This is a genomic window from Pseudoalteromonas sp. Hal040 (assembly GCF_037162425.1).
GTDB classification, from domain to species: Bacteria; Pseudomonadota; Gammaproteobacteria; order Enterobacterales; family Alteromonadaceae; genus Pseudoalteromonas; species Pseudoalteromonas gelatinilytica.
This window is the reverse complement of record NZ_JARLUU010000002.1, coordinates 346,029-403,699: the sequence shown is the minus strand read 5'-3', so window position 1 is coordinate 403,699 and position 57,671 is coordinate 346,029. Positions and strand designations below refer to the sequence as shown.

General features: G+C 41.3%; 45 protein-coding genes and 2 pseudogenes (2 of these 47 cut by a window edge). 31 read left to right on the top strand and 16 right to left on the bottom strand.

Features of this window, described 5'->3' with window-relative positions; all coding sequences use genetic code 11:
* From P4S60_RS19495 to P4S60_RS19420, 16 genes are all read left to right on the top strand, one after another.
* Nucleotides 1-704: the 3' portion of an LpxL/LpxP family acyltransferase gene (locus P4S60_RS19495; RefSeq protein ID WP_063707682.1), read on the top strand. The gene continues 265 nt to the left of window position 1, outside the view; 704 of the gene's 969 nt are visible here — the last part of the coding sequence; its start codon lies off the left edge, out of view; its stop codon occupies nt 702-704.
* 1 nt (nt 705) lies between these two features.
* Complete coding sequence (locus P4S60_RS19490; RefSeq protein WP_285220952.1) at nt 706-2,250, top strand: HAL/PAL/TAL family ammonia-lyase; 1,545 nt, start codon at nt 706-708, stop codon at nt 2,248-2,250.
* Nucleotides 2,243-2,668, top strand: a complete 426-nt coding sequence (locus tag P4S60_RS19485; RefSeq protein ID WP_337117168.1) for an acyl-CoA thioesterase — start codon at nt 2,243-2,245, stop codon at nt 2,666-2,668. Before P4S60_RS19490 ends, P4S60_RS19485 begins: the two co-directional genes overlap by 8 nt.
* Before the next feature lie 43 nt (nt 2,669-2,711).
* Nucleotides 2,712-3,185: a LolA family protein gene (locus P4S60_RS19480; protein WP_337117167.1), complete on the top strand. Its 474-nt coding sequence runs from the start codon at nt 2,712-2,714 to the stop codon at nt 3,183-3,185.
* Entirely contained in the window at nt 3,182-5,401 is a 2,220-nt protein-coding gene (locus tag P4S60_RS19475; RefSeq protein ID WP_337117166.1) for an MMPL family transporter, read from the top strand. The genes P4S60_RS19480 and P4S60_RS19475 overlap by 4 nt, the downstream gene beginning before the upstream one ends.
* A 3-nt stretch (nt 5,402-5,404) precedes the next feature.
* A complete protein-coding gene (locus P4S60_RS19470; protein ID WP_337117165.1) occupies nt 5,405-6,646 on the top strand; it encodes an NAD(P)/FAD-dependent oxidoreductase in 1,242 nt (413 codons plus the stop codon).
* The gene (locus tag P4S60_RS19465; protein ID WP_337117164.1) at nt 6,634-7,185 is read left to right on the top strand and encodes a DUF3261 domain-containing protein; all 552 of its coding nucleotides are present in this window, start codon (nt 6,634-6,636) and stop codon (nt 7,183-7,185) included. Before P4S60_RS19470 ends, P4S60_RS19465 begins: the two co-directional genes overlap by 13 nt.
* Before the next feature lie 2 nt (nt 7,186-7,187).
* The gene (locus tag P4S60_RS19460) at nt 7,188-8,012 is read left to right on the top strand and encodes a beta-ketoacyl synthase N-terminal-like domain-containing protein (protein WP_337117163.1); all 825 of its coding nucleotides are present in this window, start codon (nt 7,188-7,190) and stop codon (nt 8,010-8,012) included.
* The gene (locus tag P4S60_RS19455; protein WP_337117162.1) at nt 7,963-8,352 is read left to right on the top strand and encodes a hypothetical protein; all 390 of its coding nucleotides are present in this window, start codon (nt 7,963-7,965) and stop codon (nt 8,350-8,352) included. The genes P4S60_RS19460 and P4S60_RS19455 overlap by 50 nt, the downstream gene beginning before the upstream one ends.
* The gene (locus tag P4S60_RS19450) at nt 8,339-8,794 is read left to right on the top strand and encodes an ApeP family dehydratase (RefSeq protein WP_063707668.1); all 456 of its coding nucleotides are present in this window, start codon (nt 8,339-8,341) and stop codon (nt 8,792-8,794) included. Before P4S60_RS19455 ends, P4S60_RS19450 begins: the two co-directional genes overlap by 14 nt.
* Nucleotides 8,791-9,516: a 3-oxoacyl-ACP reductase FabG gene (gene fabG / locus P4S60_RS19445; RefSeq protein WP_063707666.1), complete on the top strand. Its 726-nt coding sequence runs from the start codon at nt 8,791-8,793 to the stop codon at nt 9,514-9,516. Before P4S60_RS19450 ends, fabG begins: the two co-directional genes overlap by 4 nt.
* Nucleotides 9,516-10,742 (top strand): beta-ketoacyl-ACP synthase, encoded by a 1,227-nt coding sequence (locus P4S60_RS19440; RefSeq protein WP_063707664.1) that lies wholly within the window; start codon nt 9,516-9,518, stop codon nt 10,740-10,742. The genes fabG and P4S60_RS19440 overlap by 1 nt, the downstream gene beginning before the upstream one ends.
* Nucleotides 10,739-11,569, top strand: a complete 831-nt coding sequence (locus tag P4S60_RS19435) for a MipA/OmpV family protein (protein WP_337117160.1) — start codon at nt 10,739-10,741, stop codon at nt 11,567-11,569. Before P4S60_RS19440 ends, P4S60_RS19435 begins: the two co-directional genes overlap by 4 nt.
* Nucleotides 11,570-12,001: a hypothetical protein gene (locus P4S60_RS19430; RefSeq protein ID WP_063707659.1), complete on the top strand. Its 432-nt coding sequence runs from the start codon at nt 11,570-11,572 to the stop codon at nt 11,999-12,001. It abuts the gene before it with no gap.
* A 66-nt stretch (nt 12,002-12,067) separates the two neighbouring features.
* A complete protein-coding gene (locus tag P4S60_RS19425) occupies nt 12,068-13,369 on the top strand; it encodes a DEAD/DEAH box helicase (protein ID WP_063707657.1) in 1,302 nt (433 codons plus the stop codon).
* 221 nt (nt 13,370-13,590) lie between these two features.
* Nucleotides 13,591-15,837, top strand: a complete 2,247-nt coding sequence (locus P4S60_RS19420) for a carbohydrate binding family 9 domain-containing protein (RefSeq protein WP_337117159.1) — start codon at nt 13,591-13,593, stop codon at nt 15,835-15,837.
* A gap of 31 nt (nt 15,838-15,868) precedes the next feature.
* Here P4S60_RS19420 and P4S60_RS19415 read toward each other — a convergent pair whose 3' ends face one another.
* The 6 genes from P4S60_RS19415 to P4S60_RS19390 all read right to left on the bottom strand — a co-directional run bounded on the left by P4S60_RS19415 (nt 15,869) and on the right by P4S60_RS19390 (nt 21,540).
* Nucleotides 15,869-16,387 carry a protein tyrosine phosphatase family protein gene (locus P4S60_RS19415; RefSeq protein ID WP_337117158.1) on the bottom strand — a complete coding sequence of 173 codons (519 nt, stop codon included), beginning with the start codon at nt 16,385-16,387 and terminating at the stop codon, nt 15,869-15,871.
* Between the two features lie 19 nt (nt 16,388-16,406).
* Nucleotides 16,407-18,143, bottom strand: coding sequence for an amidohydrolase (locus P4S60_RS19410; RefSeq protein ID WP_337117157.1), 1,737 nt, complete (start codon nt 18,141-18,143; stop codon nt 16,407-16,409).
* 73 nt (nt 18,144-18,216) lie between these two features.
* Nucleotides 18,217-19,182, bottom strand: coding sequence for a Solitary outer membrane autotransporter beta-barrel domain (locus P4S60_RS19405; protein WP_105181815.1), 966 nt, complete (start codon nt 19,180-19,182; stop codon nt 18,217-18,219).
* A 117-nt stretch (nt 19,183-19,299) separates the two neighbouring features.
* A complete protein-coding gene (locus tag P4S60_RS19400) occupies nt 19,300-20,895 on the bottom strand; it encodes an AbgT family transporter (protein WP_105173548.1) in 1,596 nt (531 codons plus the stop codon).
* Nucleotides 20,896-20,972: 77 nt separating this feature from the next.
* Nucleotides 20,973-21,272: a hypothetical protein gene (locus tag P4S60_RS19395; RefSeq protein ID WP_063707636.1), complete on the bottom strand. Its 300-nt coding sequence runs from the start codon at nt 21,270-21,272 to the stop codon at nt 20,973-20,975.
* Between the two features lie 7 nt (nt 21,273-21,279).
* Entirely contained in the window at nt 21,280-21,540 is a 261-nt protein-coding gene (locus tag P4S60_RS19390) for a DUF3081 domain-containing protein (RefSeq protein ID WP_119853002.1), read from the bottom strand.
* A 201-nt stretch (nt 21,541-21,741) separates the two neighbouring features.
* On the opposite strand from P4S60_RS19390, the gene P4S60_RS19385 reads away from it, so the two are divergent.
* Both P4S60_RS19385 and P4S60_RS19380 read left to right on the top strand, forming a co-directional pair.
* Nucleotides 21,742-22,608 (top strand): TlpA family protein disulfide reductase, encoded by an 867-nt coding sequence (locus tag P4S60_RS19385; protein WP_337117156.1) that lies wholly within the window; start codon nt 21,742-21,744, stop codon nt 22,606-22,608.
* 78 nt (nt 22,609-22,686) lie between these two features.
* Nucleotides 22,687-23,967 carry a flavohemoglobin expression-modulating QEGLA motif protein gene (locus tag P4S60_RS19380; RefSeq protein WP_287244805.1) on the top strand — a complete coding sequence of 427 codons (1,281 nt, stop codon included), beginning with the start codon at nt 22,687-22,689 and terminating at the stop codon, nt 23,965-23,967.
* Between the two features lie 84 nt (nt 23,968-24,051).
* On the opposite strand, the gene P4S60_RS19375 is transcribed toward P4S60_RS19380, so the two are convergent.
* From P4S60_RS19375 to P4S60_RS19355, 5 genes are all read right to left on the bottom strand, one after another.
* Nucleotides 24,052-25,269: a type III PLP-dependent enzyme gene (locus P4S60_RS19375; protein WP_337117155.1), complete on the bottom strand. Its 1,218-nt coding sequence runs from the start codon at nt 25,267-25,269 to the stop codon at nt 24,052-24,054.
* A 366-nt stretch (nt 25,270-25,635) separates the two neighbouring features.
* Nucleotides 25,636-26,439, bottom strand: a complete 804-nt coding sequence (locus P4S60_RS19370) for a DUF1338 domain-containing protein (RefSeq protein ID WP_337117154.1) — start codon at nt 26,437-26,439, stop codon at nt 25,636-25,638.
* Nucleotides 26,440-26,479: 40 nt separating this feature from the next.
* Nucleotides 26,480-27,952 (bottom strand): succinylglutamate-semialdehyde dehydrogenase, encoded by a 1,473-nt coding sequence (gene astD, locus P4S60_RS19365; RefSeq protein ID WP_337117152.1) that lies wholly within the window; start codon nt 27,950-27,952, stop codon nt 26,480-26,482.
* A gap of 18 nt (nt 27,953-27,970) precedes the next feature.
* On the bottom strand, nt 27,971-29,005 hold the full coding sequence (astA, locus tag P4S60_RS19360; protein WP_337117150.1) for an arginine N-succinyltransferase: 1,035 nt from the start codon (nt 29,003-29,005) through the stop codon (nt 27,971-27,973).
* Between the two features lie 46 nt (nt 29,006-29,051).
* Entirely contained in the window at nt 29,052-30,257 is a 1,206-nt protein-coding gene (locus P4S60_RS19355) for an aspartate aminotransferase family protein (protein WP_337117149.1), read from the bottom strand.
* A gap of 204 nt (nt 30,258-30,461) precedes the next feature.
* Here P4S60_RS19355 and P4S60_RS19350 point away from each other — a divergent pair, with 204 nt between their 5' ends.
* Nucleotides 30,462-30,890 carry an Lrp/AsnC family transcriptional regulator gene (locus P4S60_RS19350; protein ID WP_054554593.1) on the top strand — a complete coding sequence of 143 codons (429 nt, stop codon included), beginning with the start codon at nt 30,462-30,464 and terminating at the stop codon, nt 30,888-30,890.
* Nucleotides 30,891-31,131: 241 nt separating this feature from the next.
* Nucleotides 31,132-32,109, top strand: coding sequence for a PDC sensor domain-containing protein (locus tag P4S60_RS19345; RefSeq protein ID WP_337117148.1), 978 nt, complete (start codon nt 31,132-31,134; stop codon nt 32,107-32,109).
* Nucleotides 32,110-32,118: 9 nt separating this feature from the next.
* Here the strand turns inward: P4S60_RS19345 and P4S60_RS19340 are convergent, their stop codons facing one another.
* Together P4S60_RS19340 and P4S60_RS19335 are read right to left on the bottom strand one after the other, a co-directional pair.
* Complete coding sequence (locus tag P4S60_RS19340) at nt 32,119-33,063, bottom strand: hypothetical protein (protein ID WP_442961520.1); 945 nt, start codon at nt 33,061-33,063, stop codon at nt 32,119-32,121.
* Between the two features lie 20 nt (nt 33,064-33,083).
* Nucleotides 33,084-35,006, bottom strand: coding sequence for a putative bifunctional diguanylate cyclase/phosphodiesterase (locus P4S60_RS19335; protein ID WP_337117146.1), 1,923 nt, complete (start codon nt 35,004-35,006; stop codon nt 33,084-33,086).
* A gap of 1,208 nt (nt 35,007-36,214) precedes the next feature.
* Between P4S60_RS19335 and P4S60_RS19330 the strand changes: the two genes are divergently transcribed.
* From P4S60_RS19330 to rluF, 11 genes and pseudogenes are all read left to right on the top strand, one after another.
* Complete coding sequence (locus P4S60_RS19330) at nt 36,215-36,514, top strand: isoamylase early set domain-containing protein (RefSeq protein ID WP_054562386.1); 300 nt, start codon at nt 36,215-36,217, stop codon at nt 36,512-36,514.
* Between the two features lie 8 nt (nt 36,515-36,522).
* Nucleotides 36,523-38,499 carry a 4-alpha-glucanotransferase gene (gene malQ, locus P4S60_RS19325; RefSeq protein WP_337117144.1) on the top strand — a complete coding sequence of 659 codons (1,977 nt, stop codon included), beginning with the start codon at nt 36,523-36,525 and terminating at the stop codon, nt 38,497-38,499.
* The gene (gene glgB / locus P4S60_RS19320) at nt 38,499-40,736 is read left to right on the top strand and encodes a 1,4-alpha-glucan branching protein GlgB (RefSeq protein ID WP_337117143.1); all 2,238 of its coding nucleotides are present in this window, start codon (nt 38,499-38,501) and stop codon (nt 40,734-40,736) included. Before malQ ends, glgB begins: the two co-directional genes overlap by 1 nt.
* Complete coding sequence (gene glgX / locus P4S60_RS19315) at nt 40,726-42,783, top strand: glycogen debranching protein GlgX (protein WP_337117142.1); 2,058 nt, start codon at nt 40,726-40,728, stop codon at nt 42,781-42,783. The genes glgB and glgX overlap by 11 nt, the downstream gene beginning before the upstream one ends.
* The gene (locus tag P4S60_RS19310; protein ID WP_337117141.1) at nt 42,776-45,298 is read left to right on the top strand and encodes a glycogen/starch/alpha-glucan phosphorylase; all 2,523 of its coding nucleotides are present in this window, start codon (nt 42,776-42,778) and stop codon (nt 45,296-45,298) included. The genes glgX and P4S60_RS19310 overlap by 8 nt, the downstream gene beginning before the upstream one ends.
* 18 nt (nt 45,299-45,316) lie before the next feature.
* Nucleotides 45,317-46,617, top strand: a pseudogene (gene glgC, locus P4S60_RS19305) (glucose-1-phosphate adenylyltransferase).
* A gap of 122 nt (nt 46,618-46,739) precedes the next feature.
* Nucleotides 46,740-48,279: pseudogene (locus tag P4S60_RS19300) on the top strand (glycogen synthase).
* 91 nt (nt 48,280-48,370) lie between these two features.
* Nucleotides 48,371-49,585, top strand: a complete 1,215-nt coding sequence (locus tag P4S60_RS19295) for an EAL and HDOD domain-containing protein (RefSeq protein WP_337117140.1) — start codon at nt 48,371-48,373, stop codon at nt 49,583-49,585.
* A gap of 7 nt (nt 49,586-49,592) precedes the next feature.
* Nucleotides 49,593-50,675, top strand: coding sequence for a DUF418 domain-containing protein (locus tag P4S60_RS19290; RefSeq protein WP_337117139.1), 1,083 nt, complete (start codon nt 49,593-49,595; stop codon nt 50,673-50,675).
* 43 nt (nt 50,676-50,718) lie between these two features.
* The gene (locus tag P4S60_RS19285; protein ID WP_337117138.1) at nt 50,719-51,810 is read left to right on the top strand and encodes an ABC transporter substrate-binding protein; all 1,092 of its coding nucleotides are present in this window, start codon (nt 50,719-50,721) and stop codon (nt 51,808-51,810) included.
* A gap of 89 nt (nt 51,811-51,899) precedes the next feature.
* Nucleotides 51,900-52,844: a 23S rRNA pseudouridine(2604) synthase RluF gene (rluF, locus tag P4S60_RS19280; RefSeq protein WP_337117137.1), complete on the top strand. Its 945-nt coding sequence runs from the start codon at nt 51,900-51,902 to the stop codon at nt 52,842-52,844.
* Nucleotides 52,845-52,916: 72 nt separating this feature from the next.
* On the opposite strand, the gene P4S60_RS19275 is transcribed toward rluF, so the two are convergent.
* The 3 genes from P4S60_RS19275 to P4S60_RS19265 form a co-directional block, all read right to left on the bottom strand.
* The gene (locus tag P4S60_RS19275; RefSeq protein WP_337117136.1) at nt 52,917-53,459 is read right to left on the bottom strand and encodes a hypothetical protein; all 543 of its coding nucleotides are present in this window, start codon (nt 53,457-53,459) and stop codon (nt 52,917-52,919) included.
* Between the two features lie 574 nt (nt 53,460-54,033).
* Nucleotides 54,034-57,105: an efflux RND transporter permease subunit gene (locus P4S60_RS19270; RefSeq protein WP_337117135.1), complete on the bottom strand. Its 3,072-nt coding sequence runs from the start codon at nt 57,103-57,105 to the stop codon at nt 54,034-54,036.
* Nucleotides 57,105-57,671 carry the 3' portion of an efflux RND transporter periplasmic adaptor subunit gene (locus P4S60_RS19265; protein WP_063707563.1) on the bottom strand. Its footprint extends 519 nt past the window's final position, so the window shows 567 of its 1,086 coding nt (coding positions 520-1,086); its start codon lies off the right edge, out of view — the gene reads right to left on this strand; its stop codon occupies nt 57,105-57,107. The genes P4S60_RS19270 and P4S60_RS19265 overlap by 1 nt, the downstream gene beginning before the upstream one ends.

The following is a 57,671-nucleotide window of genomic DNA, read 5'->3' as shown; positions in this document are numbered from 1 at the left end:
TTGACAAAATAGATGCCTGGCTTGGGCGAATTCATCAACATAATATTCTTTACACTAACGAAGCCCTTTTTAAACAACTTGATGAGCAACAGCAAGGAGCTATTTTTATCGGCTCGCACCTTGGCAACCTAGAGGTATGTAGGGCCCTTAGCCAACACCGAAACAGTAAAACGATTAATGTATTAGTGTTTACACATCATGCGGTTGAGTTTAATAAATTACTGAAAAGTATTAATCCGGATGTCGCGGTAAACCTCATTCAAGTAACCGATCTTGGCCCAGATATGGCAATTATGCTCAAAGAGAAAGTAGAGCAGGGTGAAATTGTGGTGATTGTCGGTGACAGAACCAGTACCACCACCGCAGGAAGAGTTATTGAAGCGGACTTTTTAGGTAAGCCAGCCCCTTTTTCACAAGGGCCATTTATTTTAGCTGCGCTGTTAGATTGCCCAGTGTTTCATCTGTTTTGTTTAAAAGATAAAAAACCAAATGGCGAAACATGTTACCGCGTGATTTTTGAAAAATACGCCGACAAACTCGTTTTACCCCGTAAAACGAGGCAACAAACATTACAACAAATTGTTAGCGATTATGCGCAAAGGCTCAGTTTTTATGCTGCGGCCTATCCGTATCAATGGTTTAATTTTTATGATTTTTGGCAAAATGACGAGCAAGTGTCTCGTAGTCAAAACAAGGAGAACTAAGGTGTCAGAGCACTCGACTACCGTATTTGGCCAACAGCGTTTATCAATCGAAGATATTGTTCATATTGCATTAGAGCAAGGTGCTGTAGCGTTAACATCAGACCGTCAATTTGCGAATAAAATAGACAGCGCCGTCGCGTTTTTAGATAAGTTGCTTGAAGATGATGGCGTGATATATGGCGTTACCACAGGTTATGGCGACTCGGTAACCGTAAAAGTGCCACTTGATTTAGTCAATGAGTTACCACTGCATCTTACTCGATTCCATGGTTGTGGTCTTGGCGATGTGTTTAATCAAGCCCAAGGGCGCGCTATTTTAGCGACCCGTTTAACCTCGCTTTCGCAAGGGTATTCTGGCGTTAGCTGGGAGATGTTGAATTTATTACGTGACTTTTTAAATCACAATATCGTACCGGTGATCCCGCAAGAAGGGTCAGTGGGAGCCAGTGGTGATTTAACGCCGCTTTCGTATGTAGCTGGTGCTATGGTTGGCGAGCGAGATGTTTATTACAAAGGCGAAATTAAAAACAGTCTAGAGGTGATGCAAGAACTTGGCTTAAAGCCATTAAAGCTGCGCCCGAAAGAAGGGCTGGCAGTCATGAATGGCACGGCCGTTATGACAGCTTTGGCATGTCTTGCTTATGATAGAGCTGATTATCTAGCCAAACTGACCAGCCGTATAACAGCCCTTGCAAGCCTTGCATTAAAAGGTAACAGTCATCACTTTGATGATATTTTGTTTTCGGTGAAGCCACATCCAGGGCAGCAGCAAGTAGCTGCATGGATCCGTGGAGACTTAAACCATGTAGAACACCCGCGTAATGCTGACCGCTTACAAGATAGGTATTCAATTCGCTGTGCTCCACATGTGATTGGTGTTCTGCAAGATAGTTTGCCGTGGTTTAGGCAAATGATTGAAAATGAACTAAATTCGGCAAATGATAATCCAATCATCGATGGTGAAGGTGAGCACGTACTGCATGGTGGTCACTTCTATGGCGGTCATATTGCAATGGTAATGGATAGCATGAAAACTGCTGTTGCTAATTTAGCCGACTTAGCCGACAGACAAATCGCATCCTTAGTTGATACGCGCTATAACAATGGTTTGCCTTCTAATTTATCGGCGAGTAATGATGAACGTCGTTACATTAACCATGGTTTTAAAGCGGTACAAATTGGTGCCAGTGCATACACGGCTGAAGCATTAAAACTAACCATGCCAGCAAGTGTGTTTTCTCGTTCAACAGAGTGTCACAACCAAGATAAAGTGAGCATGGGAACCATCGCTGCACGAGATTGTTTGCGTATATTGCAGCTTACTGAGCAAGTGGTTGCAAGTACCTTGCTTGCAAGTATTCAAGGTTTGCGTTTACGTATTAATAGCGGTGAGCTTGAATTTGCCAGTTTAACCAGTGATGTACAAAGTATGTATCAAGACATTAGCGAGTTTTTCCCGCTGCTTGATGAAGACCGTCCTCTAGAGGCTGTTCTTCGCTTTACGGTTGACGCTATTCAAACAAAACGTTGGAGTTTATATGCATAGTAGAGGCTCGTTGTTGAGCACTCATGTTGAGATTGAAATTCCTTTTCATGATTGCGATCCAATGAATGTGGTATGGCATGGTAATTACCCGCGCTATTTAGAAGTCGCGCGGTGCGAATTACTGCGTTTGTTTGATTATGATTATGTGCAAATGCAAGAATCTGGCTATGCGTGGCCGATTATTGACATGCATATTAAGTACGTCGGCTCAGCTTTGTTCACACAAAAAATCCGCGTTGATGCATACTTAAAAGAATATGAAACACGATTACGTATCGATTACGTAATCACTGATTGTGCTACAGGTAAAAAGTTAACCAAAGCAACGACTATCCAAGTTGCGGTTAATATAGAGAATAAAGAAATGCAGTTTGTTTCGCCGCCTGTACTACATGAAAAACTTCAAAAGGTGATTTAATGCGATTAAGCGTGTTGTTACTGAGTGTGCTAGTTTTTTTCCTGTGTTTGCATCAAACGCAGTGACAGAGCAAGGCACATTTAGCCAAGAGAAGCATTTTAAAGGATTTAGTAAACCTTTTATATCAACAGGTTCGTTTGAACTTGCTGAAGATGGCCTCACTTGGCAGGTTGAATCTCCGGTTAAAAGCACGCTATTAATCAAGCAAGGGCAAGTATATACCCTTAACGCTCAAGATGAGCCGCAACTACAAAAAGGCGCGGAGCCTTACGTTAATTTACTGCAAGCAATTTTAAAGCATGATGAAGTGGCACTTGCTGAGCAATTTACGATGACAGATCATGCAGAGCCCGGTTGTCAGACTTTATTGCCTAAAGATGACTTGCTAAAACAGCTATTTAGTCAGTTCGAATTATGTGTAGCAGCAGAGCAAGTGAGCCGTGTGCGTCTTCAAGAAGCAAATGGTAACTTTACGGTATTACGCTTTGCGTATCCTCACAATGAGCAAAAACAGTGAAAGCATGGGGCCTAACGCTCGCTTGGCTGAGCCTATTAGTTAGCGCCTTAGTGGTTGTTTTTATTCTAAAACAGCCTACGTTGAATAATGATATTTTGGCTTTGTTGCCAAAGTCAGAACCGCGTTTACAGCAAGTCGAAGAACACTTTTTTGCGGCTAATAAACAGCAGTTGAGCTTTTCTTTTCGTGGTGAAAATGCAGTAAAAGCTTATGATAATTTAGAACAGTGGCTGGCGAGTAAACATATTGAGCCTCGTTTTAAGTTACCAGAAATATCCCAGTTGGCAGCATTTTACGGTCAGTACGCAGGGCATTTAGTTTCCGAGGAATATAAGCAAGCGATTGGCGATGCTAATCGCTTTCAACAGTATTACTTTAGCCAATTGAGTAAAGTCGCTGATCCTTTTGTTTCAAGTACTATCAACCAAGACCCTTCACTTGCCACAGCGGGGTTCTTATCTGAGGCTATGGCACACATGCAGCAATTTGAGCTGCAAGATGGCCGAATTAACATTAACTATCAAGGTGATGAGTATTTAATGTTATTCGTGCAAAGTGCTGACAATGCCTTTTCAATAAATCAATCAATAGCTTTAAGCAATGAGATTGTTGCCTATATCGCTGAGCTTGAAAGCCGCTATCCCGATACACAAATTCGTTATGCTGGTGCTTTATTTCACACCGCAGCAAATGCGCAGCAAGCCAAATTTGAAATGACCTTGTTTGGTTCGGTGAGCTTGCTGGCGCTTATTGTGATAGTGGTGTGGGTGTTTCGCTCGATAAATGCATTGTGGCTGGCCTCTGTAACCGTGATAAGCGCCGCTATTGGCGGCACCATTGCGCTGATCTGTATTTTTAGTCAAATCCATGTATTAACCATGGTGTTTGCCGTGACACTGATTGGTATTGCCATTGATTATGCATTTCATGGCATGCTTGATTTAACTGAGCAGCCACAAGGTTTTAGCCAAGGGCTCAAACTGGCGCTTTTGTTGTCGTTACTAACCACCACACTCGGTTACGCGAGTTTGTTTTTCTCACCGGTGCAGTTACTCAGTCAAGTGGGCGTGTTTGTTGTTGCAGGGCTAGTTACAGCTTGGCTCTGTACACGTATCTTATTGCCTTATTGGCAAACAGGATTAACCATTAACACTGCTGCGCATCAGTTAGCAAACATGTTAAGTGGTTATTTAAAACGCTTAACGCATTACCGCGTCGCACTCAGTATGCTGATGTTAGTGCTATTAAGTGCCTTTGCTTTACTAAAACCCCCTGTGATTAATGATGATGTAAAGCTGTTAAATGCAAGTCCTGCTGACTTAATGCAAAACGAAGCTTTGCATATGTCTTTATTAGGTAAGGATAATGGCCAAATCATGATTTTATTTGCCGATAATGCGCAGCAGTTATTAGTACAACAAGAAGCATTAAAAGCAACTATTCGCGGTCTTAATGGCCGTGTCTTGATGCTTAGTGACTTAGTGCCTAGTAAACAATTACAACAGCAAAACTATGCGCAAATGCATTCGGCCCAGCAAGCGATGAGTGTGGTTAGCCAAATGACAGGGATGCCCGTTGAGCTCTCAACACCAATGCTTGATTTAAACGCGGCGCTTAATTCTCCGTTAGCGCCGTTAATCGCTAACCAAGTGATCTCAAACAATACACTAACCGCAAGCTGGTTTATGGTAACGGGTGTAAATAAAACCGAGCTGATGGATTTAACCAACGCTTACCCAGATTTAATTGTTTACGATAAAGTCGCGATGATAAGCGAAGGTTTAAGTCATTACTCAAATTCGTTACTGGTGACACTGGCCATTGCGATGACCTTTGCGTTACTACTCTTTAGCGTTAAATTTGGTTTTAAAACGGCGTGTAAGCAAACGTTAGTACTTGTACTAACTACCGCAGCTGTACTGCTACTATGCAGTGCGCTGCAATCTCAGCTATCGATTTTTAATTTGTTAGGCTGTTTATTGATATTAGCGTTGGCAATCGATTACTTGGTGTTTTATCAGGTTAATAATTTAAGCCCGAGCAATGTACTCGCAATTAGTTTGTCAGCGGCATCATCGATGTGGGTATTTGGCATGTTGGCCGTTTCGAAAACGCCGGCCATTTTCAGTTTCGGATTAACGGTATTAGTGGGGCTAGTTTGTATCTATATCTTTGCGCCGCTTAGTATTGCATTACCTAAAAATAAGGAAAAATAATAGGTGAATAATCAAGTTCAACAGGCTGATGTTGTTATTATTGGTGCGGGCCCTTCAGGTGCCGTGGCTGCCAGTTTACTGGTGAAAAAAGGTTGGCATGTGGTGGTGTTAGAGCAGCAAACCTTTCCGCGTTTTTCGATTGGTGAAAGTTTATTACCCCAGTGCATGAGCTTTTTAGCAGAAGCAGGCCTTGAGCAAGCGGTGCAAACACAGGCACAATCGCTTGGTTTTCAGTTTAAAAATGGTGCGGCGTTTCAGCGTCGGGGCGACCACACAACAATCGATTTTACTGAGAAATTTAGCGAAGGCCCTGGCACGACTTTTCAGGTAAAACGTGCTGACTTTGATAAATGCTTAGCCGATGGTGCCATGCAGCAAGGGGCTGAAATACGTTACCAACATAGCGTGTTAGCGTTCACCGATTGTGAGGATGGCGCTTTACTTGAAGTTACGGATGAAAACCAGCAACGCTATCAAATTAAAGGGCGTTTTGTACTTGATGCCAGTGGTTTTGGAAGAGTATTACCTCGCTTACTTGATTTAGAGTCAGCATCAAATTTCCCAGTACGTTGGGCTTTTTTCAGCCATTTTAAAGATAATATTAGCGATACACAGTTTGACCGCGAAAAAATCTTAATTAACGTTCACCCAGAGCATAAAGATATTTGGTATTGGCTGATCCCATTTAGTGATGGTACGGCAAGCATTGGTGTCGTTGGTAAACCAGAGCAGCTTGAGGATAAACAACCACTCGCTGGTTTAAATGAATTTATTGAACAAGATAGCTATTTAAGTGAGTTATTAGCCAATCGTGAAGCAATTGGCGAAGCGCGTGCTATCAAAGGCTATTCGGCTAATGTGTCGAGCTTGTATGGTGAACATTTTGCACTACTTGGTAATGCCGGTGAGTTTTTAGATCCGGTATTTTCATCTGGGGTGACGATTGCATTAAAATCCGCCTCATTGGTCGCTCCTTTAGTTGATAGCTACTTACGTGGTGAGCAAGTTGATTTCAAAAACGATTACAGTGAGCCTTTGCAACAAGGGGTTAATTGCTTTAGAACCTACGTCAGTGCTTGGTATGATGGCTCTTTTCAAGACGTGATTTTTTACAGTGAGAAAAACCAACAAGTGCGCGAGATGATCAGTGCTATTCTTGCCGGTTATGCATGGGACTTACAAAACCCATTTGTAAAACAAAGCAACAAACGCTTAAATACGTTGGTTGAATTATGTCGCGACTAACACGCTCTTTGCTCTTATCTTTGAGCATATTAGTGGCAAGTTGTGCCAGTGAATTTGCAGTAAAAACGGGCGTTGATTTAGCGCCAAATGCTGGGATTTATTTGCTTGATCCACCGCCGTCATTAGTTGCCGATAATTGGCAGCAAGTGCTTGAAGTACGCCATGGCGATGAGCAGCATACATTACTAGCGCAACTGAGTTTAAACAGTGAAACGGGTATTAACTTGGCTCTTATGACGGCTCAAGGTATGCCAATTTTTCAGTTAGAAAAAGCGCCACTAGGGCCAATTAAAAGCGAAAAAATGCTTCCTATCAGTGCGGTTGATCCTCGCTATATTCTTGCTGATATCATGCTTGTACACTGGCCGGTTACTGTGCTTAACTCGCAGCTTTATGGCTTGAACTTGGTTGAACAAGGCTCAACGCGACGCTTATATCAGGGTGAGCAGTTAATTAGTGAAATTCGCTATTTAGACGGTGCAACAGAACTTGTAAACTTTCAGCGAGATTATAAAATTAAATTTCAAAGGGTTAATTGATTATGCCATTTTGGCTTAACGACTTAGGTATTGTTAGTGCATTGGGGGTTGGTCATCAACAAACGATGCAAAGTATCAGCTTGCAACCTAAACAAACACTCACAGAGGTGACGTCGCTTGCATTTGAGCAGCGCCCAACCTTTGTGGGTTTGGTTGATGAACTGCCATTAACAGCATCAATGCGATTTTATCAGCTAATCGATTTAGCGCTGGCGCAAATTGCTGACACATTAGCAAACATAGACATTCCGAGTAGCCGTATTGCTGTGGTGATTGGTACCAGTACTGCTGCAATTCAAGAAGGTGAGAGAGGCCGAAAAGCCCACGTCGCGAAGGGAAAGTGGCCAGAGGAATTTGATTATTACGACCAAGCGCTCGTTGCACCCGCCAATTATATTGCTAAAAAACTCGCCGCGAAGGGGCCAAGTTACAGCATTTCAACTGCGTGTAGTTCAAGTGCCAAGGCGCTTATTAGTGCGCGTGCCTTACTCAGTGCTGATTTAGCCGATGTGGTAATTTGTGGTGGGGTAGATAGCTTGTGCCAACTCACTATCAATGGCTTTGATTCGTTATCTTCGATCAGCGATGAAATCTGTAAGCCATTTAGCGGCGACAGGTCAGGCATCAATATTGGTGAAGCCGCGACGTTATTTGTTATGAGTAAAGAGCAGCACACAAAACAAAGTATTGCTTTTTTAGGTGGTGGTGAAAGCTCCGATGCCCACCATATTTCAGCTCCGATTGCAGATGGTTCTGGCGCAATCGCAGCCGATGACAATGGCATTGCAAGACGCGAATTTAACGCCTTCAGATATCGACTACATTAATGCCCATGGAACAGCCACACCGCAAAATGATGCGATGGAATCTCTGGCAATCAGTGAGGTATTTGGCAAAGATACTAAAGTGAGCTCTTCTAAACATTTGACCGGCCATACCCTAGGCGCTGCAGGTGCCTTAGAAGCTGGATTATGTTGGCTCTATTTGGCCTACCCAGAGTTTAATCAATTAGTATGTAATCAGGTGATCAAAGACGAATCATTGGCTGAAATTGGTTTAATAACACAACCAGAAACGGCAGAAATTAACACCTGTTTATCAAATTCGTTTGCCTTTGGTGGCAATAATGTCAGTGTAGTACTAGGACATCTAAATGAATCACTATAAAATTGAGCAAGTAGTCCCTCATAGTGAACCAATGATATTGCTCAATCGCTTATCTAGTTACAGCGAAGAGTCAGGTTGTTGTGAAGTGGATATAAGTTCACACAGCCCGTTTTATGACGAAAGCTTAAATGGGGTTGCCAGTTATATTGGCTGTGAATATATGGCGCAAACTATCGCAGCTTATGCGGGTGCGCTGGCAAAAGATAAAGGGAATGAAGTACAAATTGGTTTTTTAATTGGCACGCGCAAATATAAAACCTATGCACCGGTATTTAAAAACGAGCAAACGCTTAAAGTCTCGGTGACAAAATTATATCAAGAAGAATCAGGGTTAAGTGTATTTGAGTGTCAAATACATAGCGATGAAACATGCTTAGCAGAAGCAAAAATCAATGTGTTTCAACCACAAGACCCCATGCAGTTTATAAGAGAAAATCAATGACAAAACGTATTTTAGTCACCGGCTCAAGCCGCGGTATAGGCAAAGCAATCGCACTGAGACTAGCTAACGATGGCTTTGATATTGCTGTTCATTGTCGCAGTGGCGTGGCTGAAGCAGAGCAAACCTGTGAAGAAATTAGTGCGCTTGGTCGTCATGCAAGCTTATTGCAATTTGATGTTTGCGATAGAGAACTTGCTAAACAACAAATTGAAGCTGATATTGCCGAGCACGGTGCGTATTATGGGGTGATCTGTAATGCAGGTATCACGAATGATATGGCGTTTCCTGCGATGCAAGGTGATGATTGGGATAAAGTGATCCGTACTGGCCTTGACGGATTTTACAATGTGGTGCATCCAACGGTGATGCCAATGGTGCAAGGTCGTAAAGGTGGCCGTATTGTCACTATGGCGTCAGTATCAGGGATTGCTGGTAATCGCGGGCAAGTTAACTACAGTGCCGCTAAAGCGGGCATTATTGGTGCGACCAAAGCACTTTCGCTTGAGCTTGCAAAACGTAAGATCACCGTTAACTGCGTGGCACCAGGGTTAATCGAAACCGAAATGACAGACGATTTACCGGTTGATGAAATGCTAAAAATGATCCCATTAAAACGTATGGGTTCTGTTAATGAAGTAGCTGGCACTGTGTCGTTCTTGTGTTCCGATGACGCCGCGTATATCACCCGCCAAGTTATTTCTGTGAATGGCGGTATGGTGTAATGAAGCGTGTTGTTGTTACAGGCATGTCTGCTATCACAGCATTAGGTGATACCTGGGGCGAGTTTAAAACCGCTTTGCAAAAAGGTGAAAATGCTGTTCAGTACATGACTGATTGGGATGTGGCGCCAGAATTAAACACTCGACTAGCGGCACCAGTTACTCATTTTACTAAACCAAGCCATTATAAGCGTAAACAAGTTCGCTCAATGGGGCGTGTTGCTTTGATGTCGACCCGTACTACAGAGCTTGCTTTAGAAGAAGCTGGGCTATTAGACCACCCAAGTCTAACCGACGGTTCTACAGGGATTGCTTTTGGCTCGTCAACGGGGTCAACGCCACCATTACTGGCTTTTGCAAAAATGATGGAAACCGGTGAAATGACGGGCGTAACGGCCACCAGTTACATCCAGATGATGGCACATACGGCGCCTGTGAATGTGGGTGTCTTTTTTGGTTTAAAAGGCCGCGTGATCACTACCAGCTCTGCCTGTACATCGGGGTCGCAAGGTATTGGTTATGCTTACGAAGCGATTAAGTATGGCCGTCAAAAAGCCATGGTGGCTGGTGGTGCAGAAGAGTTATGCATTACAGAAGCCGCGGTATTTGACACCTTGTACGCGACCAGCACAAAAAATGATGCTGCGAAAAGCACGCCACGACCATTTGATCAAAATCGTGATGGTCTGGTTATTGGTGAAGGTGCAGGCACACTGATTTTAGAAGAGTATGAGCATGCCCTTGCACGTGGAGCGACCATTTATGCGGAGCTAGTTGGTTTTGGTTGTAACTCAGATGGTCAACATGTTACGCAACCTACCGCAGAAACAATGCAAGTGGCTATTGAAATGGCCCTTAATGATGCACAGCTTACAGCGGATCAAATTGGCTATGTGAATGCTCATGGTACGTCAACAGATCGCGGTGATATTGCGGAGTCTCTGGCGACTTTCAATGCCCTTGGCAAGAAACCTATTAGTTCATTAAAAAGCTATTTAGGTCATACCTTAGGAGCGTGTGGCGCCATTGAAGCATGGGCAAGTATCAATATGATGAATGATGGTTGGTTTGCACCTACTATCAATTTAACGGATGTCGATCCTGAGTGTGCTGATTTAGATTATATCAAGGGCAATGGCCGTGAAATGCAAACAGATTACATTATGAGTAATAACTTTGCGTTTGGTGGCATCAATACCTCTTTAATCTTTAAAAAGTGGCAAGCATGATCAAGCGCAGCATCATAAGTATTTTATTTATTCTAACTTTTAATGCTTATGCTGCAGAAGATAGTGTAGAAAAGGGCACTGCAAAAATGGAGTTCGGTGCAGGCCTTTTTTATGCTGATATCCCGCATTATTTAGGTTCAGATGAAAGTGAGCAATACCTATTGCCTGTGCCTTATTTTCGTTATCAAAGCGATAAAATGGCCATCGACCGCAATAACTTCACTGGCTTTTTGTGGCAGCAAGAAAACCTCCATTTAGATTTATCTGCCAACCTAGGTCTTGCAGTTGACAGTGAAGACAACAAAGCCCGAGAGGGTATGGATGATCTAGATTGGGTGTTTGAATTAGGGCCTTCACTTAATTACTACCTAATAGGTGAACCAAACGCTAAACAGCATTTGTATTTAAGCCTGTTTGCACGCAAAGCCATTGCGACAGATTTCTCAGGTATTGATGATATTGGCTGGCGTTATGGGCCAAGTGTGTATTATCGAGTGCCGATCATCGAAAAAGCGGATTCACAATTTTCATTAGCGTTTCGTGGCAATATCAACTTTGCTAGCGATAAATACCTTGATTACTACTATGGAGTGAGTGACTTACATAGCAATGAAACTCGCCAAGCATACTCAAGTCGTTCAGGTTTTTCTGGCGCTGATGTATCAATTGGGGTACATTTTGACACACCAAAGTATTGGTTAGGTGGTTTTGTTAAATATCATCACCTTGCTAACAGTCAACAAGATGCAAGCCCACTCGTGAAGCAAGATTATAATGTTTCGGTCGGTTTTGGTGTTGCATGGAAGTTTTATAGAAGGAATTTTTAAATGAAGTTATTGCCCCTTGCATGTGTTTTAGCGGCTTGTTTGTTTTCAACAAACAGTTTTGCACGTGATGATATACAAACGCTACCTGTACAAGCACTACTTGAAACCACCAAAGCGAAACAAGCGCTGTTAGATATTCCGCTGTATTTTGCTGATCAAAGTCATACCAGCATTAAAACCAATTATGGTGAAGTTATCACCAACAAGAAAACCAACGCATTTAATAAAACTGACCGAGAGGCGTGTGAATGGGTAATGCTCAGTGCTTTAAAAGCATTACAAGAGCGTGCTGTTCGTGAAGGCATGAATGCAGTTGTAAATATTCAGTCGTATTACAAGAAGCGTGAGTTTGTCAGCCAAACAGAATATCAATGTGGTGCGGGCACATTTGTTGCTGGCGTGGCATTAAAAGGCACTTTAGTTAAGTTATAACTAACTAAAGTCATTTTTTTCTGTATAATTTGCGACCCTTGATATGATGGCCGCAGGTTATACAGCATGAATTTTAAATCATTTAGTTTTTCTTCTGAGCTTTTACAGGCATTAGAAGAGCTTAATTTCGAAACGCTTACTCCCGTTCAACGTAGTGCAATTCCTGCGGTAAGAAAAGGCAAAGACGTACTTGTTAGTGCGCAAACAGGCACGGGTAAAACCGCAGCATTTGCTTTACCACTTATCCAAAAATTATCAGAATCAGCGGTTAGTGAAAATAATGCACCGAGTGCATTAGTGCTTGCACCTACTCGCGAGTTAGCTGAACAAATCGCTAATAATTTTAAAGCGTTTGCAAAATACACTGAACTCAAAACAGTGTGCTTGTTTGGTGGTATCAATTTAGCGGGTCAAGCTAACGATTTGAAAGCGGGTGTTGACATCGTGGTTGCAACGCCAGGGCGCTTACTTGATCATATTCGTTTAGGTAACATCAGCTTAGCTAATGTTAAGCATTTAGTGCTTGATGAAGCTGACCGTATGCTAGACATGGGTTTTATCAGCGATATGCAAACGGTTATAAATAGCTGTGATGAAGCGCGTCAAATCTTGTTGTTCTCTGCCACTTTCCCTGCTGCAATTAAACAATTTGCGAGTAAAGTACTAAAGCAGCCTGAAATCATTCGTGTCGATCAAACAAACAGTACCGCAGAAACAGTGCAACACGTTGTTTATCCGGTTGAAGAGCGCCGTAAGCAAGAACTTTTATCTGAATTGATTGGTAAGAAAAATTGGCAGCAGGTACTTGTTTTCGTAAACATGAAAGAGACTGCTGATGAGCTTGTAAAAGAGCTTAACCTTGATGGTATTCCAGCGGTTGTTTGTCATGGTGATAAAACCCAAGGTAACCGTCGCCGCGCTTTGCGCGAGTTTAAAGAAGGTAAAGTTCGCGTACTGGTCGCAACCGAAGTGGCTGCCCGTGGTATTGATATTGAAGGGTTACCACGTGTGATCAACATCGACCTACCTTGGCTTGCAGAAGACTACGTGCACCGTATCGGCCGTACAGGTCGTGCTGGTAAGCCGGGTCAAGCTATTTCGTTTGTCAGCCGTGAAGAAGAAAACACTTTATTTGATATCGAAAAGCTAATCGGACAGCGCATCAAGCGTGTTGTTTTACCAGGTTACGAAGTAAGCAGCCGTGAAGTACTGATTGATAAAATTGGTAAAAAGCCGTCGCATTTACGCCGTAGCCGTACAAATAAGGCTTCAGGACAGGCAACGGGTGAAGCGCGTGCGAAGAATCGTTCACGTATCGCAAATGTTCGCAAATCTTTGAAAGGCAATAAATTAAGCCTTAAAAAGTAATGAATTTCGATAACAAACGATAAGAGCTTCTATAAAAAAGCCCCATTGCTGTTTGGCAATGGGGCTTTTTTTGGCTCTGTTATTAGTACAAATGGAGTATTTTGTTAAATTTTATGACATAAAACCGAGAATTAGATTAACAAATGTACCTTGCTGAATTACAATCGCTTTGAAATCAGTCAAGTAGCGTTTCTAACGCGTCAGTATCTAAATGGATGTTTATGCAGTACTTAAAAAGAATAATAAATAAAATAATCGCCCCTACATTTTTACTCAGTGTTGCTAGTGTGCCTTTTTATGCTAATGCATTTGATAAAGCAGAGTTCTCCCTTGCCCATATTAAAGAGTCGATTAGCGTTGATGGTGTGATGGATGAATCGCACTGGCAATACGCTACAAAAGTGCCACTAAAATATCAAAATGAACCAACTGAAAAAGGTACGCCTCTCGTGCAAACCGATGCTTACATGTATGAAGATGGTAAATACTTGTATGTTGGTTTTATTGCAAAAGATAATGACCCTTCGCAAATTCGTGCCGCCCTTCGAGACCGCGATACACTCTGGCAAGACGACAATGTTGCCTTGATGATTGATACCTTCAATGATGAACGAACTGGCTATGAGTTTTATGTAAACCCTCTTGGTGCGCAAGGCGATATGCGCATGACTGATATCGATGATTGGGCGGAAGACCCATCATGGGACGCCATTTGGGACAGTGCCGGGCAAATAACCGACGACGGCTATGTGGTTGAAATGCGTATTCCATTTACTGCACTTCGCTTTCCAAAGGATCAAGCCCAGTTAACGTGGAGTTTTGCAGTATGGCGTAATTACCCGCGTGATGTGTATTATCAAATGTCGAACGTTGGTTTTGACCGAGATGTGAAGTGTAGCTTTTGTCAGTTTGATAAACTTACAGGCTTTGCCAACATGACAGAAAGCCAAAATATTCAGCTTACGCCAACCTTAACTGCGCTTCGCCATGATACCAAAGACACAGTGCCGGGTGATTGGCAAAATGGCGATATTGATACTGAAGCGGGCTTGGACTTACGTTGGGGGGTGACGCAAGATGCGGTTATTAATGCCACCATTAATCCTGACTTTTCGCAGGTCGAGGCAGATTCACTTGAACTTGATGTAAATACGACTTACTCAATTTATTATGCTGAAAAGCGTCCATTCTTTTTAGATGGCGCCTCTTACTTTAATACCAGCCAACTAGAGCTTTTATATACGCGAATGATTGCTGAACCTGACGTGGGTTTAAAATTAACGGGTAAAACTGGCGCACACAGCTATGGCTTTATGTACGCAGACGATCAGAATACCAGTGTCTTACTTCCGACGAATCAAGGTTCGGGCTTTGCTAATCTGGCAGATAAAACGCAAGCAGTAGCGGCGCGTTATCAGTTTGATATTGGCCAAAAAGGCACAATTGGTGTGATGAGTACTCACCGTGAAAATGATGATTATCATAATACGGTGTTATCTCTAGATGGCAGCTACTGGTTTAATCAATCAGATAGTTTGCAGTATCAAGTAGCAAGCACAGATACTACCAACCCCGATTTTTTAGTGGATTATTATGGCGTTGATAAAGACCAATCTGATCAAGCTTTTGCCATTGAATTTACAAGAACTAAGCGTGATTACGAGGTCTATGCTAATTACGAAAACATTGGCGAAGATTATCGTTCAGATTTGGGTTACCAAGCAAAAGTTGATTATGAACAAGTACAATTAGGTGGTGGGCAAACCTGGTATCGTGATGCTGATGATGCTATTACAGAGTACAGCTACAATGTTGAGTGGGATAAAACATGGGCGCAAAATGGCGACCTACTCGAAGAAGAATATGATGGCTATTTTACCTTTAAAGGTAAGATGCAATCGCAAACAGAAATTGGTTTTATTCATCGAAATGAGTTTTATGCCGGCGAGTTCTTTAACCAAAACATAGGCTATATCTACGGCGGTTTTAGACCCATCCGCGATGTTCGTTTCTTATTGTATGCTCAATATGGCAGTAAAATCGATTACAGTAATGCAGCTCTCGGTACTATGGTACGCATTGAACCTGAGATGACATGGGATATTAACGACCATTGGCAGATTCAATTAGAGCACAGCTACAGCTACCTAGATAACGAGCAAAATGAGCGTGTTTATACTGCAAACTTAACGGATCTACGTGTTTATTATAAATTTAATATGCGCTCGATGCTGAAACTCGTTTTACAGTTTGAAGATGTCGATCGAAACAATGAAGCTTATCGATTTGATGTAAGCCAAACTAACCGCGATTATGGTAGTCAGCTAGTGTATTCGTACAAAATTAACTCGCAGACACTGTTTTATTTAGGCTATTCTGATAAAGGGTATCAAGATGATTCGTTGAAGAGTCTTGAGCGTGATCAGCGTACCTTCTTCACTAAGCTAAGCTATGCATGGCAGCTTTAGCTTAAGCAAAAATAATACATAGTTGGTCAGCTTATAGCTGACCAAGTTCTTCGTTTACTTTACTTCTTACCACGCCTTCAAGGCTTTTCAAGCCCCATTGCTTACCAATCTCGACAGCTTCTTCAATAGGCTTTTTCAAGGTTACCGCATTGTATAGCGCAACGAGAGCACCGACACGGTTGCTGCTCGCGCAGTGAAGTAAGGTGGTTTGTTGTTGGTGCTCATTGAGTAAGGCCTGAAGTTTCGTGGCGTTTTCAATGGTAATATCAGCTTTAGATTGCACAGGAATATGGTAATAGTTCATGCCAAGCTCTGTGACTAACTCCTGCTCAGACCAATTCGTTTCATTATCACCACGAAGGTTGATAATGTTCACAACACCAAGTTGTTTTAGCTTGGCAAAATCAGTTTGATTTGGCTGACCTGACGTTAATACATGCTCAGACTGCGCCTTGAGATTTAAAATATCTAGTTGCGTTACAGCTGTTTGTGCAGCTAATGCAGAAAAAGACAGCAGCGCAGCACATGCTAATTTTATGAACTTATTCATGTTACTCCTTAAAGTGTGTTTAATTTTTGCTGTAGACAGTTTTACCACGGCTAATGGTTTCTAACACTTGTAAGTTATGTAGCTCTGCAGGCTTTATTTTCAACGGATTGTTATCAAGGATAATTAAATCTGCTTGCATCTCTTGTTTTAATTGCCCTTTTGAGCTTTCTTCAAAGTGTTGATACGCAGGCCATGTCGTCATTGCTTGTAGGGCAGTATACACAGAAACGCGTTGATCTGGGCCTAATACTTGATCTGTACGGGTCGTACGGTTAACCGTTGCATCTAATACGCGCAGTGCGTTTGGCAAGGCCACAGGTGCATCATGATGGGTGCTAAACATTAATCCTTGTTCGAGAACCGCATGAGTAGGTGAAATAAAGTCAGCTCGCGGGTGACCAAGCACCGAATTTACATGCCAGTCGCCCCAATAAAAGGTATGCATTGGGAAGAGCGATGGAAATATGCCTAACTCTTTAAGGCGATTAACCTGATCTTGACGAATTGTTTGACCATGAATGAGTACCGGTCGACGGTCTTTTTTGCCAAGCTTATTATTGGCATTTTCAACGGCATTTAAGAACTGCTCAATAGCAGCATCACCATTTGCATGTGTCATCACTTGCCAGTCATTGGCAAAGGCCGTTTCTATATATTCATAAGCTTGTTCATCATTAAAAGTAGGGTAGCCTGCATAACCTTGCTCTTGGCCTTCGGGGGCTTTTAGGTAAGGATGAGATAACCAAGCAGTTTTACCTTGTGGTGAGCCATCAAAGTTAAGTTTTACACCCCCAATGCGAAAATGATTCGTGTAGTTTTTACTGTTATAGCTTGAATCCATAAAACTGCTGCTGGTGGCCATATCGGCATAGGCAACCACATCAATCACGAATTTATCCGCTTTTGATGCCCTTACCATTGAATCATAGGCTTCTTGAGTTGCTCGGCCCTCTTGCGCTGTAGTGTAGCCGTATTTTGTATAGAGCTTTTGTCCTTCTTGGAGCATTAAATCTTGTAAGTCAGGATCAAAGGACTGCATCAGTTTAAACAGTAAACCAAAGTGTGCGTTTTCTTCGAGCACGCCATTGGGTTCTTGCGAGTTCGGCATACGACGAATTAGCCCGCCTTTAGGGTTTTCTGTGTTTTCATCGATGCCAACCATGGCTAAGGCTTTACTATTTGCAACACTCAAATGCCCTGAGGTATGAATGATAATGACCGGCTTTTCGGTGCTCACGCGGTCTAAATCCATTTTAGTTGGGTATCTATCAAGCTCAGCATCATCGTAACCAAAGCCTAAAATTGCCCCCGTTTTTTCAATAAATGTAGTGTAGTCAGGGTTATTTTGTGCGGCGGTGAGAATATTAACAATTTGTTCAACGCTATTGGCATCACCATCTGGGCTAGGTAATACATTGGCTACCATGGCTTGCAAACCAACACCATAGACATGGCTATGGCCATCAACAAAGCCTGGCATTAAGGTTTTGCCTTGCAAATCAATTAGCTTTGTTTTGCCAAACTTATGCTCAAGCGCTTTGTTTTTATCACCCACAAAGATGATTTTGTCACCTTGTGTAGCAATAGCCTGCACATATTCTGGTTCATCGCCAGCCATTGTAAGAATATCGCCACCATAATAAATGGCATCTGCAGCACTTACTTGCAAAGGTAGGGTTTTAGCTGTTTGCTCAGGGGGTTTATCGCAAGCCGTTAAGGCAAGGAATGCACAAGCGATCGCGAGATGATGTTTCATATAACTCTTCCATGAATTTTAATTATGTCTAAGAATATAGTCTGTTTTAAAATTTTGTCTTTAAAAAATGGACTTAAATTTCATTAAAGTACAAGACAATAGCAGCGCCATCGAGGCTACTGCCGTTATGAATGTTGATACCCACTCCAAAGTTGTCAAACCACGATGTCCACTTTCTACTGTCCCATAAAAAGCCAATACCGTATTCATAAAAGTGGTCGGTCCCAAACGCTACACGACTATCACCGCCTAAATCGATTCGCTGTCCTTTAATGTAAAAAGCTTGCTCAAAAGGCCCGATTTTAAACATGTTAAATTTAGCTTTTATACCATTGAGAGTACGCCACGTCTCTGGTGCTGCATTATGAATACCATCTGGATGAGAGAGAGCCCAGCCATAGTAATAATTAAAATTAAGCTTGTACTCGTAATAGCCCCAATACCTAGGAAGTCGATAGATCATAGTCGCATTTGGGTTTAACACCAGTGCATTACTATTGAGGTTGGTGTAAAGGTTATCAGCTAAAGGCTGTAAGTCGCGTCTGGATTCAGAGGAATTGTAATCATAATCATTGTTGTAATGTAAGTAGTGAGTATTAAAGCCAAATTGATATGACCATTTAGAGCCAAGTGCTTTCTCAGCATTAAAACCGAGCATCCCGTTATACACAGTTTCTGAAATATAGTCGTCAGCGACATTCTCATACAAAGAGATAAAATCTGATTGATTTAAATAACTTATTCTGCCGGTCAAACTTAGTTTGTGTTGATAAATAGGCTCATCAAGCTGCCATGTGTAAGGAATACTGTAGAGCTTAAGCTCCTTTCTAAGTGCGATACTGTCTTCATCTTTGCTGGCATGTTGCGGGTCAAACAGTGTTTGCGGATCAAAATCACCAAACCCCAAAGTAATACTGTCACCATCCGTTAAAACTAACGACGTTGCAAATGCGGTTTCAAGTTGTTTGGTTGGATTAGCATATAAATTAAATACATTTAATGCGTACAGGAGAAGCCACAGCTTAAATTGCTTTTTCATAAAAAATAACAATAAAAATTAATGTCTTAATAATAGTCGCAAAGTTAGTTTTCAACAATCTCAGGTACAAAAAAGCCAAGCATTAGCTTGGCTTTTTTTAATCTCTTGAATAAGAGATTAAGGCTGATAATAAATCGGTGATTCAGGGCCAACTGGGAAGCCCAGTACAAACACCCATAAGTAGAATAACGCGACCCAACCAACAAAGAAGATAATGCTGTAAGGAAGCATGGTCGCAACCAATGTACCAATACCCATGTCTTTCTTATACTTAGTTGCCACAGCCAGTATCAAACCAAAGTAACTCATCATTGGGGTGATAAGGTTAGTAACCGAGTCACCAATGCGGTACGCCGCTTGAATGGTTTCTGGCGCATAGCCTATTAGCATTAACATTGGTACGAAGATAGGTGCCGTGACAGCCCATTGTGCTGATGAAGAGCCTAAGCTTAAGTTTACTAATGCACACATTAAGATGAATAGCACAAATACTTCTGGGCCAGTTAGGTTTAACGCTTGTAATAGAGCGGCGCCGTTAATGGCTAAAATTGTGCCTAGGTTGGTCCATTTAAAGAAAGCAACGAACTGTGCTGCAAAGAAAACCAGCACAATGTACATACCCATCGAGCTCATGCTTTTACTCATGGCATCGATGACATCTTTATCGTTTTTCATGGTGCCAACAACGCGGCCGTAAACAAAACCTGGAATACCGAAAGTCACAAAGATAAATACCACAATGCCTTTTAAAAATGGCGAGTGTGCAACAAGGCCTGTTTCTGGGTTACGCAAAATGCCGTCTTCAGGAACAATTGTCCAAGCAAGTAATAATGACACTACCAACAGTGACACACCTGCCCACTTAAGACCTGATTTTTCTTTATCGGTTAAACCAGCAATGTCATTTTTAGGTAAATCATTGCTTGCTTCATCTGGGTTGTATTTGCCAAGGCGTGGCTCAACGATTTTCTCGGTAACGAACGTGCCTAAAATGGCAATTAAAAATACTGAGATCATCATGAAATACCAGTTTGCTTCAGCGCCAACTTGGTAATTTGGATCAATCATTTGTGCTGCTGGCGTGGTGATACCTGCAAGTAGCGGGTCTATGGTACCGAGTAATAAATTGGCACTGTAACCACCTGAAACACCGGCAAATGCTGCAGCAAGACCGGCAAGCGGATGACGACCAAGACTGTGGAATATCATGGCCGCTAATGGAATAAGTACGACGTAGCCAAGTTCAGATGCCGTATTTGATAAAATCGCAGCAAACACCACCATAAAAGTAACTAGGCGTTTAGATGCGCCCATTACCATGCCACGCATAGCTGCTGAAAGTAAACCAGAGTGCTCTGCAACACTCACACCTAATAAAGCAACGAGTACCGTCCCAAGTGGTGCAAAGCTGGTGAAGTTCGTAACAAGGCCAGTAACGATACGCTGCAGGCCTTCGGCACTAAGCAGGCTGACCACTTCAATTACACCATCAGGATCGCGACCTGCTGCGCCCTCTGGGCGTGGGTCGATAGCACTTAAACCAAACCAGTCGGCAATGCCGCTAAAGACAATGATAGCAACGCAGAACATTGCAAATAAGGTGATAGGGTGGGGTAGCATATTACCCAAAAATTCAACGGTGGCTAAAAATCGGTTAAATAACCCATTGTTACCACCCTCATGGGTGTTGTGAGAGTTTATTGCTTTTGACATGTCCAGTTCTCGTTATTTCAAAATGGCGCTAACCTAGCATTTTTTACCGAACAGATCATGTTTTAGCGGTAGGCGTTCTAATAGGTACGTTCCAATACACCCTTATATAGCAAGGGGTAGCGGCGCAAACGTTTGCCAATGTAATCATCAGCTAGAATTTGCGCACAGATTTGCTCTACATCGTTACTTGCTTCAAATACCCAATCAAAGCGCTCGATTGCAAGCAGAAAACCACGCTTGAGGAACTGTTGTTCACGATAGTAACTAAGATTATCGCGAATGATATCTAACTTACCTGGGTTAGATTTAAGTTCATCTATCACTTGGTTGATAAACGCTTGCTGTTGCTTTGACTCAGCTTTTACCCGTCGTTTCATTACTTCTTCAAAGTTCCTTATCAGCGATATATAGCACTTTCTTTAAAAAATCTTCTTTGTTCTTTTCATGTTGATAGTCAAGGTGATAGGTATTATGAAAGCCAAAGCGTAGTAACACACCACTGCCTTTTAGATATACCGTATAACCATCGATATCCGAAAAAGCACAAATACCTTCATAGAGCTTACCATCTTCATGATCTTCACCGTGTTGAATGATTTTTTCATACACAGAAAGAATTAATTTACCGTCTAGCTCATTTTTCATGATGACTCCTTTTTGATGTAATACGTTTCAAACCTATAAAAAGTTTAGTGTTATTTTATGCAGGTATTAACTGTTTTGAGTATTTTTAAAACCTTACTTTGCGATAAATCAGTAAAATCACATTGAGTAAGCGGATGTCGAAAATTTACAATATTTTCTCTTATCTTAAACTTAAGATAGATTTTATTTGAGGGACGCACAATGAGATATAAATTTATACCCCTGATACTACTAGCAGGCTTGTTGCTTGTAAGCAAAAGCATATCAGCAAATACAGCCCCCCTGGTGTTAGAAAATGAAGCGGGGCAAATAGTTAAACTTGACAGTTACTTAGGCAAGAAACCCGTTTACTTAAAGTTTTGGGCTACTTGGTGCAAGCCATGTATGGAGCAAATGCCACATTTTCAGCATGCATATGAGCAATATGGCGATAAAATTCAATTTGTGGCTATTAATATTGATCTCAATGATGATGCAGACGCTGTTGCTAAGGTTAAAGAGCGTTTTTCACTTACTATGCCAATTTTTACTGATCACACAGGGCAAGTTGCTAAACATTATGAATTTATGGGCACCCCTTTTCATGTATTGATTGATAGTGATAAAAAGGTGATTTTTCAAGGCCACGAAGCTGATAAACCGCTTGATAACACATTACGTTTGTTATCACACAATGGCAAAGTTGATGAAGCGCGCTTACTAAACGAAAAGCAAGGCCAAGCCACTCCTTTGGTAATTCCGAATAAAGGCAAAAAAGCTGTGCTATTTACAGCTACATGGTGCGACTGGTACTTAGCCGACACTCGCCCTGCAATGGCAAAGCAATGTGTATTAGCGCAGCAACATGCTAATAAACTGGCAGAGCAAGGAGTTGATGTCGAGGTTAAAGTGAGTCAACTGTGGACCGATCAAAGTGCAGTGCAAGAATATGTTGATAAATTCTCTGCAACCATGCCGGTTTCAATCGATTTTGGTAATGATTTATTTATTGAAAATGGCATTAATTCGGTACCCAGTTTACTTCTCTACAACGACGGAAAATTAGTCTCTAAAAAAGCTAAATTTTAATTAAAACAGCGTGATTTTGCTTTGTAATTATGCAAATTTAGCCTATGCTCAAGGCTCATTACACAGTGAGCCTAGAGCATGATAGATAAGGCATTATTAGCAAAAACACGCGAGTTATCTGACCGATTAATCGCACTGCAAACACCCATCCGTATCCTTGATGCGATTAATTGGGATAAACAAATCAAAGAAGAGTTTTTTAAGCATAAGTGCCAAAAGAACCCAACGGTTGATCAAGCCTATTACCAACAGCGTGACCTTGGGTTTGTACCAAGTGAGTTACGTCGTGCGTTCTCTGATTTAAATCGCGATATCATCAGCCAGCTAGGGCAGTTAAACCCGATTGCGCAATACATGAGCAAAATGTGTACTGAATATAAAACCGTACTCAGTATGATTGAATATCGCGGTACCCCTGAATTTCATGATTTGTCTGTTGAGTTGTTCGGTCACCCCAAAGATTTATTCCATGCTGGAGAGCCTTCACTTTCTGAGCTTGCAACCATGCTTGAGCAGCCTTTAAAGAGTATGCTTGATGCCGATATTTTACCTGATGATCCAAAAAATATAGATGCAGAAGACGCGGTTAAAATTTTAGCATCACAAGTGGCTCAAACGATGCCGGGCATCGATGTTGAGGTTATTCTGAGCGACGGTATTGTGAGTGACGCCGCGGCAGGTGCAAATAATATTAAACTTAATCAAGATGTTAAATTCTCTCAAAGAGAGCTAGATATTCTTGAGGTGCATGAAGGCTGGATCCATGTCGGAACCACGCAAAATGGTCTAGCTCAGCCATATTTAACTTGTTTAAGTAAAGGCACACCGAGCTCTACAGTTACCCAAGAAGGCCTTGCGGTATTGACCGAAATTATTACCTTAAAGTCGACGCCACGACGTTTAGCAAAGTTAGTGAACCGTATTCAAGGTATCACTAAGGTTATTGATGGCGCGGAGTTTGTTGATATTTATCGTGACTATGTAGCGCAAGGTTTGAGTAAAGACGACAGTTATACACTTACTCAACGGGTGTTTAGAGGCAGTACAGCAACAGGCTTACCTTTTACCAAAGATATCGCTTACATCAAAGGCTTTGTGTTAGTGTATAACCTTATTCGGGTTGCTATTCAGCTAGGTCGAATAGATCAATTGCACTTATTATTAGTCGGTAAAATCTCAATTGATGATTTTAGACTGATATCGCAATTACATGATTTAGGTGTAATTGAAGACCCTAAATTTATTCCGCCACACTTTAAAGACTTACGAGGCCTAGCAACTTGGCTCAGCTTTGGCCGTTTTATTGGCAACTTGTCGTTTGAGCAATTAGAAAACGACTACAAACCACTGTTTCTTTAGACACAAAAAAATGCAGCTGGAATGAGCAGCTGCATTTTAAGAGTTAAAGCATGTTGCCTTACATGCTTTTAGTCGAGGAAACGATTAACCGGTGAGTGCATCAACCTGCACACCATCATTCAGTACAATAACTTCAGCACGTTTAAAGAAGTTAAAGTCTGTTGCGGTTGCTAATGTGTAAGCACCCATCATACGGCCGATGATTAAATCACCATTGTTTAATTTTGGTAGCATAATTGACTCACTCACTACGTCGATGCTATCGCAGGTTGGGCCTGCTAATACTGACTCAACACGTTCATTTGATTGCTTTAACGAGTCGATAGGGTACGAGGCTTCATCGAACAATAAACCACTGAATGAGCCGTAAATTCCATCATCTAAGTAGTACCATGGCTTGCCATCACGTTCGGCTTGACCCATTACCGATGCAACACTGGTAACAGCACTAGCAACTATAAAGCGACCTGGTTCAGCAATTACACGAACTGTCTCTGGTAACTGTGCTAAGGCATCATTGATTGGCGCACAAAACTCCTCAATTCGCAGCACATCTTTGTTGTACGGCACTGGGAAACCACCGCCGATATCAAGCGTACTAAGCGCAGGTAATCCTAATGCGGCTACATCGTTAATCACTTGATTACACGCAGCAATGGCAGTGACATATTTAGCTGGGCTTGCTGTTTGCGAACCAACATGGAACGATAACCCTTTGATACGAATACCTAATTGTTGCGCATAGCTAATGATTTCTATGGCCATTGCTGGGCTACAACCAAATTTTTTCGATAAATCAGCGAATGCCTCCGCATTACGAAAACTTAAGCGAACAAGTAACTCAACGTGGTCTTTGTATGCAATGAACTTTTCTAATTCATTGATGTTATCAACCACAAACACATTACAACCGTATTCAAGAGCATCACGGATATCACGATCACGTTTGATAGGGTGTGTGTGAATCGTACGATCACTTGGTACGCCTTGGCTAGCGACTAAGTCAATTTCACCACTGGTTGCTAAATCAAAGCTGGCACCTTCTTCTAAAAGCGTACGAACAACCGCAGGATGAGGAAGTGGCTTTAACGCAAAGTGTAAAACAACGCCAGGTAAAGCATGGCTTAATGCACGGTATTGGTGACGAACAGATTCACAATCTAGCACCATTAATGGCGCGCCATGTTGTGCAACAAGTTGCTCAATAAATAGGTTTGATGGTTGTGCGACTGGTTCGTTTGCAGCAACCGACGCTGCAGGTACTTTGATTGTTAAATCTTGTGTAAGTGTTGAAATAGCCATTTTACTCTCCGGCAATTAAGCAACTGCTCGGGAAAAATGGAAGTCCGAGTCAGTTGAGTGTTATTAAGCGCACAGTATGTTCTGTGCAATCAAATACACTCTTGGATAGTTGCTCTATCGCCTTGCTACAAACAGTGTTTGTAATGTACTCGGATTGGCTATCATCAAGAAGCGGCGAGATAATAGATCTGCTTTTTTATTTGCGCAATAAAAAATTTCAAAAACAGAAATATATTTTTAACCTTTTGATTTTTAATTGATTATATCGATTTGAATTTTTGATACTCTAGAGAAACAGATTTTATTAAACGAAAAATCCCCAAAAAGGGGATTTTTTAATTATAGGTTTAGCTAACAAGCCGTTACTTATCGAGCATTGGTGCTCTCAAAAATTTTGTCTGCAGATGCTGCTACAAAGCCTGTGTAAAGCTCGCCATCTGGTTTTGCATAACGCAGAGCGAATTCATAAAAACAACTCGGTACAGCAACAACACCATCGCTAAATTCAACTTCGCTGTCATCAGCAAGAGTTGAAGATTGCTCAAGTAATACTTCTGGTGAACCTTTGATTTCGCCGCCAGATGTATTTAGCGCAAAACCCGCATCTTTAAGTGCTTGGTTTACACTTTCGATATCATCGAATTTTGCTAATTCATTGATGCTCACGGTAAAGTGATTAGCACGGTAACCCCATGCAGACATCCATGCTGCGTATTCGCTTTCTGCTAGCAGCTTTTTGTAGGTGTCTGAGCTTACTTGCCAGTGCGTACCTGAATAGAGGAAATTATCCGCTGTTACAGCGTCTTCGTCAATCGGTTCAACCATGTCATTAACGATAGCTTGTAATTCTTCTGAGCATTGCTCAACAAGTAATTCAGAAATGAAAACTTTAGGTTGCTTAGGATCTGAGTGTTCGAAGTGCTTAGCGTATAGTTTTTTCGCTTCGAAGTGGTACTCGCCGCATTCTTTGTAACCAACTGCTAAAAAGTGTGCAGCTAGTTTTTCTAAACCGATTTTCTTATGGTTAAAAGTACGTAAAGCGATGTGATCGTTGATCACGTCATCTTTTTGTGTAGAGCCAAGTAACTCATGTACTTTTACCGCCGATGGCGTAACTGATAAATAGTTATCCCATAGGTTTTCAAATAGGGCGTTTACATCTGTGTGCATGTTTAATTCCTTCAATTAAGGCGGCGAGGCCGCCAAACAATTATTCAATAATTAAGCCCGGCGCAAGGGTCTGTGGTAAGTTAACTTTTTCGGCTTCAACAGAAGCAACAGGGTATGCACAGTAGTCAGCAGCATAATAAGCGCTTGCTCTGTGGTTACCACTGGCACCAATACCACCAAATGGTGCAGCGCTTGATGCGCCTGTAATTGGTCGGTTCCAGTTAACGATACCGGCACGAATACGCTTTAAGAAATGGTGGTAGTCATTGCTATCATCACTTAGTAAACCAGCAGATAATCCAAATGAGGTGTTATTTGCTTCATTAATCGCGCTATCGAAATCTGTGTAGCGGTAAACCTTGATAAGAGGACCAAAGTGCTCTTCATCAGGCATATCTTTAACAGCGGTTACATCAATAATACCTGGGCTTACAAAACCAGTACCCGGTTCAAGATGCTTAAGTTCAACAAGAGAGGTTGCTCCCATATCAAGTAACTGCTGCTGAGCTGCAACCATACCTAGCGCTGCTTTTTCGCTGATCATTGCCCCCATGAACGGTTGATCTTCGCTGAAGCTGTCGGCGACTTTAATTTGTTTTGTTGCAGCAATTAATTTTTCTAAAATTGCATCACCATTTGCCGAGTTCTCAATGAATAAACGACGAGAACACGTACAACGTTGGCCAGACGTAATGAAACCAGACTGGATAATGTCGTGAACAGCCGCACTTACATCAGCGACATCTTTTACGATCAGTGGGTTATTACCACCCATTTCCAGCGCTAAAATTTTACCTGGGTGACCTGCAAATTGCTTATGCAACAAGTGGCCTGTATTTGAGCTACCCGTAAAGAATAAGCCATCAATATCTTGATGAGAAGCAAGCGCAATACCTGTTTCTACTTCACCTTGAACAAGGTTGATGACACCAGCAGGTAAGCCTGCTTTTAGCCAAAGTTTTAAGGTAAACTCAGCAACATGAGGCGTTAGTTCTGATGGTTTAAATACAACTGTATTACCCGCTAAAATAGCTGGCACAATATGCCCATTTGGTAAGTGACCCGGGAAGTTATAAGGACCAAATACGGCTACAACGCCATGTGGCTTGTGACGAATAAACGCTTTTGCACCCGGCATTGGGTTTTCTGTGGTACCCGTACGTTCGTGATAAGCTCTGATTGAAATGGCGATTTTACCCGTCATTGCGCCTACTTCGGTACGTGTTTCCCAAAGTGGTTTACCTGTTTCACGGGCGATAATTGTTGCAAACTCTTCGCTGTGCTCTTTAAGCTCTGCTGCAAAGTTTTCAAGAATAACAATACGCTCTTCAAGGGCCATATCAGCCCAGCCAAGCTGAGCACTGCGAGCTGCTTTGATTGCATCAGCGACTTGTTCAGCAGTGGCTGTTTTACCTTGCCAAACAACCTCGCCATTACTTGGGTTGATAGAACTAAAATCATGACCAAGGCCTGCTTGCCATTGGTTAGCAATAAGTTGAGTTGTTACACTCATTTTAAACTCCTTAAGTGGTTACAAACGGAAGAACCGTGCTGCATCCCCTTGTTTTAATTTAAGTGCATCTGCCACTTCTTGGCTGACGATTAATGTGTGCTTAGCGTGGTTATAATGAGCATGTTTGGTGAATGTGGCTCTAAAGTCATTCACGCCTTGGTTGCAAATAGCTAATGTATCTGAGCTTTGCTCATTGATATGCGCAAGCTCACCAATGCTGATAGGGCACACTTGTGACTCACGAACACTGCGGATATTGCCAAGCTTTGCTTCCACAGTTGGCCCTGCATCGAATAGGTCGACATAACCACGGTGTTCAAACCCTTCTTTTTCAAGGAGTTTAAGCGCAGGCTTGGTTTTTTCATGAACCTTACCAATCACAGCTTGGGCTTTTTTGCTCAGTAAGTTGGCATAAATAGGATACTTAGGCATTAACTCGCTGATAAATACTTTATCGCCTAAACCCACTAAGTGATCAGCCTGAGGGAATTCAATGCTAAAAAAGTGTTCTTGTAACCATTGCCAAAAAGGTGAATGACCGCCTTCATCACTGACACCACGCATTTCTGCGATAATGGTGTCAGCAAAGCGTTCACTGTGTTGAGCCATAAATAAAAAGCGAGAACGTGATAAAAAGCGACCCGTTAAGCCTTTGCGGTTTTGTTCGCGCAAGAACAAGGTACAAATTTCAGAGCAACCCGTATAGTCATTACACATGCTGAGAATATCAACAGTGTTATATACGTTGAGAGTAGGTGAATGGTGAACAGTTTTACCAAGGTGGTAATGATACAAAGGAACCGACATTCCTACAGCAGCTTCGATAGCCGTTGTGCCGATAACGTCACCCGTTTTACTGTCTTCTAATACAAATAAATAGGTTTCGTCTTGTGGTTTATTAATATCTTTTGCAAAACTGCGTTCAGCGCGTTCAATTTTTTCTTGTAGTAAATTGTCGTCAACCGGTAAAGAGGTAAAGCCATGACCAGATTCAACAGCAATTTGTTTTAACGCAGCAAAATCATTTGCTGTTATAGGACGTAATACTTGCATTAAGTGCACTCCAATGGCGCATGCTTAAAGCATGCGCCAACTAGGATTAACCGTTTACAACGTCTGCAACCGCTTTTTCAAAGCGAGCTAAACCTTCTTTGATATCCTCTAATGGAATAACTAAAGATGGCGTAAAGCGAACAACGTTTGTACCAGCAACAAGGCTCATTAAACCGTGTTTAGTGCTTGCTACTAGGAAATCACGTGCACGGCCTTCGAATTTGCTGTTAAGAACCGCACCTAATAATAGACCTTTACCACGAACTTCACTAAATACGTCGTATTTTTCGTTAATTGCTGCAAAGCCATCGCGTAAAAGCTGTTCACGCTCTTTAACACCAGCGAGTACTTCTTCACTATTCACAGTATCAAATGCCGCTTCTGCTACAGCACATGCAAGTGGGTTACCGCCGTAAGTAGAACCATGTGTGCCTACTTTTAAATGCTCTGCAATGCTAGCTGTTGTGATCATCGCACCAATTGGGAAACCACCACCTAACGCTTTTGCTGTAGTAAGAATATCTGGTGTTACATCTAAACCTTGGTATGCGTATAAATCACCTGTACGGCCAACACCTGTTTGTACTTCATCAAAAATAAGTAAAGCATTGTGTTTGTCACATAACGCGCGTACACCTTTGATAAAATCGCTCGTTGGCGAAATGATACCGCCTTCACCTTGTAGTGGCTCCATCATTACTGCACATGTGTTGTCACTGATAAGCGCTTCAAAAGCAGCTAAATCGTTATAGTCACAGTGATCAACGGCGGCAGGCTTAGGACCGAAACCATTTGAGTAAGCAGCTTGACCACCTACAGTAACAGTGAAAAATGTACGGCCATGGAAACCTTTGTTGAACGCGATGATTTGGTTCTTTTGTTCACCGTGTACGTCTAATGCCCAACGACGCGCTAATTTTAATGCCGCTTCGTTAGCTTCTGCACCTGAGTTTGCAAAATATACTTTATCTGCAAATGTAGCGTCAGTTAACTTTTTAGCTAGGCGAAGTGCAGGCTCGTTTGTCATTACGTTTGATAAGTGCCAAATTTTTTCGCCTTGCTCTTTTAGTGCATTGACAAGCGCTGGGTGACAATGGCCTAGACAGTTAACGGCAATACCACCTGCAAAATCGATAAATTCTTTACCGTTTTGATCCCAAACACGTGAGCCTTCACCGCGAACAGGAATCACTTCTGATGGGTTGTAGTTTGGTACCATTACGTCGTTAAAAAGTTCTCTTGTTACTTGCATTTGTTGCACCTAAATCTGGCTTAGTATGAAAAAAGTTAAATTGCAAAAAATAGGTCAGTTAAGCCGTTTCTGCCTAATTAAGCACGATGAGATTATTTTTCTTATCTATTTTTCTTATTATCTGGGTTAGGAACTTAAATTTGCAGTGCTATTTTGTGAAAAATGACTAAAATAAAAAGCAAATTAACGAAAAGAGTAGTCAAAGTGATAACTTCACAAGATGAAAAACTATTAGCTATCTTAAGAACCAACGCGCGTGCAAGTATTTCTGACCTAGCGAGAGCGCTAAATTTATCGCGCTCAACTGTTCAAAGCCGAATGTTAAAATTAGAAGAAACAGGTGTGATCAAAGGCTACAGCGTAGACTATGGTGATGCCTATTTGAGCCAAATGGTATCGGCCCATGTTTCGATTAAAGTGAAGCAAAAACTGACCACCAAAACGAATCTTGAACTAAAGCAAATTGATGCTATTTCACAGCTATACGCAATTAGTGGTGAATTTGATTTGATTGCTGTTGTTCAAGCACAAAACCTTGAAAAGTTAAGTCACCTATTAGATGACATTGGTAACTTAGATGGTGTAGAGCGAACAACGTCGTCTGTGATTTTAGAGACGAAGTTTAAGCGTTAACCCTTAATCAGGTAAAACCGCTTCTTTTGTCTATAATAACTGTTACTCTTTAGTTATTTAGGCTTGTATTGATGCTTGCTTCATTATTGCTGTCACTCACTGTAGCTCAGCCTTTTCAGTTAGGTACTAACCTGCCAATTAACGCACCACATAATGCAATTACGCATGTTGAATGTATTTTTAAGCAAATTAATGTGCCATTTAAGTTACAGAAACTACCTTGGTTAAGGGCAAAAGAGAGGTGCAATTAAATCGGCTTGATGGTTACTTTACCGCAAATCTGTTATCGCAAATGCAAGAGTATGGTGAACTTTCTGCCCCTATGTTTTTAGAAAACTGGTACTGGTTTACCCATGCAGATTCAACTTCAATTGTTGAACATGATCTTCGTTATGGTGTCGTAAGAGGGAGCCATCAGGCTGATTGGTATCAATTAACAAATCGTAAAATTGAAGTCGAAGTTAACACCACGCAAGAGCTTATCAAAGTGTTCAAAAAACAGCGGGTAGATAGAATCTTGCTTGATTTAGAAGAGTTTGAGTTCAATGCTGTGCAGCTACAAATAAAACCTGATGAATATACACAAACATTCTACCGTTATGTGCCTTTGGGTTTATTTGCAGCAAATAAAACACTCAAGGAATTCCCTGACTTTTTAAATGCCTTTAACAGTTATATAAGTAGCTGTTCACAAAGTCCTTTTGTGTTGTCAAAAATTGAAAAACTAACTTTAGTACAAGAGCTTTTAGAAAAAATACAACAATTAGCTAATTCAGAACAGGTGCAACAAGCCGTTACTAAAAGTAATCGGCAACCGCTAGCACAGCAAGACCTTGAGCAGCTTGATAATCAGTGGGCGCAACAAGTTCGTGACAATGCACCTATATTGACAGAGCGCTACTTAAAACTTGAAGGTTCACAATTCTTACAAGTATGGCAACGGCAGATGCAAGGTGTTATTACAGAAATAATCGTCACTGATAAACAAGGTAAAAATGTCATTATCAGTGAAGTGACAACTGATTATTGGCAGGGTGATGAAGCTAAATTTTTAAATATGTATCAGCAAGATGATGACTATTACATTGATACAGTGGAATTTGATGAGTCGACCAAACACTTTCAGGTGCAGTTTAGCGTGCCTATCTTTGATCAGAAAAATCAGCACATGGGAGTGCTGATTTTAGGTGTAGATATCGAAAAAGCGCTCTCTAAATAACGCACTTAGTCATTGATTTGTTTTGGGCGCTTTGCGAATGACTTTCTTTTCTACTTCATCGAGCTTTATGACATAGGCGTTACCACCAATGCCTTTAAATTCTTCGTCTGTAAAGACAATCGTGTTGTCATCGTAAAAAGTGATGGCTTCTTTTTGCGTTACGATCCCAAGATCAATACGCGATACATCACCGGAAAAAAACTTATCACCCTGAAAGTTCTCAAATAACCAAATGCTGGTGGAATCAAGTAGAACTAACTTGGTTCTATCAGGGCTTAGAGCCGCAGAAGTGATCCAACAAAGTTTTTCCATTGTGGTGCAAGTTTGAAACGAATCTATTAATTGTGCATCAAAGTTCGCTGCATGATCGCCGACTTTATATACTTTTGTAATGCCATCAAATGGTTCAGTACGATTTTTGGTAAATAAATAGAGATGTCGGCCAAGCGCTACAAAGGCCTCCAAATCAAAGTTACGTTGTTCTGGTTGGATTGGGCTGCCGTCCATTTCAGGATAAGTAAACTTGATTATCTCTGCTTCTGTTGTGTCGCCCTTAATATCAATTGGGTTTTCGATTTTATAAATAGTTAACCATTTTCTGTCGTTTTTATTATTGCCAAAGTCGCCCAAGAAAAAGTGACCAAATTTGTTTTGTGTCATGTCTTCCCAGTCAATGTTTTTAGCATTGGTAACTAAAATTTCTTTCGCTATAGAGCCATCTTCATTAAGGTGATACAGTTTTGGCTCGTCACCACTGTCGTTAATAGCCCAAAGTCGATTAAATTTATCAAATTCAATCCCTGAGATTTCTCTAAGTTTTGGGTCTACCGTTAAGCGTTTTTTACTGTAAAGGGTATAAATAGAAGAGCCAACCAGTAATCCAATAATGGTGACTGACAAGATAAAAACCGTAAGTAAGCTTTTTTTAACATTAACAAGGGAATGGCTTTGAATAATTTGTTCAGTATAACTTACTAAAGCGGTTGCTGTATATTCCAAACCCCTGTTCCAGTGACAGACATAAAGTTAATGTTATCTTGCAACACTTTATGCCCAACATTAACAGACGATTCAGGGTGGCTGACTAGGTAGCCTTGAACACTGTTAATGCCCATCGATTTTACAAGCTCGAATTGGGCGAGTTCTTCTACTCCTTCAGCCACCACTTTTAATCCGAGTTTACGTCCAAGTTCACTGACGGAGTGCATGATTTCATTATATTTAAGATTATCGTTAGCCTGTGCCACAAACAACTTATCAAGTTTGATCACATCGATAGGTAAGTCGGCAAGGGTGCTTAGCGAGCTAAAACCTGTGCCAAAATCATCGATTGCTATAGTGATCCCTTCACCTCGAAGCTTTTCTAATGATTGAATGATTTTATTACTTGCTTTGATTAACGTTGATTCGGTAATTTCAAGCATTAGAGCTTTTGCAGGCAGCCCCGTTTTAGCAAGCTTTTCCATGACCCACTCATAAATATCGTAATGCTTTAACTGCACGCCAGATATATTCACAGAAATAGACACTTTTTTCATCCCTGCATTGTACCAAGCTGACATTTGCCGGCATGATTCCAACATTATCCAATCACCAAGTTCTAATATCAGGTTAGACTCTTCAGCAATGGGGATAAACTCGTCAGGCGTAATAGAGCCTTCAACAGGGTGATCCCAACGTACCAATGCTTCAAAATAGTCAATGGCGCAGTCATCTACATGTACAATAGGTTGAAAAGACAAATGAAAACTGCTGCTAGCAATAGCAAGACGCATTTCTTCTAGCAAGTAATGGTAGCGGCGAATTTTTTTGCCCATTTCGGGTGAATACACTTTAAAAATTCCACGTCCATCTGTTTTTGCTCGATACATTGCTACATCAGCCATTTGCAGTAATGCTTGTGGAGTGGATGCGCTATCAGGGTAAACAGCAATACCTATGCTGGCGCTAATTTTTATTAACTTATTCCCTAATACAAAGTCTCGTTCAATTTCGTGTAATACATTTTGTGCGACTTCTAATGCTGTCTCTTTATCGTCTTTTAAGTTAATGAAAATAGAAAACTCATCTCCACCAAGACGTGCTAGATTTTGCTCTAATTGGCTAATGGGGGAAATGTTACTGATCTTATGGTGTCGTAAAACACTGCTTAAGCGTGTTGCTACTTGAATTAACACATCGTCACCAAAACTGTGACCAAAAGAGTCATTCACCTGTTTGAACCCATCTAAATCTATAAATAGTAAAGCACAGCTGAATTTATCCATCTCAGCAAGTCTCAATTGTTTGGCTAGATGTTCTATATAGGCATGTCGGTCAATTAAGTGAGTTAATTTATCTTGATAAATACTGACTTCAGATTCACGTGTGTAATTAGTTATATGAGTTGTAAGTGATTGAAAGTTTGTCTGTAATTGTTCGAGTTGCGTATGCTTATTTAGACCTGACTCACTGGCTAAGTTTAGGCTATTGAGTAATTCAATTGCCTTAGTATTAAGCATTTTGATTGCGTATTTCTCATGGTTGTTTTGGAATCTTAAGTTAACTAACCAACTAACTGCTAATGCTAACAAGATTAAAATGATAATGTTGACTGGTGAGAATAATGTAGTGAGTATAAGTTCTGAAGTCATCGCGGTGACGACTGACTCAGTTGTTGTGTTTATAACAATATAAGAAATGTTATTGTCGTAGATTAAATGCTGGCCACTTAATACAAGGTTATACCAAGGTGCCGCTACCACAGTAACATCAGTACCTGAGAAAGTATGAAGTTCTAAGCCTTTTGGCGCGTACATCAGATCATTGACTTGTTTAGTCAAGAAGATATTTAAGCCATATATAAAAGCTATTAAAGTTATAATACTTATTGATAAAGTTCGAAGAGCATTGGCCATACATTACTACCATTGTGGTGTTTTTGTTTTACAATAAAACCTCACCAGTTAATACAACGAGTATATTGTGTGCATCTAGATTAGACAAAACCTTTCTCATACTTTGGGCATGGATGAGTACAGAATGTGAAAATTCATAGTCATTAGTGTTAATGCTCTAAAATGTTTTTCTTATATAATTTTTATAATACCTTACTTTTATACTGCATTGTTGCCATTCATTAAGTAATCTTTTTCTCCAGTATTGACAAAAACGCTTATAAATTTTCATACTGATAATATCTATGGTTAGTGTTCTGCTAAATAAAAATTAATTACATTGTCTACGTTTTATTCTTTCTAATTCTTACGTGTTGAATTAATTATTTCTTCACCCATCTGTAAATTTTTAAATGTTATATGCCACTTTTCAAAAAGGCTTGCGAGTTTTATTCGAATCAGATTTCTGAATAGCAAGTTACAATGTCAGAAAAAGTGGCGATAGAACAGCTGGAAAGCTGCACTGTCAATGCTTTTGTGGATGGCTAACCTGTTTAAATTTACGCTTTTCTACTTATTGTGTTTGCATATGCGCTGGGATAGTTTTTAAAAACGTTAATTGGGTAGTGCTGAATTAACGATTAGTTTATAGAACTAAATATGCGTTGTGTTTTATAATTTAATGTGTGATAAAAAATTAATAAATAGTCAGAACAATAAATATTTTATTTTCATAGGGTTCGTTAATCTATTTGGCAAGGCTATGTGATGTAAATGTCTTTAGTTTGTTTTTGTAAATTATCGATAATGTGTTTTTGACGAACGAAGTCGTGTTTCTTTTAGTATGATTGCTCTAATTCTCCACTTCAATTTTATTCACTTTACCCAACCTAAATTGTTATCTATTTTTTTATAAGTTGCGATGTGAGTTGATAAAAAAGGTACTGAAAATAAAGTATATTTTATTATCAACTTGGTTCAGTTATTGCTCGTAATAATATAGCAATATGATTATTGTAGTTTTTGTATGTTTTGTGCACTATGGTGGTGCGAAAAACAAACAGTTGCACTGTCATAATGCGTAAATATAGGTTTGATTTACTAACAGTGAACTTGATGTTTTAGTAAGCAAGTTTAGAGACCTGGAACGCACAGCTTCCGCTGAATGAGTCGTCAATGCGGTACTGTGGCAAGGATTAATTTACCAATTGGTTGAATTGGAGCCCACTATGCTAAGTAAACGTTTTTTTAAAACTAAAGACGAAACAGAAGTTACCTTTGAATTCCAACACCCTGACGCTGATGACGTACAATTAGTTGCAGAGTTCACAGATTGGCAACCCGTGCCAATGAAGTTCAATAAAAAAGAACAAGTATTCAAATGCAAACAGCGCTTACCGCTTGATCAAGAATTTCACTTCCGCTACTTAATCAATGGCGAAACATGGGACAACGATCACCAAGCTGATGGTTATATTCCAAACGGTTTTGGTACTGATAACAGCATTGTTAATACCCAACGCGCTTAGGTGTTTTAATGCAGTCACTTTCGCAGTTATATTACCTGCATGGCATAGGCTATGAATATACTAAGTACACTGGCGAACATGTCATTTTCGATGAAAGTACACGTAGGCAGGCACTTAGTTGTTGTGGTATCGATACCCAAGATGCAGATGCAATTAAACAACTTAATTTTGCATTAGATGCAGGTACTTGGCTGAACTTGTTGCCTCATACAAGTATTATTGAGGCACACCACCCAATTCTGAAAGTACGCGTTGATGAGCGTTTATTATCACGTTCATGTACATTAAGCGTGCCTTCGCTTGATATTCACTTTACGCGTGAAAACTTACAGGGCTTAGCTGTCCTTGGTGATTATGGTCTAAACGGCATTCGTTATCTTGAGCTTGCTTTGCCAGTTCCTGACATGCCAATTGGTTATCATGATGCCCTCATTACTGTGGCAGATCAGCAATCCCACAGTCAGTTATGGATTACCCCAAAAGAGTGCTTTTCTATTGATGATAAAAAGCGTTTGGGTTTATCGATTCAGCTTTATAGCTTATGCAATGAAGAGGGGCTCGGAATTGGTGACTTTGCTGATTTAGCAAAACTAATTACAGAAGCTGCAACACATAACATGGATTATGTGTTACTTAACCCGCTGCATTTACTCTTTGAGCACAGCCCTGAGCGAGCAAGTCCTTACAGTCCAAATAGCCGAGCCTTATTGAACCCGCTGTATATTGCTGTGTCATTATGTGAAGACGCCAAAAATAACAGTTCACTTGATAAACTATTGGCTGCTAAGCCCCACAATAGTGCGCCTTATATTGATTACACTTCGGTTAGTGATTTCAAATATCAAGTGTTTAGTCTTTTGTATCAGCATTTTTGTGAGTTTGCTTCAGCACAGCGAAAACAGCAGTTCGCTCGTTTTTGTGAATCCCATATACACAGCTTGTCGACCATGTTGGTTGGGGACCGTGATTATGCTAGTTATTTACAATGGCAAGCTCACCTTCAATTAAATATCTGCCAGCAAGCTGCCCGTGACAGTGGTATGGCAATTGGCCTTATTAATGACTTAGCCGTTGGTTGTGCAGGTGATGGCAGTGAGTTCAAGAGCCAAAATGAGCTATTTGCCGAAAATGCACATGTTGGAGCTCCGCCAGATCCTTGGGCTGAACATGGTCAGAATTGGGGCTTGCCGGCACTCAATCCACAAAAGCTAAGTAAAGACAACTTTGCTTTTTATCGCTCACTTATCCGCGCCAATATGGAAGATGTGGGTGGTCTTAGGATTGACCATGTAATGGCAATTCGTCGTCTTTGGTGGTGTTTTGAAAATAACACCCAGCAAGATGGCTGTTATGTCTATTACCCATTTGAGCAATTATTAGCAGTTCTTAAGATTGAATCTCACCTCAATCAATGTGTGGTGATTGGCGAAGATTTAGGTGTTGTACCTAATGAAGTACGTGAAGCACTAAAAGCAAGTGCAATCTATTCAAATGGGTTGTTTTACTTTGAAAAAGATCACCAAGGCGAGTTTTTAGCGGCTGAGCATTTTGCTCCTCATAGTCTTTTAATGATAGCCAACCATGACGTACCACCATTCAAAGGCTGGTGGATTGGTCATGATATTACGATTAAACAACAATATGGTTTGCTTGATGATGAGCAAACTCGGGCTCAATTCGATGCGAGAAACATTGAAAAGCATCGTATGCTTAATTTTATCGCACGAGAGTCAAACCAGCACTTATCGTTAGAAACAGATGCCTTTACAGTTTATGGAGCGTTGGCATCTTCATTAGCGGCAGCACCAGCAAAGCTATTTACTATTCAGATAGATGACTTAGATCAGCAAATACTGCCTGTAAATATCCCAGGCACTGATAAAGAGTACCCAAATTGGCGGCGTTTATTGTCGCGTCCTGCGGCGCAGATTATCGAAGCGCAACAGTCATTCTTAGCCAATTTAATTTCGATAAGGAATCAATAATGCGAAGTCGTGTTCGTCAAGAGCAAAGTGCACAAACTGTTATTTATCAAAAACAAATCGATGCATTAGCCAGTGGTTGTTTTAGAGATCCTTTCAGCTTTCTTGGAGCGCATAAAAGTGGCCCTACAAGCTATGAAATTCGTTGCTTTTTGCCTGGCGCAAGCAGTGTTTCGATTCTGCTTGGCACAGAAAAAATCGTTGCGCAGCAACAAGGTGATAGTCATTTATTTATCGCAAATATCAAATCAAAAGCTAAGCCGAACTACCAGTTAGATGTTAGCTATAGCAATGAATTTACTCATCAACAATATGATGAGTACAGCTTTGAAAGCAGCTTAGATGAACAGGCAATGTATCTGTTTAATGAAGGCAGTTTAGAGCATGCCTATCAGCATTTTGGTGCGCATTTTGTCACTCAACAAGGCGTTGATGGTGTTCGTTTTACTGTGTGGGCGCCGAATGCCAGTAGTGTATCTGTTATTGGTGAATTTAACTATTGGCAGCGTAACCGTCATTTTATGCGTTTTCATCCTGCCAGTGGGGTATGGGAGTTATTTATCCCAGGGCTTAAAGAGCATCAATGCTATAAATTTGCTATCACCACTGTGAGCGGAGAAGTGCTTGATAAAGCCGACCCATTTGCGTTTAAGATGCAGCAAGCACCGGGTACGGCATCAGTACTGCAAAAGCTAAAAACGGGAATTCAACTTTCTGAAAAAGCGTTAGCAAATCGTGCGAAACGAAACAGTGTTGATGCGCCTGTTAGTATTTATGAAGTGCACGCGGGTTCTTGGCAAAGACGAGATGACGGTGAGCGCTATCTAACATGGCGTGAACTTGCTGATAATCTTATTCCTTACACTAAAGAGCTCGGCTTTACGCATCTGCAATTAATGCCAATTAGTGAATACCCTTTTGATGGTTCTTGGGGATATCAACCCGTTGGATTATTTGCCCCGACCAGTCGCTATGGCAGCTTTGAAGATTTTGTTTACTTCGTTGAGCAATGTCACGAAGCCGATATTGGCCTTATTCTTGACTGGGTACCTGGTCATTTCCCAAGTGATCCACATGGTTTACATCGTTTTGATGGTACCCACTTATACGAACATGCCGATGTAAGACAAGGCTTTCACCCTGATTGGAATACCTATATCTACAATTATGACCGTGCAGAGGTTCGTAGCTTTTTAATTGCGAATGCAATGTACTGGCTGCATGAATTTGGTATTGATGGTTTACGCGTGGATGCGGTTGCTTCAATGCTTTATTTAGATTACAGCCGTGAAGAAGGGCAATGGGTTGCAAATCAGTACGGTGGCCGAGAAAACTTAGGTGCCATTGAGTGTTTAAAACAAGTCAATATGCGCTGCTATGCGAAAAATCCAGGCATTATGATGGTGGCTGAAGAGTCCACAGCATGGCCGGGTGTTACGCGCCAAGTTGACCATGATGGTTTAGGTTTTGGTTATAAGTGGAACATGGGTTGGATGAATGACAGTTTGCATTATATGCAGCGCGATTCCCTTTACCGTTCGCATCACCACCATGAAATGACGTTTTCAATGGTTTACGCCTACAGTGAGAACTACATTTTACCGCTTAGCCACGATGAAGTGGTGCATGGTAAAGGCTCATTAATTGAAAAAATGCCAGGGGACGACTGGCAAAAGTTTGCAAACTTACGTGCATACTATGCCTTTATGTGGGCGCATCCAGGTAAAAAGTTATTGTTTATGGGTGCAGAAATCGCCCAGCGCAAAGAGTGGAACCACGATCAATCACTTGATTGGCATCTACTTGAACATATTAGCCACAGTGGCATGCAGCAAACGATTAAAGATTTAAATGCTGTTTACACCAGTACGCCAGCTTTATACGAGCAAGATACCAGCCCTGCGGGTTTTGCGTGGCTCGATAGCAATAATGCTGAACAAAGTATGTTTAGCTTTATTCGCTATGCAAAAAAAGCTGAAGACTTTGTGGTGGTGATCTGTAACTTAACGCCGCAGGTGTATCACGACTACGTGATTGGTGTGCCAAAAGCAGGTGCTTATCAAGTTATTTTGAATACAGATATGGCGGACTATTTTGGTTCTGGCGTTGCAGCAACTAATCATGCAGAGCAAATCATTGTAAGCGAAGCGAAAGAAAGCCATGGCTTTAATCAAAGCATTAGCGTGTCTTTGCCTGGTCTTGCGACAATTTACCTTAAGAAGGTGAAGGATGAGTCATAGTGTCGAACTCGAAGTCGGTGTGAGCTCGCCGTTGGGTGCGTCTGTTATCGGTAATGGCGTGAACTTTGCTGTGTACGCGCCACAAGCACAACATATGTCATTGTGCTTATTTGATAGCAGTGGTCATTCAGAAATTCTCACCTTAGCGATGCATATGAATGAAGGTGGTATCTGGACACTAAAAGTGAGCCCTCTGAAAAGTGGCGCCTTGTATGGTTTTCGCGCTGATGGTGAGTACGCACCCGAAAAAGGACTCTTTTTTAATAATCACAAACTGCTGTTAGACCCGTATGCCCGAGACTTGTATGGTGAGTTTACTTGGAGTGAACGTCACTATGGGCAAATGCCTGTAGGGAAGTTAAGTCAGGTTAACAATGCCATTGATATGCCAAAATCACGAGTCCGTGAGTTAGCACCTTACAGCGGTAAAAAACCGAATCACTGCTGGGGAAAAACGGTTATTTATGAATGTCATGTGGTTGGTGCAACTTGCCGTCACCCTGAAATTCCAAAATCGTTACAAGGTAAGTTCTTAGGTTTAAGCCACCCTAGCTTTATTGAACACCTACGAACTATTGGCGTGACTTGCTTAGAGTTATTACCAGTTCATGCTTTTATCAGCGAGCAGTTTTTAACAGCCAAAGGCTTACAAAATTACTGGGGCTACAACACGCTTAACTTCTTTACGCCGCATAAAGAGTATCTCGTTAATGATGATATTAGTGAGTTTCAAGAAATGGTCGCGGCGCTTCACAAAGCAGATATCGAAGTGATACTCGATGTGGTTTATAACCACACAGCAGAGGCGGGCACGGATGGACCGATCTTATCGCTACGTGGCTTAGACAACTTAGGATACTACCGCACCGTTGCTGATAAGCCACAGCATTATATTAATGATACCGGCTGTGGTAACACGGTAAATATTGATTCGCCACGCTCTTTACAGCTGGTACTTGATAGCTTGCGTTATTGGGTTGAAGTGATGGGTGTCGATGGCTTTCGTTTTGACTTAGCAACCATTTTAGCGCGTAACCCAAATGGCTTTAATCAGGCACATGCGTTTTTCCAAGCGATTAATCAAGACCCCGTACTTAGCCAAGTTAAACTCATTGCAGAGCCTTGGGATATTGGCCCAGGTGGTTACCAATTAGGGGCTTTTCCTGCGCCTTGGCGTGAATGGAATGATAAATATCGCGATACGATTAGACGCTTTTGGAAACAAGAGCAGGGCGTAATTGGCGAACTTGCAAAACGCTTACATGGTTCGTTCGACTTGTTTGAGCATAACCTACGTGGGCCACTTAATAGTATTAATTTCATCACCAGTCATGATGGCTTCACGCTTGCTGACTTAGTCAGCTACGAGCATAAACATAACGAAGCCAATGGTGAGCAAAATCGTGATGGCCACAGTGGTAATCATTCATTCAATTGTGGTGTCGAAGGCTTTACCAATGACCCACAAGTGAGCAAATTACGCTTACAACAACAAAAAAATATGCTGCTAACTTTGTTACTTTCTAAAGGCGTGCCTATGCTTTCATTAGGAAGCGAAATGGCACACTCACAAGGCGGTAACAACAACGCCTATTGTCAAAACAATCGCACAAGCTGGTTAGCATGGAAAGACTCACAATTCAGTCATCCTCTAACTCGATTCATTGACGACGTACTGCGAATTCGTAAGCAGTTCAGTATTTTTAAACATCGCTTTTTTGTGCACGATAATGACCCGCGTTATGACGTGGCGTGGTTCACCGAATCAGGCAGCAATATGCAACAAGACGATTGGCATCAAGGTGATCGCCAAGTGTTGATATACAGTCTGACTGACAAGCATACAAATCAAGCTTTATTGATCATATTAAATGCAGGAGCAGAGCCGGTAACTTGCCAACTTCCCAGTTTAGAAAAAGGAAAGTGGCAGTTAGCACTGACCAGCATTCATCCAATGTCAACACAATTTGTTGATAAGGAACACCAGATTGCTGCAATGAGCAGCTGGGTTTTTACCGCCAATTCAGAGGATCTAAATCATGGCTAAAAATGCCGATCAAGTATGTATTGTAAAGGGCTGGCAGGATGCGCCTACAGTTGATGAAAGTACCTTAGACGATGATTTATCACGCCATTTTTATTACACCCTTGGGCGTGACAAAGTGGGTAAATCACAACTGTATTTATACCATGCATTAGCATTAACTATTCGTGACCGATTAGTTGCTCGTTGCCGTGTGACAAAACAACAAATCCATGAACAAAAACGCCGTAAAACAGCTTACTTATCACTTGAGTTTTTAATGGGCCGTGCCCTTGGTAATGCGATTTTAAACTTAGACTTAGATGAGCAAGTCGCTAAAGCGTTACAAGAATACTGCACAGAACTTGAGCAAGTTGCTGAGGCTGAGCATGATGCAGGCCTTGGTAATGGTGGCTTAGGACGCTTAGCTGCATGTTTTTTAGATAGCTGTGCAAGCCTTGCATTACCTGTGGTTGGTTATGGTATTCGTTATGAATACGGCATGTTTAATCAAGCTATTGAAAATGGTCATCAGATTGAACAACCAGATAACTGGTTACGTGAAGGACACCCGTGGGAGTTGAGTGCACCTGAGCAATCAAAGCGCGTAAAATTCTTTGGTCATGTTGAAAGTTATACTGATAAATATGGCCGTGAGCACCGTCAATGGTTAGATTCTCACGATGTCTTAGCTGTGCCTTATGATGTGCCAATTCCGGGTTACAAGAACGATATTGTCAATACCCTACGTTTATGGAAGTCAGAAGCCACAGACGAATTTGATTTGAGCGAATTCAACGCAGGTAGTTACTCAGAAGCCGTTGCGCGTAAAAACTTAGCTGAACAAATCACCATGGTACTTTACCCAAATGATAGCAGCGAGAACGGTAAAGAACTGCGTTTACGTCAGCAATACTTCTTATCATCAGCGAGCTTACAAGACATCATTGATACGTGGGTTAGCAAACATGGTGAAGACTTCTCTGACTTTGCCGATTACCATGTTTTTCAATTAAACGATACACACCCAAGTATCGCAGTAGCAGAGCTAATGCGAATTTTGGTAGATGAGTATGAGCTTGATTGGCAAGAAGCCTGGTCTATCACGACTAAAACTATGGCGTATACAAACCACACTTTGCTTCCTGAAGCGTTAGAGAAGTGGTCAGTATCATTATTTGCCCGATTATTACCGCGTATCTTAGAGATTATCTACGAAATCAATGCGCGTTTCTTAGCTGAAGTGGCGTTAGCTTGGCCTGGTGATGTTGAAAAGCAACGTGCGTTGTCACTTATCGAAGAAGGCCCTGAGCCACAAATCCGCATGGCGTATTTAGCGATTGTGGGTAGTTATTCGGTGAATGGTGTGGCTGCACTTCACACTGAGCTTCTTAAAGCGGGCTTATTCAATGAGTTTTATCAGCTTTGGCCTGAAAAATTCAACAACAAAACCAATGGTGTAACACCACGTCGCTGGTTAGCACACTGTAACCCTGAGTTGGCTAAACTGCTTAATCAACATATTGGCGATGAATGGGTTGCTGACTTTAGTAAAGTTAGCCAGTTACGCCGTTTATATGACGACCCTAAATTCCATAAGCAATGGCAAGCTGTAAAACACAGCAATAAGCAACGCCTTGTTGAATTAGTGAAAAACCGTTGTGGTGTAGAGTTTGATGCCGAAATGATGTTTGACGTGCAAGTTAAACGTATTCATGAATATAAGCGTCAGCTATTAAACGTACTGCACGTTATTCACCTTTACGACCGTATTCGCCAAGGCGATACAGCAAACATTGTTCCTCGTTGTGTGCTATTGGGCGGTAAAGCCGCACCAGGTTACTACATGGCGAAGAAAATTATTAAATTAATTAATAACGTAGCAGAAGTGATCAACAAAGATCCGCTAGCTAAACCGTATTTAAGAGTTGCTTTTTTACCTAATTACAACGTGACAGCAATGGAGACTATTTGCCCAGCGACGGACTTATCTGAGCAAATTTCTACAGCAGGTAAAGAGGCATCTGGCACAGGTAACATGAAGTTCATGATGAACGGCGCATTGACGATAGGTACGTTAGATGGCGCTAACATCGAAATTCGTGATGCTGTGGGTGCTGACAACTTCTTCTTATTTGGTGCTCGCGCAGAGCAAATTGATGATATCAAAGCGCACTATAATCCTGAGCAGATTATTCACCAAACTGACAGCCTCTATAAAGTAATGCAATTACTTGAGAGCGGTCATTTTAACTTGTTTGAGCCTAATTTATTTGACGACATTATCGCGGCGATTAAGAGCCCGCACGATCCATGGTTAGTCGCTCATGATTTTGCCAGCTTTGTAGAAGCGCAAGAGCAAGTTGAACAAGCCTACTTAGACACTGCTCACTGGACCAAAATGAGTATTTTAAATACTGCTGCCAGTGGCATGTTTTCGAGCGATAGAACCATTAGTCAATACAGTGACGACATCTGGCATTTGGAGCCATTACTGGATTCTAGTGCACAGCAAAACACACAGAAGAAAAGCAGCTAACTTAAGACGGAGAGAGTTATGCCAAGTTATGCAAATCGATACATAAGTAGTTTAACCAGAGAAACGTATGCCCTCATCCTAGCAGGGGGCGAGGTTCACGTTTACATGAATTAACAGACTGGCGTGCTAAACCAGCAGTGTATTTTGGTGGTAAACACCGAATTATCGACTTTCCACTGTCGAACTGTATTAATTCAGGTATTCGTCGTGTTGGTATTGCTACTCAATATAAGTCGCACTCATTAATTCGTCACGTAAACCGTGCATGGGGCCACTTTAAGAAAGAACTTGGCGAATCAGTCGAGATCTTACCAGCATCACAGCGTTACGGTGATGAATGGTACTGCGGCACAGCCGATGCGGTATTCCAGAATATGGATATTATCCGTCATGAGCTGCCTAAGTATGTAATGATCCTCTCTGGTGACCACGTTTACTGTATGGATTACGGCGGTTTATTGGCAAAACACGTTGAAACAGGTGCAGATATGACAGTATGTTGTATTGAAGTACCTTGTGAGGAAGCTGCTGATACATTTGGTGTAATGACGGTTGATGAAAGTAATCGAGTTCGTCGTTTTGATGAAAAACCAGCTGCGCCAACTTCTGTGCCGGGTAAGCCAGGCACCTGCTTAGCATCAATGGGTAACTATATTTTCAATACTGAATTCTTATTTGAACAATTGAAAAAAGATGCTGAAACGGAAGGCTCGGGCCGAGATTTCGGTCACGATATTATCCCTGCTATCATCGAAGAGCATAACGTGTTTGCTTATCCGTTTAGAGACTCTAACACCGATGGTCAGCCATACTGGCGCGATGTAGGTACCCTTGATTCGTTCTGGGAAGCCAACATGGAGCTGGTAATGCCAGAGCCTCAGCTTGACCTTTATGATCCAAAATGGCCAATCTGGACATATCAAGAGCAATTACCACCTGCTAAGTTCATTTTTGATGATGATGATAGACGTGGTATGGCAGTTGATTCAACGGTATCGGGTGGCTGTATTATCTCAGGATCGTTAGTGAGAAAATCACTATTGTTCTCGAATGTGTATGTACATTCATTTTGTGAAATTCAAGAGTCTGTGATTTTACCAGGTGCGAAAATACAGCGAAACTGCCGAATTAGGCGTGCTATTATTGACCGCAATTGTGAGATCCCCGCGGGGCTTGAAATTGGTTACGATCACAAAGCCGACAAAGAAAATGGCTTTAGAGTCTCGAAAAAAGGGATTGTATTGGTAACTCGTGATATGTTGAATGAACTTGCAAAAAAGTTAAAGCAACAAGAGCAAGATAATAAACGACTTGCATAAGCAATCGCGCTAAATGAAAAAGGGAGGGCATGTCCCTCCCTTATTTATATTTGAATAATACCAATTCGTTAATTAAGTGGTAGTGCGGATTGGTATAACAGTTTTATGGAGTACTGCAAAGCATGCATGTATTGATGGTAGCTGCAGAGAATGATGCATTACCGAATGCAAAAGTCGGTGGTGTAGCGGATGTTGTTAGAGATTGTCCTAAAGCGTTAGTAGAAAAAGGCCTTAGTGTTGATGTGGTGATCCCTGATTATGGCTTTGATTATTTAGAGCGTCATCACATAGGTGTAGTGCATGTACCATTTGCAGGTCAAATGCAAAAACTGGATGTGTGGAAGCTTGCAAACAGTGATGAAGGTGTAACGCAACTGCTTATATCTCATTGGGAATTTAGCCGCCATAACGGCGCTGTTTATTGTAATGATGAACCAGGCCGTCCGTTTGCAACCGATGCAAGTAAATTTGCTCTTTTTAACAGTCGCGGTTTGTGAGGCTTTGTTACAAGGGCTGATCCGCACTCCTGATGTTGTTCACTTACATGATTGGCATAGTGCCTGTGTTGCTTTGTTACTTAAAACAGACAGCCGCTATAGAAAACTAGCGCATTTATTTTTAGCTTACACAGTTCATAACCTTGCACTGCAAGGGATACGTCCTTTTAAAGGAGATAGCTCAAGTCTAGAAGCCTGGTTCCCAAGCTTAGGCTATAACGGCGAACGATTATGCGATCCGCGTTATTTTGATTGCTTTAATCCAATGCGTACAGCAATTAATCTGGTTGATAAAGTACACCTCGTTTCGCCAACCTATTGCCAAGAAGTTCTGCGTCCAAGTGATGCTGAAAAGGGCTTTTTTGGTGGTGAAGGGCTTGAAGCTGACTTGCAAGCTGCCTATGAACAAGGCCGCGTAGTGGGCATTCTTAATGGTTGCGAATATCCTGGAATGAAGCTTGAGGACATTAGCTTAGCGAGTCTTTATCAACATGCCGAAAATGCGTTATTTCAATGGATGGCAAAAAGCCCGGTATTAGATTCAAGCTATTACATCGCGCATCAACGCTTACTTAAATTTAAAACTCAGCCGTTTTCAGGGCCATTAGTAACCAGTGTGGGTCGTTTAACGGACCAAAAAGCACTGTTACTTCGCCAGCCTTATGATAAAGGACTGGTGTTAGATGAGTTATGTCAGCGCTTAAAACAACATAACGGCTATATGATTATTTTAGGCTCAGGGGATGCTGAACTTGAGCAAATTATGACATCAGTTATGGCTCGTCAAGAAAACCTGCTATTTTTAAAAGGGTACGCACATTTTGTTGGCGAATACATGTATCACTTAGGCGATTTATTTTTAATGCCAAGTTCGTTTGAGCCATGTGGTATCAGTCAGATGTTAGCGATGCGAGCAGGTCAGCCATGTTTAGTACATGGTGTAGGCGGTTTGCGTGATACGGTAGAGCATCATGTGAGTGGTTTTAGTTTCCATGGTGAGAGTTTAGCATCACAAAGCTACGAACTTGTTACTAGTTTTAGCGATGCGCTTGAGCTTAAGAAATCACAACCAGAGCAATGGTGTGCAATATGTGAACAGGCTAAAAATGCCCGTTTTACGTGGCAATCCGTTGCAGAAGGCTATTTATCAGGCTTATATCAATAAAAAATGCGTGATTCATGGTAATTAAGTGACTTTTTTGTCAATTTCAGCTATTAATTACTTAGTGTGAGATAAAATATAAAAAGTAGGTAAAGTGGCTGTATTTGTTGCTAGGCAAGCTGTCTTTAATCGTCGTCAACAAGTTGTCGCCTATGAGCTACTATTTAGAGATAGTTTACAGAATAGTTTTCCTGATGTGTCTGAGAGTACAGCAACAGCTCGACTCATTATGGAAAACCAGCTCAATTTAGGTACCCGTCATATTACGTCGGGCAAAAAAGCGTTAATTAATATAGGTCCAGAGTCTTTGAAACTGGACCTTTGCGCGTTTTTGCCAACTCAAGATGTGGTGATCGAGTTACTCGAAACTATGGAACCTACCGACGAAAACTACGAATATTGTCGTGAGCTTTTTCACAATAACTACAAGTTGGCACTGGATGATTTTGTTTACCAACCTGAGTGGGATCGCTTTTTAAAACTCATTCGTCTTATCAAATTTGATGTTCAGCAAACACCCTTTGAAGAAATTGCCCCTGTTGTTAATAAACTTAAAAAACATAAAAAAATAAAGCTTTTGGCAGAAAAGCTTGAAACAGCCGATGATTACGACAAAGCCTATAAAATGGGCTTTGATTTTTTCCAAGGTTATTTCTTTGCAAAACCCAAAATGATTCAGCATCGCGATATTGATTACAACTACGCACTGGTATTATCAATTTATGCTGAAGTCATGCGCCCAGATCCAAACATCAGCGAGATTGCTGGTTTGTTTTCGTTAGATACAGCACTTGCTTATAAGTTGCTGCGCTTAATTAATAGCGGCGTGTTTCCTATCAAGAGTAAAATTGGCTCATTAAAACAAGCGCTTGTCTATTTAGGTCATGAACGACTGAAAAAGTTTGTAAGCTTAATTATTACCGCCCACAGTGCCCAATCTAAACCCGCTGAGCTTACTCGGCTTTGTGTTGTTAGAGCTCGATTTTGTGAGCTCATTGCACAGCGTGTCGCTAAGCAACAAACCGGTGAGGCGTTTTTAACGGGGCTGTTTTCATTACTTGATGCCATCTTAGATCAGCCTATGGAAAAACTATTGGATCGATTGCCGTTTCCTGACGATATTCATGCAGCCCTTATGCAAGAAAAAAATATTCTCTATTACATACTAGAAACGGTTAAAGCGTACGAAACTGGTAGCTGGTGGGCGCTTGAACAGGCTGTTGCCTATTTAAGTATTGAAAGTGCTGATCTTCCCAAGATATACGAAAATGCAGTAAATTGGAGCGATAGCTGCAGACAAAACCTATAAGGGATTTATGCGCAATTTTAATATGGATGTGTTACGGGGTATTGCGGTACTCGGTTTGATGTTTATGAACATCTACACCTTTGCAGTGTTTGAGTATGACTATACGCCAAGTGCTACGCCACCATTCTCAGATTCACTCATTTATACCATCAATACAGTGTTTATTGATGGGCGTTTTAGAAGCCTTTTTTGTCTGTTATTTGGTGCGTCTTTAGTTATTCAATGGCAGCTTTGGCAAAGCGTCGAGAAGCAACAGAAACGGCTAAAAGTTTTGGCATGTATAGGCCTTGCCCATGGATTTTTATTATGGGCTGGCGATATTTTGTTTATTTATGCATGTGCAGGCTGGTTAACGCTTAAATTTAGTCAGCAAGATAATGAAAAAATACTGCGTATGGGCATGCTGTTTTTACTTCTTGGTGCCTTCATTTCATTTTTACTTGCCTTTATAGAGCCTGAGTTTAGCCCTGTAACGAGAAGCTCTGAGAGCTTTTTAATGGCGTATGACGCGGCTTATTCTTCTTATTTTGCAGGATTCGTCAGTAACTTTTTGATGTTTATCATAATGCTTATTGTAGTGCCGCTGATCACAATGTGGATGGCTGCTGGGTTAATGCTGGTGGGTGTTTATTTATATAAACAAAGGGTATTTGTTCAGGGTTTAACACACTCTCAGCTTAAGTTGATTGTTCCTATAGCAATAAGTTTAACGGCTCTGAGGTTGCTGATAAACTCGGATCAGAGCGTATTTATGTACGCGATTGTAGAACCGATTAATTGGCTGGCAGCTCTAGCCATGGCCATTTGCTATTGCCACGTCATTGTGAAAATAGTTAAAAATACCCCGAGTAACTGGTTGTTGCTACAGCAGGCTGGACGCATGTCATTGACGCTATATCTAATGCAAACGGTGATTTTTATTCTGTTTTTTAAAGTCGCATATCCAACCGCAGCACTTAATTTTGATCGCTTAGAGTATTGGTTTGTTATTGCTGTTGTGCTTGTTTTTCAATTGTTTTTTTGTAAAGTGTATAGTCAGTACTTTACACATGGTCCGTGTGAATTAATTTGGCGGAAATTGTCTAGATAATTCCTCGTATACTACAATCAAAGAAAAATAAAGCGGAGTGGTAATGCGAGTTTGCTTGTTGGTTTTTACATTGCTTTGCTGTTCACCACTTCATGCTGGCGAGCAATTCTCTGTGCTGTTAGTTAATCCTTCAGTTAAAAGCGATTTATTTTGGCAAAAAGTGACTAGTGTGATGCAGGTTGCTGCAAAGCAAAATAATGTTTCCCTCACAACAATTTATGGCGGTGGAAATCGCCACATTCAATTAGCCGAACTCAAACAATACCTGCAATATAACCCCAAACCTGATTACGCCATTTTAATTAATTACCCAGGTGGCGCAGAGCAGTCAATGAGCTTGCTTGAACAACATAAAGTGCAATTTATTACCCTTGAAGAAACGATTGTTGGCGTAGAGCGTGACGAAGTGGGTAAACCCCGTCAGCGCTTTAAATATTGGCTAGGAGAAGTATTCCACGATAATTTCAAAGCGGGTGAGCAACTTGGTAAAGCCTTACTTGATGAGGCAACAAATGCAAAGCAAACGCCTCACTTTGTTGCGATTAATGGTCATTATGGCACTGAATCTGATACCCGCAGTGACGGCCTTGTTCATTATTTACGAAAACAAGATGTTGAGCTTGAGCAAGTTGTGTACGCCAGTTGGAATAAGCACGAAGCCGAGAATAAAGTGAGCCGATTATTACAACGATACCCAGATACGAATGTGATTTGGTGTGCGTCTGATTTGATGGCGCAAGGTGCCCTAGAAGCAGTAAAAGGTAAAAAAGATAAAGCCTATTTCATAGGTGGCATTGATTGGCTTGATGATAATTTAGACTTAATAGAACAACAAAAACTCACAGCCAGTGTTGGCGGGCATTTTATGATGGGTGCATGGGCTTTAATTAGCGTGGTCGATCATCATAATGGCAACCCTTATTGGCAAAATCACGATGCGATTAAGTTTCAGCTTGGGGTGATCACAAAGCACAATATTCAAAGTTACAGCTGGCTAAGAAACATTCAAGATTGGTCGGTTATCCCCTTTGAAACCTTCTTACTGCAAAACAGCAAAAGCACTGAGTACGCCTTCGATTTTGATACGCTACATAGTTTATTGAGCGAAAAGCCCAAAAACGCAGCACTACACTAAAAGTGCAGTGAAAGAGCCTAGATTCTACCTAGCTTGGTAAAGGCTTCTGGTATAAACTAGCGGCTTTAAAATCCAGACAGAAGTGTGCCATGACAGAGTTAAAGCGATTAAATAAATTTATCAGTGAAACAGGTTTTTGTTCACGCCGTGAGGCAGATAAATATATTGAAGAAGGTCGTGTTACTGTTAACGGCAACTTGCCTGAAATGGGCGTAAAAGTTAGTGACGCCGATGATGTACTTATAGATGGCAAACCTTTAAAAGCAAAGCCTAACCTGGTTTATATTGCCTATAACAAACCTGTTGGTATTACTTGTACGACTGAGCGAAAAATCCAAAGCAATATTGTTAAAGCAGTTAATTACCCAGAGCGTATTTTCCCGATTGGACGCTTAGATAGACCATCAGAAGGCTTAATCTTCTTAACCAACGAAGGCGACATCGTTAATAAAATTCTTCGTGCTGGTAATAATCATGAAAAAGAATACGTAGTAACGGTTGATAAGCCGCTAAACCGCCAGTTCGTGAATAAGATGGCAAATGGCATTCCTATCCTCGATACCGTTACTAAAAAGTGTAAGGTTAAACAAACAGGCCCGCAGCAATTTACTATAGTGCTAACACAAGGCTTAAACCGCCAAATACGCCGTATGTGTGAATATTTAGGCTATGAAGTGGTGACTCTAAAGCGCACACGAATTATGAACGTGACCCTAAAGGGGTTAAAAGTAGGGCAGTGGCGCCACTTAACCGAACAAGAAATGGCTGAGATCAATAACTCAATTGCCGACTCAGGTAAAACACAAGAGCGTTCAATTGATGAAAACAAACAGCCAACCCAAGCCCGTGCCAAGCAAAAGCCACATAATGAAGAAGAAAAAAAGCGCGATTTTTCTAAATACGTAAAAAAAGCACGCAGTGATGCCAAGCAAGGTCAATCAAGGTCAAAGGCTGGCAATTCACACTCATCAAAACCAAATCAAACGAAGCGTAGCAGTACTAAACGCACCGGCACATTAAGTCTGAAAAAGTAAACTTAGTGCATTAGAGCCCTGGCTAGTCTTTACTGGTTTGCTTCAGGGTTCTAAATGATACAGATTTCAACCTTAGCCTTTATTCGGGTAAATGGCATCATCTTCCAAAAGGTCTCCTGCTGGTTTAAATTCTTTTTTAGAGAGTTTTTTCTCGATAATATCGTTAAGTTGATGTTTGTTTACAAAGAACAGCTCTTTTGTATTGTCATCTTCAAATAGTAATAGTGCTACTTCATTGTTTTTAACGCTTGCTTCAATCAATTTGAGTCCATTCACAATCAAGTTAGGTCTAAAATACAGAGCAACCTGGCTGTGTTGTGGAAGGTCGTAATGAGATTCAACAGCGCGGTTTGAAACAGAGTCACACTCGAGCTCTAAATCGGCTGATTGTTGCCCTTCACAAATATCTGCTATTGGTGTGCCGATTTCCCCAAAAATCCATCTTGAGTTAAATATCAATCCATTTTGCTCTTCAATTGCTAAAACAACATCAGATAAACTTTCAACGGCAACATGAAAAGCTACATTAGACTCATGCTGATAGTATGTATTTTCATTGGCACTTAAAGTACCACTGAGTATTGCAATCAAAAAGTAAAACACTTTTCTTAACATCTTAATCCTTCAAGTATTAAATCAGCAGCAATAGGTTAGCACACAAGTTGAACAGTTATTCGTTAAATAGACACCCACCTTAAAATCATTAAATAGACACCCACTTTAAACAAACCTTTTGGAAGCTAGGAGCTTACCTGCTAACGTTAACTAGACACCCATCTTAAATAAAAAAATTTATGCTAGACACAGGCAAGCTCTCGGCATCCGACTTTACCGAGAATAATAAATAAGTTCATAATTGATAGCTGACCAATTTTGCACGGCGAATAAACAGGGTTATCAATGGCTAGTTTTCAGAATGTATTTATCTTTATTGCACTCTATTGTTTGTTGGTTATGGGGTGTTGGGATTACTAACGAATAAAATTCGTGTAGGTAGCCGAAGCTATGCAGGGAGTATTAGCACCATTTATAAGCACCAAGAACCAGTGCGCTTTTATTTTTGGTGTTGCTTATTTTCATTTGCTGGCTTTGGCGGGTTTTACTCCCTTTTTGTTTATTAAAATAAAGGTAATAAAGAAAAAGCCCTAACAGTTTGCTGATAGGGCTTTTGGTTGAGAGTCAATCTGTATTAATTAGCGTGACGCTGTTTAGGTACTTTGATCTTAAACAGCATGGTATAAAGCACAGGCACAACAATCAGTGTCAGTACTGTCGCAAAACCAAGACCAAACATAATGGTTACCGCCATTGACTGGAAGAACACGTCAAATAGCAGTGGGATCATGCCTAAGATAGTAGTAATTGCGGCCATCGCTACAGGGCGAACACGGCTTACACCAGAGTCAAACACTGCTTTGTAAGGGTCTTTGCCGCTATCGAGTTCAAGGTTAATTTGATCAACTAATACAATGCCGTTTTTGATGAGCATGCCACTTAAGCTGAGTAAGCCAAGCAGGGCCATAAAGCTAAATGCTGCATTCATTAGTAATAAACCTGCCGATACACCGATGATTGCCAATGGCACCGTCGCCCATATTACTAAAGGTTGTTTAACCGAGTTAAACAGCATCACTGTGATTGCGAACATGGCTAAGTAACCGAGTGGTAAAGAACCAAAAATCGCCTTTTGTGCTTTGCTAGATGATTCAAATTCGCCGCCCCACTGTAATTCGTAGCCATGTGGTAGCTCAATTGCCTCAATGTTCTTTCGTACACGGGCAAAGAGTTTAGCAGGTGTTTCATCGCCAATAACATCGTGGTCGGCCATTACTGTGATGGTTCGCTTACGGTCACGTCGCATTATCAAGCTGTCTTCCCATTCAACAATAAAATCATCAACTACTTGTGTCACCGGTACAAACACACCTAACACTGGGCTGTAAATTTGTAAGTCTCGCAGGCTTTCAACGTTTAAGCGCTCTTCAGCAGGCGAGCGAGCAATAATTGGCAGCATTTGTGTGCCGTCTTTATAAACACCCACTTGTTTACCTGATAAGCTAGTTAGAAGCAGCTGATCAAGGTCTGATTTGGCAATTCCCAAACGACGAGCTTTTTGCTCGTTAAATTGCGGACGAATTAACTTCGAGCGAGCACGCCAGTCGTCACGAATATTAAATGCCCCCGCATCTTGATGCAGAATGTCTTTTGCCTCTTTTGCTAATTGGCGAAGTACCACAGGATCAGCACCAGAAAAACGCGCTTCAATTTTTGCATCTGTTGATGGGCCAATTTCCATACGTTTAACTTTAAGCTGAGCATCAAGTACATGTTCGTGTTGGTAATCGCGTACTTTTTTGATCATGGTTGTAACAGCTTCGCGGTCTTTTACTCGAATAATCAACTGCCCATAGGCTGGGTATGATTTTTCAGGTGCATAAGTCAGCATAAAACGCGGTGCACCTTGACCAACCGTTGTGGTTACCTCTTCAACCAGTGGGTCTGCTTGTAAGAACTTTTCAAGCTTTGCGACGCCATCCATTGTGGTATGAATATCAGCGCCTTGTGTATGCCAATAATCAACGTAAAACATCGGTGTATTAGATGCAGGGAAGAACGACTGCTTGATAAATTTAAAGCCAAACACAGAGCTTACAAGCATGATAACCATTAGCAGTAGTGTCGTTTTACGATAACGCATTGCTGCATGTAACACGCCTTTATAAACATTAAAGATAACCCCTTGATAAGGGTCTTCATCGTGATGCGGTTGTTTCTCCGTTGCCTGTTTAAACATTAAATCAGCGAAGAATGGCGTTAAGGTAATGGCGGTGATCCAGCTAAGTAATAATGAAATAAACAATACCCAGAACAAGCTGCCAGCAAATTCACCACTGGCATCTGAACTCAAGCCAATTGGCGCAAAGGCCGTAACGGCTATCACCGTTGCGCCTAGTAACGGCCACTTGGTTTGTTCAACGATATTGGTTGCTGCTTGCAGTTTTGTTTGTCCGCGCTTGAGGTTTATCAATATGCCTTCGGTTACTACAATGGCATTATCAACCAGCATCCCTAAGGCTATGATCAAGGCACCAAGCGAAATTCGCTGTAAATCAATGGCAAACAACTTCATGAAAATGAAGGTACCTAGAACGGTCAGTAGGAGAATTACACCAATCAATACACCGCTTTTAAAGCCCATAAAGACTAAAAGCACAATAATAACAATAGCAACAGCTTCAAGTAGGCTGATAATAAAGCCACTTACTGACTTTTCAACTTCAGCAGGTTGGTTATAAACGCTATTTATTTCCATACCATGGGGACGTTGATATTCAAGTGACGCTAAATGAGCATCAATATTTGCACCTACATCAACAACGTTAACGCCTGTACTAAACGACACGCCAACCAGTAATGCTTGCTGCTGGTTATAGCGAATAATATTGTTAGGGACTTCTGCATACTCACGAAAAACGGTAGCAACATCACCTAAGTAAATAAGCTCATTTTCACCTGGCTTAGAAATAAGTAAGTTTTCGAGCTCTTTTACGTCTTTAAATTCACCGGTTGGGTGTAAGCGAATTGATTCATCGCCAACGCGCACTTTCCCTGCGTTCGACACGCTATTTTGAGTTTGTAAAAGCTGATAAATACGATTAGGCGAAATACCTAACTGGGCAAGTTTGCGGGTTGAAATTTCAACCATGACTTGTGCTTGTTGCTCGCCACCCACGGTTACTTTACTTACGCCATCAACCAAAACAAGCTCACGTTTTAAGTAATCAACATAATCTTTAAGCTCATCGTAAGAATAGCCATCGCCAGTGACTGCATACATCACCCCGTATACATCGCCAAAGTCATCCATAATCTTGCTTGGATAAACACCAGAGGGCATCGACGATGCCTGATCATTGATTTTACGACGCAGTTCGTCCCATATTTGGCGTAAGTCTTGTTTACGATAATTGCTTTTCATCTCGACGGTAATTTGCGATTTACCCGGTGATGAAATACTGGTTACGTAATCAACATACGGTAGTTGTTGAATTGCATTTTCAATAGGGAAGGTGACTTCTTCTTCAACCTGCTGTGGTGACGCGCCCGGATAAAGGGTGATCACCATGGCTTTTTTTAGGGTGAATTCAGGGTCTTCTAGTTGTCCTAAGCCAAAGTAAGCGACCGTTCCACCAATCAGTAAAAACAGCGCGAACATCCAGCTAATGACTTTTCTTTCAATAGCGAGTGCTGCAAAGCTCATTATAAGCCTCGCTCTTTTTGCCATGGACGCACTTTCATGCCCTCTTCTAAAAAGTGCACGCCAGCAGCTACTACGATTTGGCCTTCTTTAATCCCTGAGAGTACTTCGATACCATCACGATGTAATTGGCCAACTTCAACAGCTTGTTTGTGCACTAAACCGGTGTTTTCGTCATAAAGCCATACATAGCTGTTGTTATTTTCAGATTCAGTAGGCTCTGAGAATACCGCCTCAACAGGCAGTAATGTATAAGGTGACTGTGAGCTGGTGATTTTGCTTAAATCTATATCAACGCGGCCAGTCATACCGGCAAGTAGATTAAAATCTTCTGGCACAGGTAAAGAAAACACGACTTTATACGTTAAAGTAATTGGGTCGGCTTGGGTATCGAACTCTTTGACCGTTAATTGATATGACTTGTTTGGGTAACCATCAAATACAACATCAGGTTGGTAGTGAACGTCTTTATCGATGCGTGCAATGAGTTTTTCGGGTACTTGAATAACCACATCCATTAGGTCGCGGGTTTCAAGGCGAAGGATGTTTTGTTTTGCTTGAATGTTTTC

Bases quoted from the DNA above. Each gene is read 5' to 3' on its own strand.
- P4S60_RS19485 (WP_337117168.1), top strand. From the start codon at position 2,243: ATGCATAGTAGAGGCTCGTTGTTGAGCACTCATGTTGAGATTGAAATT.
- P4S60_RS19465 (WP_337117164.1), top strand. From the start codon at position 6,634: ATGTCGCGACTAACACGCTCTTTGCTCTTATCTTTGAGCATATTAGTG.
- P4S60_RS19460 (WP_337117163.1), top strand. From the start codon at position 7,188: ATGCCATTTTGGCTTAACGACTTAGGTATTGTTAGTGCATTGGGGGTT.
- P4S60_RS19455 (WP_337117162.1), top strand. From the start codon at position 7,963: ATGGCATTGCAAGACGCGAATTTAACGCCTTCAGATATCGACTACATT.
- P4S60_RS19450 (WP_063707668.1), top strand. From the start codon at position 8,339: ATGAATCACTATAAAATTGAGCAAGTAGTCCCTCATAGTGAACCAATG.
- fabG (WP_063707666.1), top strand. From the start codon at position 8,791: ATGACAAAACGTATTTTAGTCACCGGCTCAAGCCGCGGTATAGGCAAA.
- P4S60_RS19440 (WP_063707664.1), top strand. From the start codon at position 9,516: ATGAAGCGTGTTGTTGTTACAGGCATGTCTGCTATCACAGCATTAGGT.
- P4S60_RS19435 (WP_337117160.1), top strand. From the start codon at position 10,739: ATGATCAAGCGCAGCATCATAAGTATTTTATTTATTCTAACTTTTAAT.
- P4S60_RS19430 (WP_063707659.1), top strand. From the start codon at position 11,570: ATGAAGTTATTGCCCCTTGCATGTGTTTTAGCGGCTTGTTTGTTTTCA.
- P4S60_RS19425 (WP_063707657.1), top strand. From the start codon at position 12,068: ATGAATTTTAAATCATTTAGTTTTTCTTCTGAGCTTTTACAGGCATTA.
- P4S60_RS19420 (WP_337117159.1), top strand. From the start codon at position 13,591: ATGCAGTACTTAAAAAGAATAATAAATAAAATAATCGCCCCTACATTT.
- P4S60_RS19415 (WP_337117158.1), bottom strand. From the start codon at position 16,387: ATGAATAAGTTCATAAAATTAGCATGTGCTGCGCTGCTGTCTTTTTCT.
- P4S60_RS19410 (WP_337117157.1), bottom strand. From the start codon at position 18,143: ATGAAACATCATCTCGCGATCGCTTGTGCATTCCTTGCCTTAACGGCT.
- P4S60_RS19405 (WP_105181815.1), bottom strand. From the start codon at position 19,182: ATGAAAAAGCAATTTAAGCTGTGGCTTCTCCTGTACGCATTAAATGTA.
- P4S60_RS19400 (WP_105173548.1), bottom strand. From the start codon at position 20,895: ATGTCAAAAGCAATAAACTCTCACAACACCCATGAGGGTGGTAACAAT.
- P4S60_RS19395 (WP_063707636.1), bottom strand. From the start codon at position 21,272: ATGAAACGACGGGTAAAAGCTGAGTCAAAGCAACAGCAAGCGTTTATC.
- P4S60_RS19390 (WP_119853002.1), bottom strand. From the start codon at position 21,540: ATGAAAAATGAGCTAGACGGTAAATTAATTCTTTCTGTGTATGAAAAA.
- P4S60_RS19385 (WP_337117156.1), top strand. From the start codon at position 21,742: ATGAGATATAAATTTATACCCCTGATACTACTAGCAGGCTTGTTGCTT.
- P4S60_RS19380 (WP_287244805.1), top strand. From the start codon at position 22,687: ATGATAGATAAGGCATTATTAGCAAAAACACGCGAGTTATCTGACCGA.
- P4S60_RS19375 (WP_337117155.1), bottom strand. From the start codon at position 25,269: ATGGCTATTTCAACACTTACACAAGATTTAACAATCAAAGTACCTGCA.
- P4S60_RS19370 (WP_337117154.1), bottom strand. From the start codon at position 26,439: ATGCACACAGATGTAAACGCCCTATTTGAAAACCTATGGGATAACTAT.
- astD (WP_337117152.1), bottom strand. From the start codon at position 27,952: ATGAGTGTAACAACTCAACTTATTGCTAACCAATGGCAAGCAGGCCTT.
- astA (WP_337117150.1), bottom strand. From the start codon at position 29,005: ATGCAAGTATTACGTCCTATAACAGCAAATGATTTTGCTGCGTTAAAA.
- P4S60_RS19355 (WP_337117149.1), bottom strand. From the start codon at position 30,257: ATGCAAGTAACAAGAGAACTTTTTAACGACGTAATGGTACCAAACTAC.
- P4S60_RS19335 (WP_337117146.1), bottom strand. From the start codon at position 35,006: ATGGCCAATGCTCTTCGAACTTTATCAATAAGTATTATAACTTTAATA.
- P4S60_RS19330 (WP_054562386.1), top strand. From the start codon at position 36,215: ATGCTAAGTAAACGTTTTTTTAAAACTAAAGACGAAACAGAAGTTACC.
- malQ (WP_337117144.1), top strand. From the start codon at position 36,523: ATGCAGTCACTTTCGCAGTTATATTACCTGCATGGCATAGGCTATGAA.
- glgB (WP_337117143.1), top strand. From the start codon at position 38,499: ATGCGAAGTCGTGTTCGTCAAGAGCAAAGTGCACAAACTGTTATTTAT.
- glgX (WP_337117142.1), top strand. From the start codon at position 40,726: ATGAGTCATAGTGTCGAACTCGAAGTCGGTGTGAGCTCGCCGTTGGGT.
- P4S60_RS19310 (WP_337117141.1), top strand. From the start codon at position 42,776: ATGGCTAAAAATGCCGATCAAGTATGTATTGTAAAGGGCTGGCAGGAT.
- P4S60_RS19290 (WP_337117139.1), top strand. From the start codon at position 49,593: ATGCGCAATTTTAATATGGATGTGTTACGGGGTATTGCGGTACTCGGT.
- P4S60_RS19285 (WP_337117138.1), top strand. From the start codon at position 50,719: ATGCGAGTTTGCTTGTTGGTTTTTACATTGCTTTGCTGTTCACCACTT.
- rluF (WP_337117137.1), top strand. From the start codon at position 51,900: ATGACAGAGTTAAAGCGATTAAATAAATTTATCAGTGAAACAGGTTTT.
- P4S60_RS19275 (WP_337117136.1), bottom strand. From the start codon at position 53,459: ATGTTAAGAAAAGTGTTTTACTTTTTGATTGCAATACTCAGTGGTACT.
- P4S60_RS19270 (WP_337117135.1), bottom strand. From the start codon at position 57,105: ATGAGCTTTGCAGCACTCGCTATTGAAAGAAAAGTCATTAGCTGGATG.